Consider the following 55,724-nt stretch of genomic DNA (forward strand, 5'->3'; position numbering starts at 1 on the left):
ACCGCCCCGTCAGTGTCGTCGGCTGCGGCGAGCATGTGAGCAGCAAGTCGCCCACCTATATGGCCGACATGCTGCAGACCCCCATCGGTCCGGCCTCTGCCAAGGCTTTCGAGATGGCAGGCATGCGCCCTTCCGACATGCACATGGCGCAGATCTATGACTGCTACACGATCACCGTGATGCTGACGCTGGAAGACGCGGGCTTTTGCGAGAAGGGCAAGGGCATGGACTTTCTGCGCAACAACGATTTCACCTTCAGGGGCAACTTCCCCATGAACACCCATGGCGGCCAGCTGAGCTTTGGCCAGTCCGGCACGGCGGGCGGCATGTCCCAGGTGATAGAGGCGGTGCACCAGATTCAGGGGCGTGCCGGCGACAGGCAGCTGGGTCGCAACGATCTGGCCTATGTGTCCGGCACCGGTGGCGTGATGAGCGAGCAGGGCGCCTTGATCCTGCGGGGAGCATAAGAACATGGCTTGGAACAAACCTCTGCCCCATCCCACGGAAATTTCTGCGCCGTACTGGGAAGGTCTCAAGGCCCACGAAGTGCGCATTCAGCAATGCGATCGTGGACATTCGCTGTTTTTCCCGCGTACCCATTGCCCTGCTTGCGGATCGCGTTCCTTGAAGTGGAGCAAGGTATCGGGCGAGGGCACGCTCTACAGCTTCACCGTTGCGCGCATTCCCACCATGCCCGAATTCACCGACGAGATGCCCCAGGCCCTGGCGGTGGTCGAACTCCGTGAAGGCGTGCGAATCAACACCACCATGGTCGGCGTGGCGCCCGAGGCGCTCAAGGTGGGCATGGAGGTGCGCCCCGTGTTTGACGAGCGCCCCGGCGAGGTCACCCTGCTGCGCTTTACCGCCCATGCGGGCAGCCATCCGAGCGTCATCAAGGCCGACACCGAGGCCGAGTCCGAAGTTGCCGTGGTGGAGCAGGCTGTCGCTGCCAAGCGCAAGATTTCCGTCAAGGACATCGAGGCCATGAAGTCGCTGGTGTCCGAGGAGTACAGCCCCTGGTCCAACGAGTTCACCGTGAGCCAGGAAGTCATCGACGAGTTTGCCAGGCTCTCGGGCGATGACTACTGGATTCACACCGACCCCGTGCAGGCGCGTGAGAAAAGCCCGTTCGGCACCACCATCGCCCATGGCGCCCTGGTGCAGGTGCTGGCCAGTCAGCTCAGGATTCCGCTGGACTACGAAGTGGTGGACTTCAACAACATGGTCAACTATGGCTCGGATCGTCTGCGCTTCCCGACCCCTGTGCCCTCCGGTTGCAAGATCCGTGCGCGGGCTCGCATCAAGGCGGTGGAGCAGGTCAGGAGCGGCGTTCAGGCCACGATGGAGCTCAACATCCACGTGGTCGGCCAGGATCGCCCGGCCGTCATCAACGACCTGGTGATTCTCTACATGTGATCGCCGCAGCCCGCCCTCTGAGGGCGGGTGTTTCAGTTTCTTCAAGGGTTGGGGCTTTGCGCAGGCAAAGCCCTTTTTTTGCGGCCATCCACAAATGGGCCGCTTGCCCTTTGCTGCTCGGAAAATATTAGCCAAATTGGCTTTATGGCTATGCCTGTAAAACGATGACAGCTATCAAATTATGAAGATTGTGCTTGCCATTCGCCCAAGCCGTGCGATGGCACCACCGGGTCATCGATCTGGGGTTGCCACCTAAGTAAATACCTGCTCATCAAAATGGACGATGTTGCGTTTTCCGTGCTGGCCATACTGCAGACCAGAAGGCCATAGAGCCTGCACAGGAGACAAGCATGAAAACCTCTTTTCGCTGGATGAATGCACTTCGAGCTGTGTCGCTGGCCGCTGCGGCACTGGCGCTATACCTGCCAGCCATGAATCTGCCACAGAGTGCCGCGGTGGCGGCGCAGGCGGACTCTGCGCTCAAGCTGCCCGCCGGTATCGTGCTGGCCAGCGCCCAGACTTCCTGGAGCGCGGTTTTTTCATCGGGCTATTGAGTCTCGGCAGACCCCGAATCCTGCGGTTTCTTCTCGCCTAGCCGACTTTGATCTCTGGGCGATTTCTGTACTGTAAAGTACAGGTAAATGAGACTGATTCTCGATTATGATGCGCACGCTTTTGCACAGCACACAGGTTGTAGCCAATTGATGCCGTAGTCCTTGCGGACGATACCCGCCAAGCCGAACTACAACTCCGTATAACGAGGCATTCATGGCATTGAGGTATTCGCCGCTGGCAGCGGCATTGGGGCTGGCTTTTTCCGGCGCGGCATGGGCGCAGAAGGCTCCAGAGGTGGTACTGGACGAGGTACAGGTCCGCAGCGATCGCCAGCCGGATTCGAGCTACAACCCTCCCACGGCAACGAGCGCCACCAAGATCGAGGCCCCGCTGCGTGATATTCCTCAGACCGTGAATGTGGTGCCGCAGAGCCTGCTGCGTGACCAGGCAGCGCAGTCCATGCAGGACGCTCTCAAGGCCGTGCCCGGTGTGGGCTTCTCTCATGGCGATGGCCAGCGCGACCAGGTCACCATTCGCGGCTTCTCGGCAATTGCCGACCAGTTCGTGGACGGCCTGCGCGATGACGCACTGTACTTCCGCGATCTGTCCAATATCGAGCAGATCGAAGTGCTCAAGGGCCCGGCATCGGTGCTGTACGGGCGCGGCTCATCGGGCGGCCTGATCAATCGCATCACCAAGAAGCCCGGCGTCAATCTCAGCGAAGTGGGCTTGACTCTGGGGCGCTGGAACCAGCGCCGCGGCGAGTTCGACCTGGCGCGCGCGCCACAGGACAGTGCGGTCTCCTATCGCTTGACCGGCGCCATAGAGCGCGCCGACAGCTACCGCGACCAGCAGTTTCTCGATCGCAAGGCGCTTGCAGCATCGGTGCTGATCAAGCCCAGCTCGGATACCAGCGTGCTGTTGCAGGCCGACTATCTGAAGGACAGCCGCCTGACGGACTTTGGTATTCCCGCGTACCAGGGCCGGCCTGTCAATGTGTCGCCCGGCACCTACTACGGCGCGGCCAATGCCAGGGATGTGGATGTCAGCCGTGCCGAAGTGGCATCGCTGGGTGCGACGCTGAATCACCGCATCAGCGACAGCCTCTCTTTGCGCAATGCCTTGCGCTTCTACGATTACTCGCTGGATAGAAACAACACGCTCGTGGGCTCGGTCAACGAAAAGGCCCTGACCGCATCGCTGACCCGGGGCAATGTCCAGCGTGATGAGAGCGGCTTTTTCAACCAGACCGAATTGACCCAGAAGCTTGAGCTGGCGGGGATGAAGCATCAGCTGCTGTACGGCTTTGAATTCGGTCGCCAGAGCAAGGACCTGCTGTCATACAGCCAGGCCAATGTGGCGACGGTCTCGCTGTTCAATCCGGTGCTGCCGACTTTGCCGCTGCGCATCAACGGCAAGCCTTCGGCGGACAATCACAGCGTCTTCAAGGTGGCCAGCCTGTATCTGCAGGATCTGGTCAGCATCAACTCTCAGTGGAAGGCTCTGGCCGGCGTGCGCTATGACCGTTTCCAGCAGGAAACGCACGAGCGCCAGCCGGGCAAGCCGGATCTGGGCCGCACGGACACGGCCTGGAGCCCGCGCGTCGGGCTGGTCTATCAGCCATCGTCGGCATGGTCTTACTATGCATCGTGGAGCAAGTCCTTCCAGCCCTCGGGCGAAACCTTTGCCCTGGCGGCCAACAATGCGCAACTGGCACCGGAAAAAACCACCAGTCAGGAAGTCGGCGTCAAATGGGATCTGCCTGATGGCAAGGCGTCGGTCACTGCCTCGCTGTTCAAGCTGGAGCGCACCAATATCAAGAGCGTCGATCCTGTCAGCAACACCGTGGTGCCTCTGGACGTGCAGCGCACCAACGGGCTGGAGCTGACCTTTGCCGGAGAGATTGCACCGAGCTGGCAGGTCTGGGCCGGCTACGCATTCCTCGATGGCGAGATGACCACATCGCCTGCCGTCGATGCCGGCCAGCCGGTTCAGGGCAAGCGCCCCACGCTGACGCCCAGGCAAAGTGCCAACCTCTGGGTGACCAAGGCGCTGGGCCACGGTTTCGGCCTGGGCGGGGGGCTGAACTATGTCGGCGCCCGGTATGCCAATCCTGGCAATACCGTGACCTTGCCAGGCTACACCACGGTGGATGCCATGGCCTACTACCGCATGGGCCCCTGGGATGTGCAGCTCAAGCTCAACAATCTGCTGGATCGTCGCTACATCGTGGCTGGTCATGGCAGCTCGCCGAACCTCAACCTGCCGGGGGCACCGCGCTCGGCCCAGGTGGTGGCGCGCTATCGCTTCTAGAAAAGCTGGGGCATAGAGCCCGGGCCGGTTGGCCTGGGTCAGAGCCGCTGCCAGGGCCGACGGCTGGATGGATAGAGGCCTGACGCTCAGGACGATGCCGCAAAAAAGGGTTCAACGGCCGCCCCAAGCAGCCGCTGAACCCGATACAAAGTGGCAAAGAGAATGTGAAGTCAGGCGATCAGGCAGCCACGGCCACCTTTTGTGCCTGCTTCTGGCGCTCGCGTACCATGGTCAGTGCGGTGTCTTCGATCATGTCTTCCTGGCCGCCCACCATGCCGCGGCGGCCCAGCTCCAGCAGCAGCTCGCGCGCGGGGATGCCGTACTTGGCTTCGGCACGCTTGGCAAACAGCAGGAAGCTGCCGTAGACGCCGGCATAGCCCAGAGTCAGTGCGTCGCGGTCGATGCGGATGGGGAAGTCCATCAAGGGCACGACCAGGTCTTCGGCAACGTCCTGAATCTTGAACACGTCCACGCCGGTTTCAATGCCCATGCGCGCGCATACGGCCACCAGCACTTCCATGGGCGTGTTGCCCGCGCCAGCGCCCAGGCCTGCGGCCGCGGCGTCAATGCGATTGGCACCGACTTCGACGGCGGCCAGCGAGTTGGCGATGCCCATGGCCAGGTTGTGGTGGCCATGGAAGCCCAGCTCGGTCTCGGCCTTGAGGGCCTGGCGAACGGCGGACAGGCGCTTCTTCACGTCATCGGGCAGCATATAGCCGGCCGAGTCGGTGATGTAGATGCAGTTGGCGCCGTAGCTTTCCATCAGCCTGGCCTGCTTGACCAGACCTTCGGCGCTGTTCATGTGGGCCATCATCAGAAAGCCCACGGTGTCCATGCCCATCTTGCGGGCCATGGAGATGTGCTGCTCGGAGACATCGGCCTCGGTGCAATGCGTGGCCACTCGGATGGTGGAGACGCCCAGCTCATGGGCCATCTTCAGGTGGTCGACGGTGCCGATGCCGGGCAGCAGCAGGGCCGAGACCTTGGCCTGCTTCATCAGCGGGATGACGGTGGACAGGTATTCCTCGTCTGTGTGCGCAGGAAAGCCGTAGTTGACCGAGCTGCCGCCCAGGCCGTCGCCATGGGTCACTTCAATCAGGGGTACGCCGGCTGCGTCCAGGCCGCAGGCCACGGACTTCATCTGCTCCAGCGTCATCTGGTGGCGCTTGGGGTGCATGCCGTCACGCAGCGTCATGTCGTGAACGGTGATCTTCTTACCTTTGAGGGACATGTTCTTCTCTCCTTGATCAGGCGGCAACGGCAGCTTCGGCCAGCTCGAAGCGGCCGGCGAGGATTTCTTCGGCAAACATCTCGGCCGTGCGCGCGGCGGCGGCGGTCATGATGTCCAGATTGCCGGCGTACTTGGGCAGGTAGTCGCCCAGGCCTTCGACCTCCATGTAGATGGAGACGCGGTTGCCGTCGATCACGGGGCCGTTGACCAGCTTGTAGCCAGGCACGTATTTCTGCACTTCCTTGATCATGTCCTGCACCGAGGCTTCGATCTCTTCCTTCTTGGGCGCGTCCACCGTCAGGCAGTGAATGGTGTCGCGCATGATCAGCGGGGGCTCGGCGGGGTTGATGACGATGATGGCCTTGCCTTTTTGCGCGCCGCCGATCTTTTCGACCGCACCCGAGGTGGTGCGGGTGAACTCGTCGATGTTCTTGCGGGTGCCGGGGCCGACGGAGCGGCTCGATACCGTGGCCACGATCTCGCCATAGCTCACGGCCTGCACGCGCGACACGGCTGCCACCATGGGGATGGTGGCCTGGCCGCCGCAGGTGACCATGTTCACGTTCATGGCCTTTTCGGCCACTTTCTCGGCCAGGTTCACGCTGGGCACGCAGTAGGGGCCGATGGCCGCAGGCGTCAGGTCGATCATCAGCACGCCCAGCTCGTTGAGCTTGCGGCTGTTTTCGGCGTGGACATAGGCGCTGGTGGCGTCGAAGGCGATCTGGATGCCGTCTTCCTTGACGAAAGGCAGCAGGCCGTCCACGCCCTCGGCCGTGGTCTTGATACCCATTTCACGGGCGCGCTTCAGACCGTCGGATTCAGGGTCGATACCGACCATCCATACAGGCTCCAGTAGGGGAGAGCGCTGCAGTTTCATGAGCAGATCGGTGCCGATATTGCCGGGGCCGATCAGCGCGCACTTGATTTTCTTTTGCGTCATGGTGTCTTACTCCGTGAATTGAATGGAACAGCTGCCCAGGCCTTCGATGACCATCTCGAAGCGGTCGCCGGCAGCGGCAGGCACCAGCGGGGCGAGGGAGCCCGAGAGAATGACCTCGCCGGCCTTGAAGGGGATGCCGAAAGCGCCCAGGGTGTTGGCCAGCCAGGCCACCGCTTCGGCAGGGTGGCCTTGCACGGCGCTGCCCAGGCCCGATCCGGCGGGTTGGCCGTTCTTGCTCATCTGCATGGAAGCAGCAGCCAGATTCAGCGTGGCCGGATCGGTGTGCTGCTTGCCGATGACAAAGACGCCACAGGATGCGTTGTCGGCCACGGTGTCCTGGATCTTGATCTTCCAGTCGTTGATGCGTGAATCGACGATCTCGAAGCAGGGCGCCACCCATTCGGTAGCGGCCAGCACGTCTTCGCGGGTCACGCCCGGGCCTTGCAGGTCCTTCTTGAGCATGAAGGCGATTTCGCCCTCGGCGCGGGGCTGGATCAGGCCTGCAGACTTGAGCGAGACGGCGGCGCCGTCTTCAAACTGCATGCTGTCGGTCAGAAAGCCAAAGTCAGGCTGGTGCACATTCAGCATGTCCTGCACGGGCTTGGAGGTCACACCGATCTTCTTGCCGATCACACGTTCGCCCGATGCTTCGCGCAGGCGCAGCATGTGCAGAGAGATGTGATAGGCGTCTTCCACCGTCATCTCGGGGTGGCTGTCGGTCAGCGGTGCCAGCGTCCTGGCCGAGCGTAGCGCGTCATACAGGCGCTGGCCTTGCGTTTCGATGAACTGCTTGTCACTCATTGCTTCAACCGTTCTTCATGAAGTCGATGCAGCTGCGGTTGAACATCTCGCGATGCTCGACCTGCACCCAGTGGCCGCACTGGTTGACCAGAACCACGCGGCAGTTCTTGATGCCCTTGGCCAGCTTGTCGGCACCGCCCACGGGATTGAAGGCATCCTGCATGCCCCAGAAGCCCAGCACATTGCACTTCAGATCGGGCAGTTGCTCTGTCATGTTGGGGATATACAGACGCTGGCGCGAGGCTTCGGTCTGGGTCAGAGCAATGGGAGCGCGCTCATTGATGATCTCGTCGGTCAGCAGCGACTGGTCCACCACCTGCATGCTCATGACGGCGCGCATGGCTTCGGGGCCCGTCTTGCCCGACTTGTAGACATTGAACATATTGGCAATGCCGGGCATGGCCATATAGGCTTCGAACTCTTCCACGCCACCGGGAGCCATGAGGATCAGGCTCTTCACATCTTCGGGGTACTTAAGCGCATAGCCCAGAGCCACGGCACCGCCCAGCGAGTTGCCCAGAATGGTGATGTTCTTCAGGCCCAGTTGGTCCACCAGACCTTTGACGCCGGCGATGAAGAAATCCATGTCGTACTGCCTGGGCTCCTCGGTCTTGGACGACAGGCCGTATCCGAGCAGGTCGGGAACGATGGATCGAAAGCCGGCTGCCGCAAATTCAGGGTAGTTGCCCTTGAAGTTGCTGTAGCCACTGGCGCCGGTGCCTGCGCCATGCAGAAAGATCACGGGGTCACCCGAACCCTGCTCGTGGTAGTGCACGCGCTGGGGATGGCCGGCCACATTGCCGATGTCCACATATTTGCCCTCGGGAATGGAAAAAGTGCTCATCTCTGTTCTTTATGGTTGGAGTGGGTAGGCGAAGGCTGTCTCCTGCCTTCGGGTGAGGAATCGTTGCTGGCGCCAGCTCTCAGGCCTTGGCCTGCCAGAGCTTGGGCAGGCCGGGGTCTGTGGCCGCAATGACTTTCTTGAGCAGATTGCGCAAGGTGGCGGCTTCCATTTCGCCCAGGCTGTCGATCAGATCGGTTTCCACTGCCTTGGCGGCGGCCAGCACATGAAGGATGGCCTCGTTGCCCTGAGCGGTCAGTTGCAGGGACTCGGCGCGGTCACGGCTTTCTTCCACCCAGCCTTTGCTGATCAGCGACTGCAGGGCCACGGCGCCGATATCGGTGCCGGTATAGGCCATGTGAGAGGCAATCTCGGCAGGCGACTGGGGCTGCTGGATGCTCAGCAGCGAGAGCACGTAGAAATCGGCGTCGGTCATGCCGTAGGCCGCCATGGGCCTGCGCAGGCCGCTCAGAAACTGGAAGTGCGCACGGCCCATCAGATAGCCGATCAGGTTTTCGGAATAGGCGGTGTTGGTGTCGGCTGCGGGTTCGCTGGCCACGGGGCTTGCCTTGCGCGAAGCCATGGCGTAGCCACCCGTCACATAGAGCAGCGGTGGGTGAGGGTTGGCGTCGTAGCCTGTGACCTCGCCCACGAAGATGATGTGGTCGCCGCCGTCGTATTGGAAGGCTGTCTTGCACTTGAAGCGGGCGCTGCAGTCTTGCAGCAGCGGGGCATGGGCTTCCTCGGAGTCCAGCGGCAGGCCCGAGAACTTGTCCTCGCCGACGCGTGCAAAGCGGTTGGAAAGTGCTTCTTGCTCGTTGGAGAGAATGTGCACATTCCAGGTGCTGGCGCTCTGGAACACCGGCAGGCTGCGCGCGTTCTTGGCCAGGCTCCACAGCACCATGGGAGGCTCCAGCGAAACCGAATTGAAGCTGTTGGCGGTGATTCCTACAGGCTCGCCATTCTCGGCACGGGTGGTGACGATGGTGACCCCGGTGCCGAACATGCCCAGGGCGCGGCGAAAGTCTTTGGGGTCGAAGGTTGCTGCAGTACTTTGCATGAGGTGAATGTCTCCTTGCTGCAAGAGTGCTGCGAACGGGGTTTTGATGAATCCTTCACTTGGACTAGCAGGGGAAAACCGGGACTGGTATTTGTCCTAGGCCCTGTGTTTTTGCTGCACCGGGTCCGGCTCCTGAAAGCTCCGAAAACGTCTGCGTCATCGTTAGTCTGATCGGACGATGAACGGAAAATTGCATGGTGCGAGCATTTCTGTCATAGGCGAGAAGCCTTGCCCACCACACCACAAGCCGTCCGGTGGAGCGGCAACCGGAGACCTGAATGAACACAATGACAGACAACTACCTCACCCCCGATGCGCTGGCCGTGATCGAGCGTGCCAAGGCTCTGGCGCCCAAGCTGGCGGCCCGCGCCCAGCAGGCGGATCGCGAAGGAAAGATCAGCGACGAAACCGTTCAGGAGATGGCCGAGGCAGGTCTGTTCCGTGTGTTGCAGCCCAAGCGCTGGGGCGGCTATGAAATGGATCCCCGTGTGTTCTACAGCGTGCAGATGGAACTGGCCAAGGGCTGCATGTCCACGGCCTGGATCTATGGCGTGGTCGGTGTTCATCCCTGGCAACTGGCGCTGTTTCCCGCTCAGGCGCAGGAAGATGTCTGGGGCAAGGATACGGGCGTGCGCATTGCCTCGACCTATATGCCCACCGGCAAGGCCGAGCCCGTGGAAGGCGGCTTCCGGTTCAACGGTCGCTGGAGCTTCTCCACGGGCTCCAAGCATTGCGACTGGCTGTTTCTCGGCGGCCTGCTGCCCAACCGCGATGGCACTCCCGGCATGGAGCATGTGACCTTTCTGCTGCCCAAGTCCGACTACCGCATCGAGGACAACTGGGATGTGCTGGGCCTGCGCGGCACGGGCAGCCACGACATCGTGGTGGAAAACGCCTTTGTGCCCGCTCACCGCATCCAGTACACCAATGACCATAGCGATGTGGGCTGCCCCGGCCGCAAGGAAAACTCGGGCTGGCTGTTCCGCATCCCGTTCACCCATGTGTTCCAGCGCGCCGTGTCTACGGCATGCCTGGGTGCACTGGAAGGCACGATTGCCGCCTTCACCGAGCGCGCTACGGCCCACGTCGGCAAGCATGGCAACAAGATGGCCGAGGACGTGAACGCCCAGACGGCAGTGACCGAAGCCACGATTGCACTGGACCAGCTCAAGCTGGTTCTGTTCCGCAACTATGCCCGCATCGTCGATGCTGCCAAGACCGGTATTCAGCTGTCGTTGCAAGAGCGCCTGCTGCAGCGTGCGCAGGCTGCCTATGTGCCCAAGCTCACGGGCTTTCATGTCAACGAGATGATGCGCGCCTGCGCTGCCAGCGGCACCTTCAAGAGCAACCCCATCGAGCGTGTGTTCCGCGACATCCATCAGGGCCGTACCCATATCGCGAACAATACCGACGCCTATGTGCGTGCCTATGGCTCGCATGTGCTGGGTATTCCTAACCAGGAAGCGTATGTGTAAGTCGCTCTGATTGCGAGTGCGGCAGTGGTCTTTGCAAGGGCTGCTGCCGCATGCAGGTATTTGCAGAAGCCCATCCAATAAAACAAATATTTCGGAGACAAGGTATGGCAGAACAGGAATATGACCTGATCGTCGTGGGCTCGGGGGCCGGCGCTTTGCTGGGCGCGATTCGTGCGCAGGAGCAGGGTCTCAGGACTCTGGTGGTGGAGAAGACTGAGCTGTTTGGTGGTACCTCGGCCCTGTCCGGTGGTGGCATCTGGATTCCGGTCAATTACGATCAGAAAAATGCCGGCATCCAGGATGATCTGGAAACTGCGTTCGGCTATATGAAGCGCTGCGTGCGCGGCATGGCCACCGACGACCGCGTGCTGGCCTATGTGGAAACCGCGAGCAAGATGGCCGAGTACCTGCGCCAGATCGGCATTCCCTACCGTGCCATGGCCAAGTATGCGGATTACTACCCCCATATCGAAGGCTCCAGGCCCGGTGGCCGCACCATGGACCCGGTGGATTTCAATGCAGCCAAGCTGGGCGTGGCTGCGCTGGAAACCATGCGCCCCGGCCCTCCGGGCAATCAGCTGTTTGGCCGCATGAGCATCAACGCTTTCGAGGCGCACTCCATGCTGTCACGCGAGCTGAAGTCGCGCTTCACCATTCTCGGCATCATGCTGAGGTATTTCCTGGACTACCCCTGGCGCAGCAAGACCAAGCGTGACCGCCGCATGACCGGTGGCCAGGCGCTGATTGCCGGTCTGCTGACCGCAGCCAACAAGGCGGGTGTCGAGCTGCGGAGCAATAGCCCGCTCAAGGAGCTGGTGCAGGATGCATCGGGGCGTGTCATCGGAGTTGTCCTTGAAAAGAATGGTCAGCGCACACAAGTCAAGGCCAGGCGTGGCGTGCTGCTGGGCGCCGGCGGCTTTGAGCGCAACCAGGAAATGCGCGACCAGTATCTGAACAAGCCCACCAGGGCCGAATGGACGGCCACCCCTGTGGGCGGCAATACCGGCGATGCCCATCGCGCAGGCCAGGCTTTGGGTGCGCAGCTGGCGCTGATGGACTGGTCCTGGGGCGTGCCAACCATGGACGTTCCCAAGGAACCCGCCTTCCGCGGCATTTTCGTGGAACGCTCGCTGCCGGGTTGCATGGTGGTCAACGCGAATGGGCAGCGCTTTTTGAATGAATCCGGCCCTTATCCCGAGTTCCAGCAAGCCATGCTGGCCGAGCATGCCAAGGGCAATGGCGGCGTGCCTGCATGGATTGTCTTCGATGCCAGCTTCCGCGCGCAAAACCCCATGGGCCCGCTGATGCCCGGCTCCGCCGTGCCGGATAGCAAGCTGCGCAAGAGCTGGCTGAACAATGTCTACTGGAAGGGCGAGACGCTGGAGGATCTGGCGCGCCAGATCGGCGTGGATGCCGCCGGCCTGAAGGACAGTGCTCGGCGCATGACCGAATACGCCAGGACCGGCAAGGATCTGGACTTCGACCGCGGAGGCAATGTGTTCGACCGTTACTACGGCGATCCGCGACTTGGCAATCCCAACCTCGGCCCCATCGAAAAAGGCCCGTTCTACGCCGTGCGCCTGTGGCCCGGCGAGATCGGCACCAAGGGCGGGCTGCTGACCGACAGGGAAGGCCGTGTGATCGACACCCATGGCCGGATCATCGAAGGCCTGTACTGCGTGGGCAACAACTCCGCCTCCGTCATGGGGCCGGCCTACGCCGGTGCTGGTTCCACCCTGGGGCCGGCCATGACTTTCGCCTTCCGCGCCGTGGCCGACATGGTGGGCAAGCCTTTGCCACTCGAGAACCCGCATCTGCTGGGCAAGGCCATTTAGGAAGGAGGCATGGAGATGTCCAATTCCAAGAAACTTGTCAGTACCGTCAATCCCGTGAGGGCTGCGCTGGATGTGCGCTCGGCCGATGAGATCCAGTGGTCCGATGCCAGTGATGTGGTGGTTGTCGGTTGGGGAGGCGCAGGCGCCAGCGCAGCCATCGAGGCTCGCGAGCAAGGTGCCGAGGTGCTGGTCATCGACCGTTTCGGTGGCGGTGGTGCCAGTGTGCTTTCCGGCGGCGTGGTCTATGCCGGCGGCGGCACCAGATACCAGAAGGAGGCCGGCTTCGAGGATTCGCCCGAAGCCATGGCGGCTTACCTCAAGCATGAGGTCAATGGCGTGGTCAGTGACGAGACTCTGGCTCGCTTCAGCCGCGACAGCGTGGCCAACCTCGACTGGCTCGAGAAGCAGGGCGCCACATTTGCATCCACCATGCCGGCGTACAAGACGTCCTATCCGGCCGACGGCATGTATCTCTACTACTCGGGCAACGAGGTCGTGCCGGCCTACGGCAACCCCCAGCTGAGCAGCAAGCCCGCGCCGCGCGGTCATCGCGTGGTGGCCAAGGGGCAGTCGGGAGCGACGTTCTTCGCCGCACTGCAGAAGTCCACCTTGGCGCACGGAGCCCGTACCTTGACGCAGGCCCGCGTCCAGCGCCTGGTGCGCGAGAAGGACAGCGGTCGCGTGCTGGGCGTGGAGGTGATGGTCTTACCTGAAGGCGATCCACTGACCGAGCGCCATAAGAAGCTGGACGAGCTGGTGGCCAAGTGGCGTCTGTATCAGGCGCCACGGGCCCAGGCGGGGCGCCGAGAAGCGGCACAGATCGAAAGCGAGATCGGTGAGAAGCGCTATATCCGCGCCCGCAAGGCGGTGGTGCTGTCCACCGGTGGCTATATCTTCAATTCGGAGCTGCTGGATCGGCATGCGCCGGCCTACAAGCCTGGCTGGCTGACCGGTGCGGCGGGCTGTGATGGCTCCGGTCTGCGGCTCGGGCTGTCCGTGGGAGGGGTGGCCCAGGACCTGAACAATATCTCGGCCTGGCGCTTCATCACGCCACCCTCGGTCTGGCCCAAAGGCCTGGTGGTCAACACCCGGGGCGAGCGCTTTTGCAACGAACAGGTCTACGGCGCCAAGCTCGGCTACGAGCTGATGGAAAAGCAGGGTGGCAAGGCCTGGCTCATCATTGACGCCAAGCTGCGCAGGCAGGCCACCTGGCAGTGCCTGTTTGGAGGCCTGTGGGCTTTCCAGTCCATGCCCGCATTGGCGCTGATGTACAAGGTCGCGATCAAGGGCCGATCGGTCGCCGATCTGGCCCGCAAGCTCGATATGGATGCGGCGGTGCTGCAGCGCCAGTTTGACGGCGCCAATGCCGCTGCTCGCGGCGAGATCGACGACCCTCAGGGCAAGTCCAGGGATATGCGCCATGAGTTCAAGGGCGGTTCGCTGTTTGCCATCGACATCTCCATCAGCCAGAAGATGTTCCCGCTGGCCGTGCTGAGTCTGGGAGGTCTCAGGGTCAACGAGGACAACGGTGCGGTGATCGATGGCGCGGGCCGGGACATTCCAGGGCTGTATGCCGCAGGGCGCACCGCCATCGGCGTGGCTTCCTCGCGCTATGTGAGTGGCCTGTCTCTGGCCGACTGTGTGTTCTCGGGCCGCCGTGCCGGCAAGGCTGCGGCGCTTGAGGATGACAAGTCCCTGGCCGGCCAGGCCGCGCGCCAGCAGGCATCCGCTGTGGAAAGCGTCAGTTCCTGACCCCTTGAATCGGGGGGCGATCCTGCGCCGGGGCGCCGCTGCAAGACGGCACAGAAAGAGTGAGTAAGGGGTAAGAAGAAATGAGCAGTGAAGCCATGACAACCGCATCGCGCTACCACCCGCTGCGTGTGCGTGCAGTGATTGACGAGACGCACGATACCAAGTCCATCGTCTTCGAAGTGCCGGGGGAACTTGCCGAGCAGTTCAGCTATCGGCCTGGCCAGTTCCTGACATTGCGTCTGCCCATCGAAGGGCGTTATGTGCCTCGCTGCTATTCCATGTCCAGCGCTCCGGCGCTCGACGATGCCTTGCGTGTGACCGTCAAGCGCGTGGAAAAGGGGCGAGGCTCCAACTGGGTGTGCGACCGGATCAGGGTCGGTGATTCCATCGAGCTGATGCCGCCCTCGGGCTTTTTTTCGCCGCGCAATCTGTCGCAGAACTTCTTGCTGTTGGCCGGTGGCAGCGGCATCACGCCGGTGTTCTCCATCCTGCGCACCGTGCTCAAGCAGCATCAGGGCAATGTGGTGCTGTTCTATGCCAACCGCGACGAGCGCTCGGTCATCTTCAAGAAGGACCTGCAGTTGCTGGCGGCCGAGTATCCGGATCGCCTGCAGGTCGTTCACTGGCTGGACTCGGTGCAGGGGGCGCCGTCGCAAAAGCAGCTCGCTGCCTGGGCCACTCCCTGGGTGGCCGATGCGGGCCAGGCCTTTATCTGCGGGCCGGGACCCTTCATGGATGCCGCACAGGCCGCGATGATAGAAGCCGGCATGCCAGCCGATCAGGTGCATGTGGAGCGCTTTGTCTCCCTGCCTGACGAAGAGACCCTCCAGCAGCTGCAGGAGGCTGCAACTCCCGTGGCGGCCGCTGTCGAGCAGGCCGTGGTGCAGCTGCGCCTGGACGGCGAGGAATACGAATTCAGCTGCAGTGGCACGGAGACCATTCTGGAGGCTGGACTGCGCGCCGGCATCAACGTGCCGTACTCCTGCCAGGCCGGCATGTGCGCCTCCTGCATGTGCCAGGTACAGGATGGCAGCGTACATCTGCGTCACAACGAAGTGCTGGATGCCAAGGATCTGTCCAGGAACTGGACGCTGGCCTGTCAGTCCGTGCCCACCAGTGAAAAGCTGCGCGTCAAATTTCCGGAGTAATTTATGTCGAAACCCAACCAGAATGCGATGCCCGAGTCCTCGCTGACCTTGCCGGGCATGCTGGCCGATGTGGTCAGCCGCTTTTCCGCCCGCGCGGCGATTGTCGAAAGCGGCAAGTCCATCAGCTATGCCCAGCTGCAGCAACTGAGCCGCCAGGCCGCACGAGCCTTGATGAGCCTGGGCGTGCAGGCCGGTGACCGGGTGGCGCTGTGGGCGCCGAATCTCAGCGAGTGGATCGTGGCCGCCTGCGGCGTGCATGCCGCAGGCGGCGTGCTGGTGCCCCTGAACACCCGCATGAAGGGCGCCGAAGCTGCCGACATTCTGGAGCGCAGCCGCGCCAGGGTGCTGGTTTGCGTGGGGGACTTTCTGAACAACTACTACCCCGATCTGCTGCAGGGTCTGCGTCCTGCCACGCTGGAGCAGGTGGTGGTGCTCGGTGACAAGGTGCTGCCCAGCGCAGACCTGAGCTGGGCGCAGTTCATGGCCAGGGCCGAGGGCACGACGGCCCAGGCCCAGCAGCAGCGAGAAGCCGGGATCAAGCCCGACGACACGGCCGACCTGATGTTCACCTCCGGCACCACGGGCCGCCCCAAGGGCGTGATGTGCGCTCACCGACCGACGATTCTGGCTTTCAAGGCCTGGTCGGAGGTGGTGGGGTTGACCGAGGGCAGCCGCTATCTGATCGTCAACCCCTTCTTCCACACCTTTGGCTACAAGGCAGGCTGGGTGGCGGCCTTGCTGCAGGGCTCCACCGTCTATCCTGAGCAGGTGTTCGATGCACAGGCCATCTTGCAGCGCATCGAGAGCGACCGCATCAGCTTCCTGCCCGGGCCGCCCACCCTGTTCTTGTCCATGCTGGCGCATCCGGGGCTTAAGGATTTCGATCTGAGTTCGCTGAAGTCCTCCGTGACGGGCGCCTCCACCGTTCCACCCATTCTCATCAAGCGCATGCGCGAGGAGCTGGGCATCCAGAATGTCACCACGGCCTACGGCCTGACGGAATGCGGTGGTTGCGCCACGCTCTGTGAGCCGGCCGACAATGTGGAAACGGTGGCCAATACCTGCGGCAAGGCCCTGCCTGGGACCGAGGTGCGCTGCGTCAACGAGCAGGGGCAGCCCGTGGCCCCCGGCGAGGCGGGCGAGGTGCTGCTGCGTGGCTATCACATCATGCAGGGCTACTTCGAGGACGAAAAAGCCACGGCCGAGACCATCGATGCCGATGGCTGGCTGCATACCGGCGATGTGGGCGTGCTTGACGAGCGTGGCTATCTGCGAATCACCGATCGCCTCAAGGACATGTTCATCGTGGGAGGCTTCAATTGCTACCCCGCAGAGATCGAGCGCATGCTCTCCAACCATCCCGAGGTGGCACAGGTCGCCGTGGTCGGCGTGGCCGACGAGCGCATGGGCGAGGTCGGCTGTGCCTGCGTGGTGGCACGCAACGGCATCACGCTGGACAAGGAAGCATTCACCGCCTGGTGCCGTGCGAATATGGCCAACTACAAGGTGCCGCGCTTCGTGCTGCAGCTGGACGGCCTGCCCGTCAACGCCTCCAACAAGGTGCAAAAGCGCGATCTGCTGCAGATCGTCAAGAGCAGGCTCGCGCCTGCTTCACAGCCGGCCTGAAGAGGACCATCTGAAAAAGCCAGGCGGTTTTCGGAAAGCAGCCGAAAATCATGGCTATAATTCGAGTCTGCTCTGTAAGGCACACAGCTTTTCAGAAATGCGGGAATAGCTCAGTTGGTAGAGCGATACCTTGCCAAGGTATAGGTCGACGGTTCGAACCCGTTTTCCCGCTCCAGGTTTTGAAAAGGGAAGCAAAAGCTTCCCTTTTTTATTGCTTTGGTCGCTTGGCTGATGCAATACTTCCCCCTGGCGCCCGGCGCTAGTGGTGAAGTGGGCCTCGATGGTGAAATTGGTAGACACTGCAGACTTAAAATCTGCCGCTTTTAACGAAGCGTGCCGGTTCGATTCCGGCTCGAGGCACCAGAATTGAAAAGCCTGCTATATCTTTTGTAGCGGGCTTTTTTTATTTATGGCTTGATGGCCGCTGCCGCCCGCAGTCTTGCCGAAGGTGGGAAAATCAAGGGCTGTGATGCCGTGGGGCAGTGCGATGTCGGGCTTTGTCAAGGCACTTGGAAAAGCTCCGGCTTCGATGCAATATGGCTTGCAGTTCTGTCATGCTGACGGGGTCTGCACTCCTAGAGAGAAAAGATGTCTAGTTACAACGCTGCTTTTGAAATTCATGTCCACGGTCAGGTTCTGCTCCGTGCTGACGTTACGTATGAGCAGCTGCAAGATGCATTGCGTCCCTTGTGGGCCTATGCCGGCGCGCGCTCATTGACGGATGGCGAGGGAAGTCTTTACGAAGAAGAGCCCGGCATCCAGTTCGAGGCCAAGGAGCATCTGCTGCAGATGTGCTGGACCGTGCGCGGCGACGATGACTTCCGCCAGGCTCTGGACGATATGTGCATGGGCCTGAACGAACTGGCCGAGCAGGGCTCGCCGATCGAAGTGACCTTCTACGACACCGAGTTCGACGAGGAAGAGGCTCCTGCCGAGGCCCAGAGCCGCGATGACTTCCTGATGCTGTTTGTCGGCCCCAATCCTGCGGCCATCATGCAGGTGCAGCGCGATCTGCTGGTGCAGGACGTCATCAACATGATGGAGCGCCACTTCGATGGCGCCGAACTCGGCGGCGTGGTGCAGGAAATCGACAAGCTGTTCTCGCAGCGTTTCGAAGCCCTGGTCAGCTCGCTGGAGCTGGGCAAGCCGCCGCGTGGCGGATCGGGTGGCTCGGCCTCCGGTCATGGCGGCAATCGCCGCCCGCGCCATCTGCATTGATTCTTCGCTCATTCGCCGTCAAAACCCTCTGTGCTGCAGTCCCGAGACTGTGACAGGGGGTTTGTCTTTTGCCATGAAGCCTATTCCCACCCCCAAATATTCGGGAGCCGTCACACAGCAGCTGCTCAAGGACAGGGCTGCGCGCACCAGCATGGGCGAAGCAGAAGCACCTCTGGCATTGCCCTATCTTTCGGGTTATGCGCCATCGCTGCAGAACCAGGTGCGCGATTGGCTGCTGGCAGGCAAGGCCGGTGACTGGCTGCTGCGCAAATATCCCCAGCCCCACGCGGTACGCACTGACAGGGCGCTTTATGACTATGTCGATGCGCTCAAGGCCCAGTATCTGCGCAATGCCGGTCAGCTGCACAAGGTCGCTTACGACAGCCGGATCCATGTGGTGCGCAATGCCCTGGGTCTGCATACGCGGCGTGCGATTGCGCATGGCGGCAGGCTCAATGCGCGGCACGAGATTCATGTGGCGGCCATGTTCAAGCAGGCGCCCGATGCCTTTTTGCGCATGATCTGCGTGCATGAGCTGGCCCATATCCGCATCATGGATCACGACAAGGCGTTCTATCAGTTATGCACGCACATGGAGCCTGACTACCACCAGTTGGAGTTCGATGTGCGCTTTTACCTCAGCTATCTGGATCAGGGTGGCCAGCCACTCTGGGCCTGATGGCGCAGCTCAGGCGGGTGTGGCGACGGCGCTTGGCGAGCACACGCTGACAGCCTGGCTGCAAGCGGCAGGCAAATCCAGCCAGCGCTGGGCCGCGGCTTGCATGGCCGTCAGGCGGCCGGTTGTCATGAGCCGGATCTGCTCGGCCTGGGCCAGTTGCAGCGATCCATCGGTCTCGGGCCCGAGCAGATGGCGCTGCTCCAGCATGCGTCGGGTCTGGCGTGCGACAGGGGCGCCTGTGTCCAGAAACTGGATATCCGGCCCCAGCAGGGCGCGCAGGTCGTCCTTGACGAAGACATAGTGGGTACAGCCCAGCACCAGCGTATCCATCTGCCCGGTCTTGTGGCCGAAACTGCCTAAAGCGCCTGCGTATTTCGTGCAAAGCGCTCTGATTTCGGTGGCGCTTGCATCCTCGGGCAATGCCTGCTCGGTGCTTTGCTCGATGGCTCTGGCCAGGCCATCGCAGGCCTGCAGATGAAACTCGGCGCGCTGGCCATGTTCGGCCACCAGGCGTGCCACGCGCTGGCTGGAGACGGTGCCCCGGGTGGCCATCACTCCCACATGATGGGTCTGGCTGGAAAAAGAGGCCGGCTTGATGGCGGGCTCCACGCCGATGACGGGCAACTGAGGCATGCGTTCGCGCATCAGCTCCACGGCCGCAGCCGTCGCGGTATTGCAGGCAATCACCAGAATCTTGATGTCGTGCTGCTGCTGCAGATACTGCGCAATGGCCAGGCTGCGCTCCTGCACAAACGCATCGCCCCGTGCGTCGCCATAAGGGGCATTGCCGCTGTCGGCCAGATAGACGAACTGCTCGTGCGGCAGTTCGTGGCGCAGTGCCTGCAGCACGCTGAGGCCACCCACACCGCTATCAAAAATGCCGATGGGGGAGTGAGGAGTGGGCATGGTGCAAAAAGATGAGTGCAGGCAATGATGCGGCCGCCAGTATGCGCCGCTTTGCGCCTGGGTGGCGCGTTCAGGGGTATGGATGCGTCACGCGTCCTGGCTGCTGTGGTCTGCGGGTAGGCCGCAGACCGGGCAGAAATTATTGCCATGAGCGACTTCATGCCCGGCCGGGCAGTGGCGGGGCGCCAGGAGGGAGGGCAGGTTCCAGCTCGAGAAGAAGATGCAGAACGCCATGCCGTAGAAGATCATCCAGTGGCCCGAAAACACGCGCAGGCCTGTCATGCCGACTGCAATGCTGAGAAAGAAGTTGACAAAAGCATAGATGAAGATCGTGTAAGCGCTGATGCGCATCCAGGCGGGGCAGCCTGCGAGTACCTTTTTCCAGGAAAACTGCTGACGATTGCCATTGTTGATGCGCTGGGCGATCAGCGCCGCAGGTACCCAGACTGCAAAAATTCCCATGCTCATCACGCTGGTGAATATTCTCAATGCATCTTTAGGTAAATGAACTCCAAGTACGTCTATCTGTCCAGAAAGTGCTGCCAAGTGCGTGATTGCGCTGAGTACAAAGCCCATGCCGGAAATCATCAGCAGTGGCGGTAGAAGAATGGGCATGGCGGCGATGAAAAGATAAAAAAGGAAGCTGCTAGCGCTTGTTTGACGGGGGATTTAGGCATGAATAGTGTAATTTTTCAAGCCGAAGCTGCGATCAATGCTCATCTTTTTGCTGAGGATGGGACAGGCGAATGCTGTCCACCAGCTTGCCGAAGTAGCTTTGGCGTATGGACAGCAGGGCGGGCAACGGGCCAGAGGGCAGGCGCTCGGAGCCTTCTTCATTGATGCAGAACTCGAAGAAGAGATAGTCCACTTCAGCCAGCTTGAGCTGATGGCGGCAGGCATGGCGGCCCGACCCCCGCTTTTTCTCAGCAACGGTCTGCAGGCTGGCATCGCTTCCCAGCACTGCCGTATAGGCCATGGGCAGGGTGGCTGCCAGATCGAGCCAGAGCACAAAAACCATGAAGGCGCTGCAGAGCAGGCCCATTAGCCAGCGCTTGACAGGACCGTAGCTGGGCCAGGGGCCTGCCGGCTGCCACAGTCCCAGCCTGTGCAGCCGCCGCAGCCAGATGCCCGCTGCCGAAGTCAGCGCCAGCGACAGATACAGCGCGAGCAATTGCCAGCGGGCCTCCGGTATGAAGCTGCGCCAGACGATGGGGGCGAGGGCTCCCAGCATCACCGCCATGAAAACCGCGATCAGCCATTTCTGCGGGGTGGAGGTTTCAGGTTTCCAGAGCCAGTTCATGCAGCAGAATCCGCAGTCCGGGGTCGGATCGCTTTTCGCATGCGCGCGTTGCTCAGGGCAATGCCTCTCACGACGGGCATTTGCCGGCGCTGCTGCTCAAAGCCGAAATGGGCGAAGAAGCCCTGAGCGTTGAGACTGACATCGGCGCTCAGCTCCGGCAGGCCGTTTTGCCGCGCGGCATGCTCGATATGCGTGAGCAGGAGCCGGCCCACGCCCTGGCCGGCATGTTGCGGAGCCACAAAAAAGTGATCGATATAGCCGTTGGCTTGCAGATCTGCATAAGCCAGGGGTAGATCATTGGCACAGACGGCGACAAAAGGGCTCAGTGCCTGGATGCGCCTGCTCCACTCCGCCCGGTCGGGCTGTGGCGGCGCCCAGGCATCGAGCTGCTCGGGGCTGTAGTGATTTGCGGCCAGTTGATGCACGGCGTCGTGGAACACCTGCCACAGTGCGATTTCATCTCCGGGGCGATAGCTGCGTATATGCATGGGTTGGCAGATGGATTGAGTTTGGCAAAAATGCTTCTCAGCAGCAGAGGCATGACATCGGTTCCGCGCGCATGGGTAGATCGGATGCACTTCTTTATCTGCACGCAACCCGCTGTTTTGATGGATTTTCTGTCATCAATTAAAGCTGAACAGTGGTCTAAAGTCTGTGAAATGCTCAGGTTTTTATAGCGGAAAAAATAACGTCAACCTCTAGAATGATCCGCCCATGCCCTTGATCTACCTTATCCTCCTACCTTTCGCAGGCAGCCTTCTGGCTGCCTTATTGCCTGCAAATGCGCGCAATACGGAATCCACACTTGCAGGTGTCATTGCGCTGATATGCGCGATTCAGGTAGGGATGCTGTTCCCGGAAATGGCCGATGGAGCGGTGCTCAGGCAGGAGGTGTCCTGGCTGCCCGCGCTGGGCCTGAATCTGGTGATTCGCATGGACGGGTTTGCCTGGTTGTTCTCCATGCTGGTCTTCGGCATTGGTGCACTGGTGGTGCTTTATGCGCGCTACTACATGTCGCCCGCTGATCCGGTTCCGCGCTTTTTCTCGTTTTTTCTGGCTTTCATGGGGGCCATGGCGGGGGTGGTGCTCTCGGGAAACATCATTCAGCTGGTGTTTTTCTGGGAACTGACCAGTCTTTTCTCCTTCCTGCTGATCGGCTACTGGTATCACCGCAAGGATGCGCGCCGGGGCGCGCGCATGGCCTTGACGGTCACGGGCACGGGCGGGCTGGCCATGCTGGTGGGCATGCTGGTGCTGGGTCATATCGTGGGCAGCTATGACCTCGACAATGTACTGGCGGCAGGCCAGCAGATTCGCGACAGCCACCTCTATCTGCTGGCATTGGTGCTGATCTTGCTTGGTGCACTCACCAAAAGTGCTCAATTTCCGTTCCAGTTCTGGCTGCCCAATGCCATGGCAGCACCGACGCCCGTGTCGGCCTATCTGCACTCGGCCACCATGGTCAAGGCTGGTGTATTTCTGCTGGCGCGGTTGTGGCCGGTGCTGGCGGACACCGATGCATGGTTCTGGCTGGTCGGTGGCGCCGGTGCCATGACGCTGCTGATTGGCGGCTATTGCGCGATGTTCCAGCACGATCTCAAGGGTTTGCTGGCTTATTCAACGATCTCGCATCTGGGGCTGATTACCTTGCTGCTGGGCCTGAACAGCAAGCTGGCTGCCGTGGCCGCAGTTTTTCACATCATGAATCACGCGACCTTCAAGGCTTCGCTGTTCATGGCGGCGGGCATTGTGGACCATGAAAGCGGCACGCGGGACATCCGGCGCCTGTCGGGTTTGCGCTTCATGATGCCGATCACGGCCACGCTGGCCTGTGTGGCCAGTGCCGCCATGGCCGGCGTGCCGCTGCTCAACGGATTCATCTCCAAGGAAATGTTCTTTGCCGAGACCGTCTATCTGGACGCAGCTCCCTGGGTCAAGACCGTGCTGCCGGTGGTGGCGACGGTGGCCGGCATGTTCAGCGTGGCCTATTCGCTGCGCTTCACGTTCGATGTCTTCTTTGGTCCCCAGGCCGACGATTTGCCGCACGAGCCCCACGAGCCGCCGCACTGGATGCGTGTGCCCGTGGAGTTGCTGGTGCTGGCCTGCCTGATCGTGGGCATCTTCCCGGCCTGGGCGGTGGGCGGTTTTCTCGCGGTGGCCGCAACGCCTGTCGTGGGCGGCGACTTGCCGGAGTACAGCCTGGCCATCTGGCATGGCTGGAATATGCCGCTCATCATGAGCCTGGTGGCACTGGCCGGCGGTATCGTGCTCTACACCATGCTGCGCTGGCAGCGCACGGTCGGGCACTTCGACACCACGCCCGTGCTGGGCCGTGTCAGCGGTCGCAGGATCTTCGAGAATCTGCTGGCCCGCATCACCTGGCTGGGCCGGGCGGGGCGCCGCAATCTCTCCACGCGCCGCCTGCAGTGGCAGATGCTGTGGCTGGTCTGCGTCGCCCTGGTCGCAGCGGCCCTGCCTCTATGGCTATGGGGCATGAAGCTGGGTGACCGCGGCACTTTGCCGGTGTCTTCGGCTTTTGTCCTGCTCTGGGCGATTGGCTGTCTGTGCGCGCTGGGAACGGCCTGGAAAGCCAAGTACCACCGGATGACCGCGTTGATCATGCTGGGCGGCACGGGGCTGTGCACGGTGCTGACCTTCCTCTGGTTCTCGGCGCCCGATCTGGCGCTGACCCAACTGGTGGTGGAAGTTGCCACCACGGTGCTGATCCTGCTGGGGCTGCGCTGGCTGCCCAAGCGGGACAAGAACATGCGTACCGCCGACAACGCCGATGCGCGGGCCAAGGCACGCCGCCTGCGCGATCTGGTGCTGTCGCTGATTGCCGGTGGCGGCATGGCCTGGCTGGCCTTTGCCATGATGAGCCGGCCCTTCTACGAAAGCACCTCCACCTTCTTCCTCGAAAACGCGCTGGGCGGCGGTGGCGGCACCAATGTGGTCAATGTGACGCTGGTGGACTTCCGTGGCTTCGACACCTTTGGCGAGATCGTGGTGCTGGGCATCGTGGCCGTCGTCATCTATGCGCTGCTGCGCCGCTTCCGTCCGGCGCGCGAGGCCATGGACATTCCGGAGCAGCAGCGCTATGTGCCCGGCGATTTGCAGACCGATTTGCTCAACCCGCGCAATGCCAGCGATACGGCGGTGGGCTACCTCATGGTGCCAGCCGTGCTGGTGCGGCTGCTGCTGCCGTTCGCAACGCTGGTGGCCGCCTATATCTTCGTGCGCGGACACAACCAGCCGGGTGGCGGTTTCGTGGCCGGGCTGGTGTTCTCGGTCGCCTTGCTGATGCAGTACATCATCTCGGGCACGCATTGGGTGGAGGCGCATCTGCCGCTGTATCCGCGCCGCTGGATTGCCGCAGGCCTGCTGTTTGCGCTGGGCACGGGCCTGGGCTCGGTGGCCGTGGGCTACCCCTTCCTGACCAGCCACAGCTTTGACTTTTCGCTGCCCTTGGTGGGACATGTGCATCTCGCCAGCGCCACCTTCTTCGATATCGGCGTGTTTGCGCTGGTGGTGGGCTCCACCATGCTGATCCTGACGGCGATTGCCCACCAATCGGTACGCGGACACCGCTTCCATGCGCGCTTGCTGGAAGAGCAGGAACAAGAGGCCAAGAAGGCCGAGGCCGAGGTGCAGGCGGCCACGGCCGCGGCGCTGGCAAGGGGAGGTATGTAATGGAAATCGTTCTGGCCATTGCCATCGGTGTGCTCACCGGTTCGGGCGTCTGGCTGCTGCTGCGTCCGCGCAGCTACCAGGTCATCATGGGGTTGGCGTTGCTGTCGTATGCCGTCAACCTGTTCATCTTCTCGATGGGGCGTCAAGGCCTCTCGATCAACAAGGTGCCGGTGCTGCAAAACGGTGTGCCCACCGATTTGTCGCACTATGCCGACCCCATGCCGCAGGCGCTGGTGCTGACCGCCATCGTCATCGGCTTTGCCATGACGGCGCTGTTCCTGGTCGTGCTGCTGGCGTCGCGAGGCGCTTCCGGCAATGACCATGTGGATGGCGCGCACTCGCGAACCGAACAGGAAATGCTATGAGCGAGTGGATTGAGCGTCTGATGCCGCACCTGATGCTGGCCCCCATCATGCTGCCCATGCTGACGGCAGCGCTGATGCTGTTCTTGCGCGAGGAGCGCCAGCGCCTGAAGCTGGGCATGAACATCCTCTCCACCACGATCAGCCTGGTGATCGTGGTCATGCTGCTGAGCTGGACCAATCAGGCGGGCTCGGCCGTCACCATGTCGGTCTACATGCCAGGCAACTGGCCTGCGCCCTTCGGCATTGCGCTGGCGCTGGACCGGCTCACGGCCCTGATGCTGCTGGTCACCTATGTGGTGGCACTGGCCGCGCTGGTGTTCTCTGCGGCGCGCTGGCACAAGGCCGGGGTGCACTTTCACCCCCTGTTCCAGCTGCAGCTGATGGGGCTCAGCGGCGCCTTCATCACGGCGGACCTGTTCAATCTGTTTGTGTTCTTCGAGATCATGCTGGCAGCCTCTTACGGTCTGCTGCTGCATGGCTCCGGCAGCACGCGTATTCAGGCCGGTCTTCACTATATCGCCATCAATCTGGCAGCGTCTTCGCTGTTCCTGATCGGCGTGTCCATGCTCTATGGCATTACCGGCACGCTCAATATGGCGGATCTGGCCCGTGCCATTCCGCTGGTGCAGGATGCCGACCGCGGCCTGCTGCATGCGGCGGCAGGCGTGCTGGGCACGGCCTTTCTGATCAAGGCGGCGCTGTGGCCGCTGAACTTCTGGCTGGTGCCTGGCTACAGCGCGGCGACTGCGCCCGTGGGCGCCCTGTTTGCGCTCATGACCAAGGTGGGGGTCTATGTCATCTTGCGCCTGTGGACCTTGCTGTTCAGCTCGGAAGCCGGGGCATCGGCCCTGTTTGGCAGCACCTGGCTGATCGTGGGCGGCATGCTGACCATGGCTTTTGGTGCCATCGGCATGCTGGGCTCGCAGCGGCTGACCCATCTGGCGGGCTTTGCGGCGATTCTTTCGTCCGGCACCCTGCTGGCCGCGACAGGCTTCGGGCAGAACCTGCTGACGGCCGGACTGCTGTATTACCTGCCGGGCTCCACGCTGGCCGTGGCCTCCCTGTTCCTGATCGCCGATGTCGTGGATCGCTGGCGCGTGGATGACGATGCAGGCGAGCCCTACGAGGATGATGAGGCACCATTCCTGAATGCCGAGCTGCTGCCGACCGAGGGCTTCAACCTCGACGATGACGAAGAGCTCATGATCGGCAGGGCCTTCCCGGCGGCAGCGGCTTTTCTGGGCCTGAGCTTCATGGCCTGTACCTTGCTGATCTCGGGCCTGCCGCCGCTGTCGGGCTTTCTCGGCAAGTTCGCCATGCTGACCAGCCTGCTCAATCCGCTGGGCATGGGCACCTCCAGTGGCGTGAAGGCCGGCCCGCTTGGCTGGAGCATGGTGGCCCTGCTCATCATCACCGGCCTGATGGCACTGATTGCGCTCACGCGCGCCGGCATCCGGCATTTCTGGGCCAACCCGGAGCAGAGCGCTCCCTCGCTCAAGGTGGCCGAAGGCCTGCCCATCGCTGCGCTGCTGCTGTGCTGCATGGTGTTGACAGTCAAGGCCGATGACGTGATGCGCTACACCCAGCGGGCGGCCAATGCACTGCATTCGCCCGATGTCTATGTGCGCACCGTCATGGGCCTGGCTCCCGTGCCAGCGCCCAAGGAGAAGAAGGCTCAGGAAGCTGCAGGCCCCGAGGCGGCAGCGCGTGCGGCTGCGCTGGAAATGCAGGCCGAGCTCCTGCCCGGTATCGGCGATGAACGCGAAGCCGAGCAGAACGCCGTGACCCAGACCACGGCTTCGGTTCAGAAGGAGGAGAGCCGCCCATGAGAAACATCATGAAGTCCATCTTCCCGGCACCGCTGCTGTCGATCGCGCTACTGGTGCTGTGGCTGCTGCTCAACCGCTCGGTCAGTGCCGGCCAGATTCTGCTGGGCCTGATCCTGGGCCTGCTGATCCCCGTGCTGCTGCGCGGCCTGCGCCCCTTGCCGGTGCGGGTCAGCCATCCGCTGAGCATTCTCAAGCTGGCCTTTCGGGTGGTCTGCGACACCTCGATCTCCAACTTCAACGTGGTGCGCTTTCTGTTGTTGCCGCGCATGCGCAAGCACCCGGCGGCCTTTGTCCCGATTCCGCTGGACCTGCGCGACCCCAACGGGCTGGCGGTGCTGGCCATGATCGTCTGTCTGACGCCGGGCACGTCCTGGGCCGAGATTTCGCGTGACCGCTCCATGCTGCTGCTGCATGCGCTGGAAGTGGAGGATGCCAAGAAGCTGGCCGACTTTGTGAAGTCCCGCTACGAAAGCCTGCTGATGGAGATTTTTGAATGAACCCCTGGTTTTATTGGGTGCTGATGGCATCTCTGGTCATGCTGCTGGCGGCCATGGGCTGTTCGGTGCTGCGCCTTCTCAAGGGGCCGCATGCACAGGACCGCGTGCTGGCGCTGGACTGCATGTATCTCAACGGCATGCTGGCCATGCTGGTCATGGGAATTCTCTATGACAGCACCAACTACTTCGAGGCGGCCTTGCTGGTGGCCTTGTTCGGCTGCGTGGGCTCCACGGCCATGGCCAAGTTCCTGCTGCGCGGCGAGGTGATCGAATGAGTACCGAGGTCATTGGCGTGGATCTGCCGCTGTGGGCCCAGATCCTGGTGGCGGCCCTGGTGTTCGGCGGCTCCCTGATTGCGCTCATGGGCTCCGTGGGCTTGCTGCGTCTCAAGAGCTATTTCGAGCGCGTGCATGCGCCCTCCATCATTGCCACCATGGGCTGCTGGCTCATCATGCATGCCACCTGGATCTACTTTTCCGTCAGTGGCCAGGGCTTTGTCATGCACTCGGTGCTGATTGCCATCTTCATCGCCGTGACCGTGCCCATCACCACCATCTTCCTCATGCGTGCGGCGCTGTTCCGCTCGCGCCGTGCAGGGGAGAGTGTGCCGCCCACGCTCAGCAATCTGGTGCGCAACGAACCCCTGGACGAGGAAGAGGCCGCCGAGGCCGATGAGAAGCCTGTGGCGAATAAAGCCTGAAATCCTGTCGTCCAAACATTTCAGGGCCGCCGTCTTGCGCTAGATTGGCGGCCATGCTCAATATTTTCGCCATCTGCATCGGTGCCTGTCTTGGCGCCCTGTCGCGCTGGGGGCTGGGACTGTGGCTGAGCGCAGGCGCCAGTCTGCCCTGGGGCACCCTGGCCGCCAATCTGATCGGCGGCTATCTGATCGGTGTCTTCATCGCGCTGTTTCAGGCCATGCCCCAGCTGGATCCGGCCTGGAAACTGGCCATCATCACCGGCTTCCTCGGAGCCCTGACCACGTTTTCCAGCTATTCGGCCGAGGTCATCGGCCTGCTGCAACAGCAACGTCTGGCTGCCGCTCTAGGCTGGACCAGCGTGCACCTGGTCGGCTCACTGTTCATGACCTACATGGGCATGCTCAGCTGGAGCATCTGGTTCAGCCGTTAGGCTGGCAGACCATTTGCCACTATTGAGGCAAACTGCTTCAGCGTTTAGAGGCGAAATACTCTCCTGGGCTATAGCTTTGTGAGCGTATAGTGCAAGCATCATCTGCACTACAGGTGCATTTGAGCTTGAAGTACTTGACGGATGGGCGGTCAGCGCTACGAAATCTTTAGGGATGGCTGTAGCCCGTACCACTCAGCATTCTAAGAACCGAGGGTCCATGCAAATTTCATCTCCCCTGTCCGATACCGATCTGGCCAATGCCTGGGCCGAGCTGCACAACCAGGCCCATAACGGCAAAGAGCTGGAACCTCAATCCAACCGCCTTGCATTCGCCGATCCGGAGTTCATGTTCCGCCGTGAAACGCGTGGCATCCGCATGCAGCTGGAAATGCTCAAGCCCGATCTGACCCAGATCGAGCGCGGCATCGAGCACACGGTGGTTGTCTATGGCAGCGCGCGCTTTGTCGATATGGATCAGGCGCGCGAGCAGCTTGCGCAAGCCAAGGCCAGCGGCGATACCCAGCGCATGGCGCTGGCCGAGCGCGGCATGCGCAACGCCGAGCGTTATGAGGCGGCACGTGCCTTTGCACGCATCGTGGCGACCGAAGGCATGAAGCAGGCGCCCAGCGAGCGCTTCTACATCTGCACCGGCGGCGGCCCCGGAATCATGGAGGCCGCCAACCGCGGCGCCCATGATGCAGGTGCGCCCAATGTGGGGCTGAACATCTATCTGCCGCACGAGCAGCATGGCAACCCCTACATCACGCCGGGGCTGAGCTTCAAGTTCCACTACTTTGCGCTGCGCAAAATGCATTTCATGATGCGTGCCAAGGCGCTGGTGGCCTTCCCTGGCGGCTTCGGCACCATGGACGAGCTGTTTGAAGTGCTGACGCTGGTGCAGACCCACAAGAGCAAGCCCGTGCCCGTGATCCTGTTCGGCACGGAGTTCTGGAAGCGGGTGCTGAACTTCGACGTGCTGGTGGAGGAGGGCACCATTTCCGCCAAGGATCTGAACCTGTTCCGCTACACCGATGATCCGGCCGAGGCCTGGTCCTTCATCCAGCAGTTCTATCAGACCGGCTGGAACAACGGATAAGCGTTCCCACCACCTCCCCGAACCGCCAGAAGGTTTTCCTCTGGCGGTTTTTTATTGCGCATCAATGCATGGCCGATAGCTTCTGCGGAGTCAGCGCTCGGCCCTGGTTCGGCCTATAGGCCATGCAGCGATTGCTCGGCCAGTTGCTGGGCCCGCGCGATCGAAATGCCTTCGTGCTGGTCGATGACCAGTGCATCGCTCTCGTTGTCGCCGCGGTGCAGCACCACGCGCGGGCGTGTGCCGTCGGCCTGGATATGCACATCGGCCGGGCGTGACTTCTGCGTGGGGTAGACGGCAATCAGATTGGACAGCCAGCCAAAGAAAATCGGGTCTTCGGGCGGCTTGTCGAAGGAGTCCAGATAGCGGTGAAAGCTGGCCTCGCTGGCCGACACCCAGATGCCCCAGAGAAAGGGCTCGTCCAGGCTATGGATCGGCACTTCCAGAATGGCACGCACATAGTATTGCGTGCCTTCGGGATGGCTGATGACGCAGAGCTCGTCGCTCAGCTCGGCCCATGCCTCGCGTTCTTGCTCGCTCAGGCGTCGGTAAGGTGCAGGGGCATCGAAAGCAAAGCTCGGCGATCCTTCGTGAATCTCATCGCATTTGCTGCATTGGTAGGCAAAGATGGCGGCCATGGTGTGAGCTTTCAGCGTTTGTGAAATACCAGCGTGCGATTGTTGGCCGGCATGGCCTGGTCGAGCTGCAGCTCCATGCCGTGTTCTGCGGCCAGCGCCACGATGGCTTCAAAATCGCGCAGGCCGCTGCGTGCATCGCGCTGGCGCAGCCAGGCGTCGAAGGCGCGGTTGCTGTCGCTGGTGAAACGACCGCCATAGTTGAACGGACCATAGACGGCAAACACGCCGCCCACGGGAAGATGTGAGCCCACCAGCTCGAACATGCGCTGCACCAGCGGCCAGGCCACGATATGGCAGGTGTTGCTGGTGTAGACGGCATCGAAGTCGGATGAGTCCGCGGTTATCGGCCAGGCATCGGTCGCCAGGTCGAACTCCAGCGGCGCACGCAGATTGGGAGCGCCTTGGACGGCGTGCCAGGCCCGGATGCCTGCATGACCGTCGGCCAGGTCACTGGTCTGCCAGAGCAGCTGCGGCAGGCGCGGTGCGAAGTACACGCTATGCTGGCCTGTGCCGGAGCCTATCTCAAGCACATGCCGGCAGTGCTGGAAGGCGGATTGCAGCACCTCGAAGATTGCAGCCTGATTGTTCTCGCAGGCCTGGGAAAAAGGCAGTTGCGGTGCTGTCGATGAAGAGTTGGAGGTCATAAGGGACTCGGCGGGCAGACACAGGAAATGGTGCAGGCATCTTCCCCCGAAATGCCAAGTCCGCGCAGCGCGACGGCCTTCACGGCTTGAAGCGCAGCCTGATCTCGGGTCGAACGTTCAAGCTGCCGATTTTCCAGCTGTACGAGCCCAGGCCCAGCGTGGGTGTGGAGCTGGCGTTTTGCGAGAGTACCTCGGCATTGCCGGGCAGGCTGACCTTCAGGTTGCCATGCATGGTGATGCCCAGTTGCGCAAAGTCTCTCTTTTCCTTGTCCTTGAGCGGCTTGGCGGCAATCGTCATCACGCCGTTCCTGTCGGTCTGTACGGTGAACAGGTCCAGCAATCGCAGGCCTTCGCCGGGCTTGCGCTGGCCGGCAATCTCCAGCGCATAGCGGGCATTGCCGTTGTAGACGGCTTTCCGGACCTCGGGCTCGCGGCTCAGTTGCTGCGCTTGCTCAGCCAGCTCGCGGTGGTCTTTCTCGCTCAGCACGCCCTGTTTTCTGAGCTTCATCACGGCCAGGGCATTCACCACCGTGCCGTCAAAGCGGTAGCTGTAGCTGCCGTCTGGCTGTACTTCCACACTGGCAGAGAATCGCTCGGGCACCAGGCAGGCGCTCAGCAAGGCGGCGAGGGCGGCGGCCGTCGACAGCGCCAAAAGCTTGTGCATGAAGACTCCTTTCGAGCGGCATCGCGGCATTCCGGAGTGCGGATGCCTGAGTCATCGTAGAACAAACAGGAATCACGCCAATAGGGGCTGCCATCAAGACGGTATGGAGTCCTCTCGCAAGACTATTCAAAAAGAGGAGCTTCAATCGCTTGCTGTATAAGGGATACAAGCCATTTTTGTTTTCGATTGGCTTGGCCGAGGGCAGGCTCTCACTTGGTTTTGGATTTGGATTCGGCTTTGAGCTGGCTGATCGCTTCCTGAAAGCCCTGCAGATACTTGGAGCGCGTCTGCTCGGCCAGGGCAGGCCACTGCGCAGCTGGCAGGCTCAGCGATTCCAGCGTCAGCCTGGCGGCCAGTTGCGGGTCCCGCGAGGCCTGTACCGCCTGCATGCCGTGCAGATTGATCCAGTGCGGATCGTAGGCGTGGGGCGTGCGGCGATCCCAGTCCACGACTTTGGCAATCAACTCCTGAGCCTTGTCCAGATCCTGAAACAGATAGCGGTTGATGGGGGCTCCATAGCTCTGGTTCATCACATCGACTGCTTGCCTGGCGGTCACGTCTGCACAGCGATTGGCGTCGAAGCGGGCACGCAGCTGGCCGGCGTAGTACCAGAAGGCTGCCTCGTCGCGCTGGCCTGCCTTGAACAGCGCCTGCGACAGGACGTAGAACACCGGAGGCTGAAAGCGCTCGGGTGCGGCGCGTACGCGCTCCAGCACGGCTTGTTGCTGCTGAGGCGTACCCTGAGACAGCAGGCGAAGTGCTTCCTGCCCCAGTCTGGTGTCGATCTGCGCATACACCCCCTGGGGGGGTAGTACCGGAGTCGAAGGGGAGGGCAGTGGCTTGGGCGCAGCCGATGGCTGCTGAGTCTGTGCGGAAGCAAAGCCCGAGAGCGCCACCAGCGCTCCGGTCACCATCTTTGCTGCGACATGGCTCATGCTGAACTCCTTGTGCTTGCGTTGCAAATCATTCCGGACGGTGTCAGACAAATACCCACTCTGTCGCCTATCTTAAATAGCAAGCGTGTTATTGGTGTCTCGTATTTACCAAGAAGTGTTGATTTCAAGGAAAACCAGGCATGGCCTATCGCTCTGAGGCCGGCATGCAGCGCTGGCTGAAACTGGCGTATCAGTCCCTGGCATTGAAGGCGCTGTGATAACTCACTTCACCCTGGGGCGGCGGACCTGCGAAAGACAGGGCCTGAAAGTACTCGGCAGGCACTCCAGGCAGCACCAGGCCCGGCACCGCCCGAAAGCCGAAACGCCGGTAGTAGCCTGGGTCACCGAGCAGCACGCATCCCTGCGCGGACTGCGCCCGCAGAGCGCTGATGGCCGCCTGCATCAAGGCGCTGCCTATGCCTTGCTGCTGCTTTTCAGGAAGTACGGAGATCGGGCCCAGGCCAAACCAGTGCTGGCTGCCATCGCTGATGGTGACGGGGGAGACGGCGACATGCCCGACGATCAGTCCGTCTATCTCCGCGACCAGAGACAAGGCAAGAGCCCCGGCCGCACGCAGTGCACGCACGATGAACTGCTCGGTGTGGTCGGAGTGCGGTGCGTGCCTGAAGGCGAGGATCGTCACCTGCTCTATGGCCTCGGCATCGGTGGGGAGTTCTGCTCGGATTTGCATGGCTTGGAATGGGTTCACAAAAATTCTGCCTCGACTATGCCGCAAACAGAGAAAGAGCCGGGGAAACGGCCAATGGCCCTGCTGCAGCCGCTGTCCAGGCGATCGGACATGAAAAAACCGCCCGAAGGCGGTTCTTCAAGGCAGGGCCTGACGGGTGATTACACGCCGGCCACTTCAATGCCCTTGAATTCCCCGGTCGCGATCTTTTCCTTCCAGATGGCGGGGCCGGTGATGTGGGCGCTGGTGCCGCCGGCATCCACGGCCACGGTCACAGGCATGTCGACCACGTCGAATTCATAGATGGCTTCCATGCCCAGGTCTTCGAAGCCAACGACCTTGGCCTGCTTGATGGCCTTGGAAACCAGGTAGGCGGCGCCGCCCACGGCCATCAGATAGGCACTCTTGTGCTTCTTGATGGCTTCGATGGCGACGGGGCCGCGCTCGGACTTGCCGATCATCGAGATCAGGCCGGTCTGCGACAGCATCATGTCGGTGAACTTGTCCATGCGGGTGGCCGTGGTGGGGCCTGCAGGGCCAACCACTTCGTCGCGCACGGGGTCCACGGGACCGACGTAGTAGATCACTCGGTTGGTGAAGTCCACGGGCAGCTTTTCGCCCTTGGCCAGCATGTCCTGGATGCGCTTGTGGGCCGCATCACGGCCGGTCAGCATCTTGCCGTTGAGCAGCAGGGTGTCGCCGGGCTTCCAGCTGGCCACTTCCGCGGGGGTCAGCGTGTTCAGGTCGACCTTCTTGGACTTGTTGTAGTCGGGGTGCCAGTCGATCTTGGGCCAGGTGTCCAGCGAAGGGGCATCCAGGTATACGGGGCCGGAGCCGTCCATCACAAAATGGGCGTGGCGGGTGGCGGCGCAGTTGGGGATCATGGCCACGGGCTTGGAGGCCGCGTGCGTGGGGTACATATTGATCTTGACGTCCAGCACCGTGGTCAGTCCGCCCAGGCCTTGGGCGCCAATGCCCAGGGCGTTGATCTTCTCGAACAGCTCCAGACGCAGCTTTTCCACGTCGTCGAGCTCTGCACCGCTGGCAGCTTTCTGCTGCAGCTCGTACATGTTCAGGTCTTCCATCAGGCTTTCCTTGGCCAGCAGCACAGCCTTCTCGGCCGTGCCGCCGATGCCGATGCCCAGCATGCCTGGAGGGCACCAGCCGGCGCCCATGGTGGGGACGGTCTTCAGAACCCAGTCCACCAGGTCATCGCTGGGGTTCATCATGATCATCTTGGACTTGTTCTCGGAGCCGCCACCCTTGGCAGCCACGGTCACGTCCACCTTGTCGCCGGGCACGATCTGCACATTGATCACGGCGGGGGTGTTGTCCTTGGTGTTCTTGCGCTTGAAGTGGGGGTCGGCCACGACCGAGGCACGCAGCGTGTTGTCGGGGTGGTTGTAGCCGCGGCGCACGCCTTCGTTGATGGCGTCTTCCAGGCCCATGGTGAAGCCTTCCCATTTGACGTCCATGCCCACTTTCAGGAACACGTTGACGATACCGGTGTCCTGACAGATGGGGCGCTGGCCGGTGGCCGCCATCTTGGAGTTGGTCAGGATCTGAGCCATCGCATCCTTGGCCGCAGGGCTTTGCTCGCGCTCATAGGCGCGGGCCAGATGCTGGATGAAATCCGGCGTGTGGTAGTAACTGATGTACTGCAGGGCACCTGCGATCGAATCGATCAGGTCCTGCTGGCGGATGGAGGTCGTCATCGTGAAGCTTCTCGGGGGTTGCAATCTGTACGCGTGGGGCGCGCACGGTAAACCCATCGATTATCGGCCCAGACGACAAATCTTGCAGCCATAACCCACCAGTCTTATATATGACTTGCGGGCGTTTTGCAGTGCTCAGCCGGCCAGCGATCCGAGGATGGACGCCGAGAAGTCGGCCTGGCCTGCGCGCTGATCGCCTCTGGCCCAGGCCAGCAGGCTGTCCGCCGGCATGGGGCGCGCATAGAAATAGCCCTGCAGCTCATCGCATTGCATGTCGATCAGAATGTCCCGCTGACCCGCGGTTTCCACACCTTCGGCCACCACGCGCAGGCCCAGGGCATGGGCCAGGCGCACGACGGCATGGACCACGGCGCGGGCATCTTCCTCGGTTTCCAGGTCGCGGATGAAGCTGCGGTCGATCTTCAGCTGCTGGGCAGGCAGCTGACGCAGATAGTTGAGGCTGGAATAGCCGGTGCCAAAGTCATCGATCGAGAGAAAGATGCCGATATCGCGCAACTCTTCAATTGCGCGCTGTGTGGCCTGGGTGTCTTCCATGGCCACGGACTCGGTGATCTCGCACAGCAGCTGGCTGGCCTGGACATCGTGGCGCAGCAGCGTCTGGGTGATGCGATCTGCCAGGCCGCTTTCGCGCAGTTGGTGCACGGAAAGATTGATCGCCACCCGCATCTGCAGTCCCATGTTGCGCCACAGGGCCAGCTGGCGGCAGGCTTCCTCGATGACCCAGTTGCCCAGGCTGTTGATGATGCCGAAGCGCTCGGCCAGGGGGATGAAGATGTCCGGGGCAATCATGCCGCGTTCGGGGTGGGCCCAGCGCAGCAGCGCCTCGACCCCGATGATGTTGCCGCGCTCGCCGTCGATCTTGGGCTGGTAGTGCAGCTCCATCTGGCCGCGCTGAATCGCGTTGCGCAAATCGTTTTGCAGTTCCAGCTGCTCGGAGGCGTCGCTGCCCATATGCGGCTCGAACACGGCGAAGCCGTTGCCGCCATTGCGTTTGGCGGCATACATGGCCGCATCGGCGTTGGCGATCAGGTGGTCGCGGTCGCCATGGTCGGGAAAGGCCACGATGCCGATGGAGCAGGTGATCTGCAGCTCCTTGTTGCCAAGCTGGAATGGCTGGCTCAGGGCCTTGAGAATGCGATTGGCCACGGCCATGCAGGCGGCCACATCCTGGGTGTCTTCCAGCAGCACCAGGAATTCATCCCCGCCGACCCGGGCCACGGTGTCGCTGCTGCGGGCTTCCGCCATGAGGCGCTCGGCCGCGCTGACGAGGATCTGGTCGCCTGCGGCATGACCGAAGGAGTCGTTGATAGGCTTGAAACCGTCCAGATCCACGAACAGAATGCCAAGCCTCTCCTTGGTGCGCGAGCGGTTGGCGCGCTCCAGGCGCAGCAGGGCATGGATGAGGCGATCCTCGAACAGCAGCCGGTTGGGCAGATTGGTCAGCGGATCGGCAAAGGCGCGCTGGCGCAGCTCGGTATTGGCTAGCTGCAGCTTGGCATTGGTTTCCTGCAGTGACTGGTTGAGCTTGAAGGCCGTGCTTTGCAGGCGCGCATCGAGCAAGGTGCTGAACAGCGCGGCAATCAGCAGCATGACCGTGGTAATGATGATGATGGTGGTGAGCTCGGGGCCGCTCAGCGCTTCCGCACTCAGGCAGACCGATCCGCTGGCAAAGCTGGCGGCCGACATTCCGGTGTAGTGCATGCCGCAGATGGCAAAGCCCATGACCAGTGCCGCCAAAGACTGGAACAGCCACAGTTGCTTGCCGGAGAGCGAGAACAGTGCACGAAACAGATTCAGCGCCGTGGCCGAGGACAGTACCGCGATCAGGGCGGAGGCCGTCACCAGGGACCAGTCCCAGGCAATCGGAATGGACATCTCGATGGCCAGCATACCCAGGTAGTGCATGGCGCAGATGCCGCCGCCCATGAGCAGCGAAGCCGCGAGAAAATGAGGCCAGCGGTATTCGGCCCTGGTCGCCACGCCGAAGGCCAGCGCCGAGGCTGCGACGGCTGCGGCCCAGGACGCCAGCGTCAGGGCACCGCTGTAGCCGAGGGTGATGGGCAACTCGAACGCCTGCATGCCGATGAAGTGCATGGCCCAGACTCCCGTGCCCATCACCATGGCGCCGATAGCCCACCAGATACGTCCGATCCTGCCTGAAGCCATGCGCATGCGACGAGCCAGGCCCAGCGTCACAAAGGAGGCAAACACCGCGATGACGATGGAGACACACACCATCATCGCGCTGTAGCTTGATGTCATGAAGGTGTTGGCGACAGGGGCGGAGAGATCAGTGAACATTGATGTGGCGGTCCAGCAAGGCCGGTCGGATTCTTTGTCCGATATTGATTTAATGTAACTATGTATTTCTGGCCTTGCCGGCGCAGGGGTGTTGCCCCAGTTGTGCTTGCCGGCCCTCGGGCTGAGCTAGCATGGACTGGTTGTGGAAGTCGTCCGCCTGGCGGTGGGTCGACTTCCGTTTCCGGCCAACGGCAGCCAAATTTTCAGCCAGCTGCGCCGAGTTGTATGCAAGGAGCGATTCCATGACAGTCACCCGCCAGGAAAAAGACACTTTTGGCCTGATCGATGTACCCGCCGACAAACTCTGGGGAGCGCAGACGCAGCGCTCGCTGCAGAATTTTGACATCAGCGGCGAGCAGCAACCGCGTGAAATCATTGCTGCGCTGGCGCAGGTCAAGAAAGCCTCTGCCAGCGTCAACCAGGCGCTGGGGCTGCTGGACGAGAAAAAATCCAGGGCCATCAATTCGGCCGCCGACGAGGTGCTCGCGGGCAAGCATCCCGACGAGTTCCCTCTGGTGGTCTGGCAGACCGGTTCTGGCACCCAGACCAATATGAACGTCAACGAAGTCCTGGCCAACCGGGCCAGCGAGCTGATGGGGGGCGAACGCGGCGAAGCCCGTCTGGTGCACCCGAATGACGATGTGAACAAGAGCCAGTCCAGCAACGATGTCTATCCCACGGCCATGCATGTGGCGGCGGTAACGGCCATCGAGCACAAGCTGCTGCCCGCCATCGCCAAGCTGCGTGTCACGCTGCTGGCCAAGAGCGAAGCCTTTGCCGACATCGTCAAGATCGGCCGCACGCATTTGCAGGATGCCACGCCGCTGACGCTGGGCCAGGAAATATCCGGCTGGGTGGCCCAGCTGGCCCATGGCGAAGCCCATGTGCGTGCCGCGCTGCCGCATCTGCATGAGCTGGCTCTGGGGGGGACGGCCGTTGGTACGGGGCTCAATGCCCCCAGGGGCTACGCTGAAGGCGTGGCGGCGGAACTGGCCAGACTCACGGGCTCTCCTTTTGTTACCTCGCCCAACAAGTTCGAGTCCCTCGCGAGCTGCGACGGCCTGGTCTATGCACATGGTGCTCTCAAGACGCTGGCTGCCAGCATGATGAAAATCGCCAACGATGTGCGCTGGCTGGCATCCGGGCCGCGCAGCGGCCTGGGCGAGATTTCGATTCCCGAGAACGAGCCGGGTTCGTCCATCATGCCGGGCAAGGTCAATCCCACACAGTCCGAAGCCGTGACCATGCTGTGTGCCCAGGTATTCGGCAACGATGTGGCCATCAATTTCGGCGGAGCCTCGGGCAACTTCGAGCTCAATGTGTTCCGCCCCATGGTGGCGCACAACTTCCTGCAAAGCGTGCGCCTGTTGGCCGACGGCATGGTCAGCTTCAACGATCACTGCGCCGTGGGCATAGAACCCAATCGCGCGCGCATCGAGGAGCTGGTGGGCCGTTCGCTGATGCTGGTGACGGCGCTCAACACGCATATCGGCTACGACAAGGCGGCCTATATTGCCAAGAAGGCGCACAAGGAAGGCAGCAGCCTGCGTGAGGCGGCCATTGCCAGCGGCCATGTGACGGCCGAGCAGTTTGACCAGTGGGTGGTGCCCGAGCAGATGGTCGGAAATCTGTAAGCCAGTTCCGTCCCGAAAAGAGCCCGCATGCCGGGCTCTTTTCTTTTTGCCCAGGGTTTGCACACAATGCGGCATCAGTTGATGATTGGAGTCAGCATGCCCGCACAGCAGCACCTGGAGCAGGTTTCGGTTTCGGATCTACGGCCCACGCAGATGACGGTAGGGGCTGCCGAAGTGTTGCTCAAACGCTCTCAATGGGCCCAGCTGAAATCCAAGGCTCGTGACAAGCTGTTGCTCAGTCACTGGTTTCCTGCCGTGAAAGGCCCCCAGGGCCGGTTTTTCATCGTGGATCACCATCATCTGGGGCAGGCGCTGATGAGTGAAGCGGTTAAAAACGTCTGGGTCATGCAGTTGGCCGATCTGAGCGAGCAGGGCGCGCAGATGTTTTGGCGCGTCATGGAGTTCCACCATTGGGCGCATCCTTATGACGAGAAGGGGCGGCGTTGCGAGTTTTCGCAGATTCCCCAGCAACTGAGCCAGCTCAGGGATGACCCCTATCGCAGCTTGGCGGGGGAGGTTCGCAAGGCCGGTGGCTACGCCAAGGATGCCTCGCCTTATGCCGAGTTCCTCTGGGCTGATTTTTACCGGCCGCTGTTTCGTAAGGCGGATTTGCGTAGCAATGGCGGTTTTGGCTTGCCCGAGTCTGCCGTCGTGGAAGCTGTTGCGCTGGCCCGTAGCGTCAAGGCGCAGTTCTTGCCAGGCTGGTCCGGAGTCTCTAGCTCACTGCACAAATAATATGGAGCAAACGCGCAGAGGCTTGCCCGCTCTTCCCGTCAGCGCCGACTGGGTGGCGGGCCTGTCGATTGCAGGGCTGCTGCTTCCGGAAGCGGTGGCATATGCCGGCCTCGCAGGAGCACCGCCGCAGGCAGGGGTGATGGCCTTGTTCGCCGGGTTGCTGGTTTATGGACTGGCCGGAAGCAGCCGCTTTGCGATTGTTTCTGCGACCTCTTCATCGGCAGCCGTGCTGCTGGCGGCCAGCAATTCGGTGCTGCATGTTTCGGCCGAGCATCGCGCCGCCATGGGCATAGGCATTGTGTTGGTGGCGGGCATCATCTTTGTGCTGGCCGGGTTGATGCGGTTAGGGGCAATCTCCCAGTTCATTGCCAAGCCCGTCCTGCGCGGTTTTGCCATGGGGCTAGCCTTGACCATTGTGCTCAAGCAACTGCCGCTGGCGATCGGAGTGCATCCGGAGCACAGCGATTTTCTGCATTTCAGCTGGGAGCTGCTGGCAAGGCTGACGGACTGGAACTTGTATGGTCTGGCCATGCTGCTTGTGGCCTTGCTGGCGCTGCGGCTTCTGGCGCGGTGGAAGGCCGTGCCCGGTGCTTTGCTGGTGATTGCGGCAGGCATTGCGCTCGATGCACTGGGCTTTGGCAGGAACTGGGGCATAGCGCCTGTGGGTTCGCTGCAATTGGGTACTGCGCATCTGGCCCTGCCTGAGCTGGACTGGGCCGACTGGCTGCGCGTGGGGCAACTGGCTGTGGCGCTGGCCTTGATTCTGTATGCCGAGTCATACAGCTCCATCCGCTCGCTGGCGCTGCGCCATGGCGATGGGGTGAACAGTAACCGCGATCTGCTGGTGCTGGGCGGCGCCAATATGGCCTCGGCCCTGTTTCAGGGCCTGCCTGTGGGGGCGGGATTTTCGGCCAGCTCGGCCAATGAGGTGGCTGGCGCGCAGACCAAGGCCGCAGGTCTGATTGCCTGCGCCGTGGTGGCCATGCTGGTGTGGCAGTTGCTGCCATGGATGGAGCGAATCCCTGAGCCCTTGCTGGCCGCCATCGTCATTCATGCGGTGGCGCATTCGCTCAACTGGCGCACGCTGCAGCCTTATTTCATCTGGCAGCGTGATCGCGCAGTGGCGCTCACAGCTTTTGCTGCCGTGATTGTGCTGGGTGTGCTTGATGGCCTGCTGCTGGCCATGGTGGTCAGCATTGTGATGCTACTCAAGCGCATGGCCCAGTCCCATGTCAGCGAGCTGGGGCGGCTGGTGGGCAGCCATGATTTTGTGGACCGCCAGCGCCACCCAGAAGCGCAACCTGTGCCGGGTCTGCTGATTTTGCGGCCCGAGGAAAGCCTGTTCTTTGGCAATGCCGAGGCCGTGATGAGCGATATTCGCGCGCGCGTGGCGCAAGCTGCAGATGTGCATGCCGTGGTGCTGAGTCTGGAAGAAAGCCCTGATCTGGACAGCACCGGCATTGAGGCATTGGGCGAGCTGGCGCGTCAGCTGCAGCAAGCCGGGGTGCTGCTGCGGTTGGCCCGCGTCAAGGACAGTCTGCGCGAACTGCTGCAGCGCGTGCAGATGCCGGGGCTCAACCCCGACTGCTATTCAGCCTGGAGCGTGGACGATGCCGTGCAGGCCTTGACCGCCGATTTTCACCAGGTGCCCGGCGGTGCCACGCAGCCTGCGTCTTCGATATAGACATGCTTGCCTTGCTCCAGCTCGTCGGCCAGTAGCTCCAGCCAGGCCGAGAAGCTGGGTGCAAACACGCCCTTGGGGCCTTCCTCGTGATCAAACTCGATGATCTGGCCCGCATGGCCACCAGCCGCTGGCGCAAGGTCCAGCATGGCGCCATCGCCGCAGTTGTCGGTCAGTGGGATACGCAGTGCATCCCAGTACACGGGGCGCAGGGGGCCTTGCAGATAGTCAGGGCTGTAGTCCGGGCCAAGCCCCCAGCCTTCGCTCTTTTGCATGTCCGCATACATCTGCCAGACCTCCAGCATGCGCTGTGTGGACAGCAGCTCGCCAAAGTGCAGCAGATAGGCCTCATTGGCCGCGCCGTTGTGCAGGGCCAGTGACTCACGCACATCATCCGGCAGGCGCTGACCCAGGGCGGCTTCCAGCTCGGCGATTTCTGCCTCGCTGGCGCCATCGGCCAAGACCAGAGTGTCTTTGGGTGTGTTCTGGGCATACCAGGCGCTGATGCGCTGCCAGCTTTGGGCGATGGATGACATGGTGCTCCTTGAATCTGTTTGCTACTGAATATATAGCTGTTTACGATCTTCCATCAAGCGCTAGAGGCCGGTTTCATCTTGAGAGCGCCGCGAAAGCCCAGCTGACCCACGATGCAGGCAATCAGCAGCACGGAAAAGGCCGATAGCGCAGGGCTGCTGCCCAGGCTGGCTCCCAGTGTGCACAGACCGCCCACGGCCATCTGGGAAAAGCCGTATACCCCGGCGGCCGAGCCTGTCAGATCGCTATGCACGCCCAGAGCCTTGGTCAGCGCAGCGGGGCTGGTCAGGCCCGAGCCCACGGTGAATATCAGCATCAGGCCAACGACCACAGGCACGTTGATCTGCTGCAGCAGGGTCAGGGCCACCAGCGCTGCGGCGCAGCCCAGGCTCAGCATATTGCCGCCCAGTATCAGCCGCTCCAGGGGCCAGCGTTTGATGAGCTGGCGCGCCAGGGCATTGCCCGCGGCCATGCCGGCCATCAACACCCCCAGGTAGATGCCAAGCTGGGCCTTGCTGGTGTGCAACTGTTCGATGAAGATGAAAGGCGCTGCCGCAATAAAGGCATACATGGATGTGGTGGCGCTGCCCCCGCCTATGGCAAAGCCCAGGAACTGGGGCGAGCCCAGCAAGGTGCGATAGTCATTGCGCACGGTGCGCCAGTTCAGCTGGCCGCTGGGGCGACCGGTTTCGGGCAGCAGGCGCCAGACCCCAAGGGTCGTCAGCGCACCCATCAGCGCCAGCACGGCAAAAATCACGCGCCAGCCGAAGAGGGCGTCCAGCCCAGAACCTATGGAAGGGGCGATGCCCGGGCCGATCATCATCATGAGATTGAGCAGGGCCAGGCTGCCCACGGCGGTCTCGGGTGTCGCGGTGTCGCGCGCAATGGCGCGGCCCAGTGCCAGGCCGGCACAGCCGCCCAGCGCCTGCATCAGGCGTGCGCCGATCAGCATATTCGCGCTGGGCGCCAGGAAGGCTGCAAGACTGGCGACGGTGTAAAGACACAGGCCGGTCAGCAGCATGGGGCGGCGGCCCAGTGCATCCGACAGGGGGCCGTAGATCAGCTGGCCCAGCGCCAGCCCGAGGATGTAGACCGTGATGGTCTGCTGCATCTGCGCGCTGCTGGAGCCAAAGTGACGCGCTGCATCAGGCAGAGCCGGGATGAACATATGCATGGCCATGGTGCCGGCAATGGTGACCATGGCCAGCAGCCAGAGCGGCGCTTTGCGTGAGGGGGAGACAGGACTTTGCATACAGTTGAGATCAGGAGCTGACGGGGAGAGGACGGCGGCGTGTGCGGCGCGCCTTCAGCTGCCCGGTCGCGAAGCCGCGTCGGCGCTCATCTCCAGGGCGGCCATCTTCTCCAGCATGGTCTCCAGTGCATCCAGGGTGGCATCCAGCAGATCGGGGGGCAGCTCCTGCATGACTTCGCTGCGGACATCCGCCACGATGGACTTGACGGTCTCGACCTGTGCCAGGCCGGCGGCCGTGAGCTGTATGCGCTTGACGCGCCGGTCAGCATCGTCGAGACGCTCCACCCAGCCCTGGGCCTCCAGGCCATCGATCAGGCGCACGACAGAAGAGCTGTCCAGCGCCAGCGCCTGGGCCAGATCCTTTTGCCGCATGGCTCCCGCGCTGCGCTCCAGATGGACCAGAGGCAGCCACAGCGCCTGGGTCAGGCCCAGCGGAGCCAGGACCTTGTCCAGCGTGCGCCGCCATTGCTTGTTGACCTGTGCCATGACGAAGATGAGCTGACGCTGGCGGCTGGGCAGTGATGCGGTGCTGGACATTGCGAATGCATTCAAATAGTTGGTATTCAAATTATTGCGAAAACAGTATTTATCTTGTTAATAGGGTCTTGTTACTTCACGCTGCCGCCTTTGGTCCGTGAAGAGGCGTACTTGCCTGCGGTGCAGGGCATTGCCCTACAGGTTCTCGCCTGGCCTGGGAAGGGGCGGCTCGCATGAGCCTGGCAGGCGCCGAAAGCCGGCGGCGGAGACTGGGCAGGCTTGGTCTTGCGGGCATCCGCTTTGGGCACGTGGCGCTGGTGTGCCTGGCGCGGCTCCGGTCGTACCGGCTTTGAGAGTGCAGGCGGGGCGGGAGGGGCGGGTCCCGACGCCGATGCCAAGGCCGGCGAGGGCTGATCTCGCCAGGCTGTGGTCAGGCGGCGACAGCCTGTGCGTTGGCCGATGCGAGGCGGCTGCAGGCCTGCTGCAAGCAGGTGGAAAACCTAGGGGCGGGGTCCGGCTCCGGGGCCCGAGCGGGCGGCGGCCGCTGCGGCGTCCATCTGCTCCAGGCGCTGCTGCATGCTTTCATGCGTGCTGCCGCTGCGTGAAGGCCGCGCGAACATATGGCGCCCTTCTTCGCTGGGGATGGCGGAATCGAGCTTGAGCTCCTGGCGCTTGGGCTGCTGGCCGGAGTGCATGCTTTGGCCATGCATGATGGCTTCATTGCCTTTGCAGGCGTAGCCTGTGCCGTTGGCATCGACGCAGCGGGCCTTTTGAGCGAGCGTTGCCTGCGCAGTCAGCAGCAGACTGCAGAACATGAATGCAGAGGCGAGAGTGCGCATGGTGTTTCTTCTGGTGGAGGCAGCATGCAGGGGGCATGGCGCCTCACGCGCTGCCAGGCTGTCTTAGAGGCCCAGGGACTTGAGCAGATCGTCGGTGTCGCTGGAGGCTGGGGCCGCCGGCTGCTGAACCGACTGGGCTTCGCGGGTCTGGGCCATGACCAGATCGGGGTCCGGCTTCTCCTGGGCTTCAAAGTCCTTGATCTTGATGAACTCCATGTGATCCACCGCCATCTCCAGATAGAAGATGTTGTTGTTGCCCGTGTAGAAGGTCACGCGGCGAGCTTCGGGGGCATCGAGGTTGGCATCCACGCTCAGATTGACCTGCTTGTTCAGGCGGATCATCTTGGGCTGGCTTTGCGCGATATGGGTTTGCAGCTCGCGCTGCACCTTGCTGGTGAAGTCGCCCACGACCTGATTCATCAGCTCGCCCATGACGTTGCTCACGTCATCCGAGGTATAGGAATTGGCCAGATCACTCTCGGCCATGCCCATGGACAGCAGATAGCTGCGGTAGAGCTCCATGGCCGCATCGGCCGAGAAATTGATGATGATGAGCGCTGAAAAGCCGCCATCGATCAGCACAAAGCAGCCGATATCGGGTTTGAGACTGGTCTTGGTGATGCGTTGCACCATGCCCGAGTACTGGATCGGGCACTGGGTGGCCACCTGCAGCACGCGCGAGACGGAGTTGCACAGGGCAATCAGCACATCTTCGGTGCCGTGGACGATGGGGGCGTTGGGTTGGCTCATGGCTGCATTGGTTCAAGAGATGGCTGATTATGTATGCAACACTTTGTTGCATCGAGATATCTGCAGCAATTGCAGGCTGCCACTGTCTGTTAACGTGCCTGCTTTTGCAAAATCAGAGGTATTCATGCAGAGCAAGCTGTGGCGCCTGGCGGCCAGTGTCATTGTGGTGACGGGTTTGACCGCCTGTTCGAGCTTGTCCGGCATGACGGACAAGGTTTCCCAGACCTGGGACAAGACCTGGACCGGTCTGACGGGCAAGAAGCAGGCCCAGACCCAGACCCAGGCAGCGGTCAAGCAGGCCGGACCGTTATCCGGGGGCCTCAAGCCCAGTCAGGAAAGCGGGCGCTGGCAGGGACTGTACAGCCTGGATGGCGAGACGGCGCGCTTTCAGGAATGCGAAACCGGCCAGGTCATCAGCGTCCTGCCCGAAGGCGACAGTGTGCTGCTGGAGCAGGCTTATCTGAACACGCGCAGCAGCGCCACCATCGCCATGCTGGCCGAGGTGCAGGGCCAGCTGGTGGAGCGAGCGGTGGCCGATCCGGTGCTGGCCCGGCAGGGGCGCAAGATGCTGGCGCTGCGGGTGGAGCGCTTTGTTGCCCTGTCCAGCCAGGCGGCCTGCCGCAATGCCAAGGCCAACTGGTAGCCAGCGGCCCGCTGTTCAAATCACTTTTAATAGCTGCCAACGCTTTCCCATAAGGCGCGGGAGCCGTTTTTGATACTTATTTGGCAGCGGCGCGCGCCTGATCCAGCCAGCCGTCAAAAGTCTGCTGATGGGCCTTGATCCAGCCGTCCACATGGCGGCTGACATCGGCCGCGCTGCTCTCGCCCTGGCGCATGCGCATGTTCTGGGCGTTGATGTCCTCGATGGGCAGCTGCATCACGGCAAACAGCTTGGCCGCTGCCGGATTTTTCTCGGCCCAGGCCTTGTTGGCCAGGATGTATTGCTGATTGAGCTTGAAGCCGTAGTTCTTGCCATTGGGCAGCTGGGTCTGGTCTTCGCCCTGGGCACCGGGGACATTGGGTACCTCCAGCCAGCTGACCTCCTTGCCCGGGCGCAGCACGGTGTTCACCCAGAACGGGGTCCAGACGTAATACAGAATGGGCTTGCCGTTTTTGTAGCGGGTGATGGTGTCGGCAATCAAGGCCTGGTAGTTTCCTTGCCTGTGGGTGATGCTGGACTCCAGATCCAGTCCCTTGAGATGTTTGTTGATAGCCAGCTCGCAGCCCCAGCCCGGGTTGCAGCCCGTCAGATCGGCCTTGCCGTCGCCATCTGTGTCGAACAGCGCTGCCAGCTTGGGGTCCTTGAGTTGCGTGATGCTGGTGATCCCGTATTTCTCGGCCGTGGCCTTGTCGATCAGATAGCCTTGCACCGCATTGCGCGAATAGGTACCGGCTCGATAGAAGGCCTTGTCTGCGCCATTGTTCTCATAGAAGGCTCGGTGCAGCGGCATCCAGTGAGTGGCGGTAAACGTGGCGTCGCCCTGGGCCACGGCCACATGCTGGGTGCCGTTTTCCAGACTCTTGACGGGCTGTACCCGATAGCCCAGCTTCTCCAGAGCGCGCGAAACCAGCAGGGTCTGGAACATTTCCTCATCCACCGTGCCCTTGAGCGGCTGCACCGAGACGCCTTTGCCGGGCAGGTCGCCAGCGTTCGTCTGCGCTTGTGCGGCAGCGGCGCCAAAGCTCAGCAAGGCGATGGCAGCCAGACAGCGGTATTGGTACTGCAGGTTTGGGAAAGGCGAATGTGCGGGCTTGTTGCTGTGCATGAATACTCCTTGGGTGCTGGGTGCCTACCCTGAAATCGGCATGAAAAAGCGAGAGGGTTGATGAAGGAAACGGCGCCCGGATCAAGTCCGGTGCGCCGTTGGCGAATCAGGATTTCAGGGCTGCGGCCTTGGCCTGGACAATCCAGGCGTCAAAAGTCTTCTGGTGGGCCTTGATCCACGCGTTTACATGACGCTGGATATCGGCGGGCTTGCTTTCCCCATCGCGCAGCAGCTGGTTCTGGCGGCTGATGTCATTGATGGGAATCTGCATGATCTCGAACAGCTTGCCGGCGGCCGGGTTCTGTTCGACCCAGAGCTTGTTGGCCACGATGTACTCGTTGTTGAGCGGAAAGCCGTAGTTGCGGCCGTTGGGCAGCTTGGTGTCGGTGCCGGCCTGCACGCCGGGCATGGAAGAGCGCGACACCTGCAGCCACACCACTTCCTGGCCGGGGCGCAGCACATTGCTGAGCCAGTAGGGCGTCCATGCGTAATACAGCACGGGCTTGCCGGCCTTGAAGCGCGCCAGCGTGTCGGCAATCAGGGCCGGGTAGTTGCCCTGGGTGTAGCTCACAGTGTTTTCCAGACCGAATGCCTTGATCTGGTGGGCCACCACGGCCTCGCCGCCCCAGCCGGCGTTGGGGCCGATCAGGTTGGCCTTACCGTCGCCGTCGATATCGAACAGGGCCGCCAGTGCAGGATCCTTGAGCTGGTCGAGATGGGTGATCTGGTGTTTGTCAGCCGTCTTCTTGTCGATCATGTAGCCCTGTGCGGCACCGGCTGCATACACGCCCTTGCGCGAGAGCTTGGCGTCGCCACCGGCCTGCTGATAGAACTCTGCATGGTGAGGGTTCCAGTGGTTGGCCATGAAGCTGGCGTCGCCATTGGCTACGGCCACATGGATCAGCGGGTAGTCCAGCTCTTCCCAGGGCTTTACCGTGTAGCCCAGTTGCTGCAGCGCCTTCATCACCAGCAGCGTCTGGAAGTTCTCCTCGGCCAGAGCGCTCTTGACGGGCAGCACGGTAATGCCTTGGCCGGGAAGCGCATTGCCAGGCACTTTCTGTCCGGCCGCCCAGCCAGGCGACTGACCCAGACCCAGCGCCGCAGCGCCGGCCGTGCCCAGCAGCAGCTGGCGCCTGGTGTGTTGGCTTGGGGTCGGGGTCTGCACAGACTTGCTCATTGTTCTTGTCTCTCCTTGGTTTGGTTGGGCTTGCGGCCCGATTGAAATTGACACCCCACGCTCCCCACTGCGTGTGGTTCGCTGCCCCTCCGGGAGGGGCGCTTTTATCTCGGGGCGGCCCGGTGATAAAAAACGGCGGCCGCGCAAGCGGTCGCCGTGATTCGGGGATGGGGGTCAGGACTTCTTGGCAGCCGCCAGAGCCTGGCTGATCCAGCCGTCGAAAGTCTTTTGATGGGCCTTGATCCAGCCGTCGGTGTGACGCTCGATGTCGGAGGCCTTGTTCTGGCCCTGGCTCATCATGTAGTTCTGGGCATTGATGTCGCCCACGGGCAGCTTGATGATTTCAAACAGCTTGGCGGCGGCCGGGTTCTGTTCGGCCCAGGCCTTGTTGGCCACGATTTGCTGGTTGTTGGCAATAAAGCCGTAGTTCTTGCCGTTGGCCAGCTTGGTGTCGGTGCCGGACTGCTCGCCGGGCAGGGCGGAGAACGGCACTTCCAGCCACACCACGTCCTTGCCGGGCTTGAGCACATTGCTCACCCAGTAGGGCGTCCAGGTGTAGTAGAGGATGGGCTTGCCGGCCTTGTAGCGTGTGATGGTGTCGGCCATCAGCGCCGAATAGGTTCCCTGCTTGTGAGTGACCGTGTCGCGCAGCTTGTAGGCACCGAGCTGGTGCTCGATCATGGCTTCGCAGCCCCAACCGGGCGTGCAACCTGTCAGGTCGGCCTTGCCGTCACCGTCGGTGTCGAACAGCTTGGCAATTTCGGGGTTCTTGAGCTGGCCCAGATTCGTGATCTTGTGCGCATCGGCCGTCTTCTTGTCGATCAGATAACCCTGAGCGGCATTGGCCGAGAACACACCCTTGCGGTAGAGCTTGGCGTCGCCGCCCGCATTCTTGTAGTAGTCGGCGTGCAGCGGGTTCCAGTGATTGGCCATGAAGGTGGCATCGCCGTTGGCCAGTGCAATATGGGCCGTGGGGTATTCCACTTCCTTCATGGGCTGGACCTCGTAGCCCAGCTTTTCCAGGGCCTTCATGGCGAGCTGGGTCTGGAAGGTTTCTTCCGCAATCGAGCTCTTGAGCGGCTGGACCTTGATGCCCTTGCCTGGAAGCTCGTCGGCAGCGAAGGCGCCGGTGCTGACCATGGACAAGGCCATGGAGGCAGCGGCTGTACTGGCAAGCAGCCAGTGACCCAGGCCGTGGCGGATACTGGCAGTGTTGTTGGCTGTATTCATGTGTTCTCCTTGTTCTTGATTCAGATCGTCGCGGGCTTGGCGGCCTCGCTGCCGGGCTTGGGGGCTGGTGCAGAGCGCTTGCTGTCGAGCAGGCGCATGACCAGACCGGCCGGGCCGGTGGCCCACCAGCGGGCACTGCCGCGCTTGGGCTCGCCCATGGCCTGGGTGATGCGGTCCAGCACGATGGCCAGCAGCACGATGCCCAGGCCGCCAACGGTGGCCAGACCCATGTCCAGACGGCCAATGCCGCGCAGCACCATCTGGCCCAGACCGCCCACGGCAATCATGGAAGCGATGACCACCATGGACAGCGACAGCATCAGCGCCTGGTTGATACCGGCCATGATGGAAGGCATGGCCAGCGGCAGTTGCACCTTCCACAGCAGCTGGGCCGGCGATGCACCGTAGGCGCGGCTGGCCTCGATCAGGTCGGGGCGCACCTGGCGAATGCCCAGGTTTGTCAGGCGGATCAGCGGCGGCAGCGCAAACACGATGGTCACGATCACGCCGGGCACGTTGCCGATGCCGAACAGCATGACCACCGGCACCAGATAGACGAAGGCCGGTGTGGTCTGCATGGCGTCCAGGAAGGGGCGCGTCCAGCGCTGGGCTCGGTCGCTGCTGGCCAGCAGGATGCCCACGGGCAGGCCGATGGCAATGCAGAAGAACAGCGAGGTCAGCACCAGGGCCAGGGTGACCATGGCTTCGGACCAGATACCGAGCAGGGCCACGCCCAGCAGGGCGACGGCCGAGCCTATGGCCAGCTTGCGGCCCGCAAACTGCCAGGCCAGCAGGGCAATCAGCAGTACCAGCGCGGGCATGGGAATGGTCTGCAACACATCGGTCACGCCGTTGAGCGTGGCATCGATGGGCGTGCGAACGGCCTGGAAGAAGGGACGGAAATGGTCGACGACCCAGGTGAGACCGTTGTTGATCGAGTCCTGCACGGGCAGGCCCTCGGTGGTGATCTGGTGCCAGAGCTGGCCGATGCCGCCGTCATGTTCGGGCACATCGGTGGGCGAGGGGGCACTGAGCCAGTCGGTGCTGCTGACCTGGCTGGCGGCATCGCCGCCGCTCCAGGCATCGCTGCCCGAGCCTGCATTCGCATCGGCATAGGAGGCGGCCCAGGGGTCGGCATCTGCGGCCGAAGCTGTGGCATCGGCGCTGGTGGGTTCGGTGGCGGGCGCAGAGGCTGCTGCCCACGGGTCTTCAAAGGCCGCGCTGTTGGTTTCTGTGTTGGGGGTATTCAGTGCGTTGTCGTTCAAATCGGCTCCCTCCTTTTATTACGCTGCGTGTCGGGCAGCTTGCGTGTTGGACGTGGGCTGGAAGTGCTGGTCCAGCTTGATGGGTGGAATTTCCTTCTGGGGCGGTGGCACCGGCGGGGTGGCGCGATCCAGGAACTTGAGCATGGTGGTACGGCTGATCACGCCCAGGTACTTGCCGTCTTCGTCGACCACGGGCAGCGGATAGGCCGGAGCGGCCACGGCGCCGAACAGCTCGGCTACCGGGGTGTTGCTGGCGATAGGCTGCACATCGGGGATGAAGGCGTGCTTGAGGCCCAGCATTCCGTCGTGGCCGTGCAGCGCATCGCGCAGCGACTGCGACGAGACCATGCCCAGAAAGCGCTTGCGGGCATTGAGCACATAGGCGTAGTCGCGGTCGGAGTCTTCCAGCAGGCGCAGCGCGGCGCGGCAACCGCGGTCGCTGTGCTCGGAGATCACGGTCAGCGCCTGACGGGCGATGTCGGCCGCCTTGAACACGGCTGCCGCATCCACGCCCTGGATGAAGGTGCGTACATAGTCGTTGGCCGGGTTGCGCAGAATCTCGTCGGGCGTGCCGACCTGCTGCACCATGCCGTCCTTCATGATGGCGATGCGGTCGCCAATGCGCATGGCTTCGTCCAGATCGTGGGAAATGAAGACGATGGTGCGGCGCTTGATTTCCTGCAGGCGCAACAACTCGGACTGCATTTCGGTGCGGATGATGGGATCCAGCGCCGAGAAGGCCTCGTCCATCAGCAGGATGGAGGGGTCGGAGGCCAGCGCACGGGCCAGGCCCACGCGCTGCTGCATGCCGCCGGATAGCTCGTCGGGGTAGCTGGCGCCCCAGGCGCCCAGGCCCACCTGCTCCAGAGCATCCTGCGCCTGCTGCTGGCGCGTGGCGCGGTCCACGCCGGCCAGCTCCAGGCCAAAGGCCGTGTTGTCCAGCACCGTCAGATGGGGCATGAGGGCAAAGGACTGGAACACCATGGAGATGTCCTTGCGGCGCAGTGCGCGCAGTTCCTTGTCGTTGAGCGCATTGATGTCCTGGCCGTCGACCAGGATGCGGCCGCTGGTGGGCTCGATCAGGCGGTTGAGCATGCGCACCAGGGTGGACTTGCCCGAGCCCGACAGGCCCATGACCACGAAGATTTCACCGGCTTCGATGGTGAAGTCGGCGTCGAACACGCCGATGGATTGCCCGGTCTGGGCGAGGATCTCCTGCTTGCTAAGGCCCTGTTTCACCAGGCTGAGAGCGGTTTTCGGATCGTTGCCGAAGACCTTGAAGACATGATCGATAGCGATTTGCTTGGCCACTGTGGCGTTCTCCTTTTTGATGGGATGGAACACAGTCCAGCGCCCACGACCGGTAATGCCGGTGGGCGCTGGCGCACAAGCCAAAATAAAAGCCCTGATGCCGCAGCCCAGCCCGGTCTGGTGGACAGGACTGCGCAATGCAGATGGCGCTGCGATGGCGCCGAGTTTTCAGCCCGGATGGCACAGCCAGGTGTGCGCAAGAGCTGGCAAATTGGAAGAAGCAGCTGGCTGGCAGAGCAGGTACCGACTGGCACGCATCTGCACGGCTTCTTGTCAGGCCAACCCCGGCACATCGGCCGGGGAGAGCCCCCTACATCAGGGCCGTGTTTCGGCCCGGTTGACGGGGCTGCGCCAAAGAGCGGCAAGCGCTCTTGAATTGACACAACGATCCGCCGGGAAGTGAGTCAACCGCATCTCAACAATGCAGTGACGACCTGCGCGGCAGGTTGTAAATGACTTTTTAATATATCGAATTGAGTTTTATGCGTCAAATCGAGCTGTAAGCTTTGCCCTCAGCATTCGCCGGAAATGGCGCCGCTGAAACATTCGCATACGTAAAAATGGCTTATACAAGTCATTGATATATATAGATTTGTGCTGGATTGACGGATTATTTTTGACGGTTGTCAGCTTTTGGCGAGCATTGCGTTCGCTGCAGACATGAAAAAAGCCCCTTCATGGACAACCATGCGGGGCTTTTTGGGGAGGAGTGCGGCTTCAGTGGTGAGCGCTTTGGGTGAGCTTGTCCGTCAGCGCAATGGCCAGGGCGCTGAGCAAGAAGACCACGTGGATGATGGTCTGCCACATCAGCACCTGGACTTCATAGCTGCCGGCATTGATGAAGCTCTTGAGCAGGTGGATGGAGCTGATGCCGATGATGGACAGCGCCAGTTTGACCTTGAGCACCGAGGCATTCACATGGCTCAGCCACTCGGGCTGGTCGGGATGGGACTCCAGCCCCATGCGGCTGACAAAGGTTTCGTAGCCACCCACGATGACCATGATCAGCAGGTTGGAGATCATGACCACATCGATCAGGGCCAGTACCACCAGCATGATGATGGTTTCGTTCAGATGGGTGATCTGGACATCGCTCTTGTAGCCGATATTGGTGATCAGGGCATGCAGGGCTTCCTGGTTGCCGAAGACTGCCTCCACCAGATGCCAGAGTTCCACCAGGAAGTGCCAGACATAGACACCCTGGGCGGCAATCAGACCCAGGTACAGCGGCAGCTGCAGCCAGCGGCTGGCAAAGATCAGCGAGGGCAGGGGACGCAATACGCCGGAAGGCTGGTAGCCGCCAGGCGGCGTGCGGTGGGTGGAGTTGCCTGCTTCGTCGGAAGGGATGCGGCTCATGATGTGTATGCGGGGCTGGCTGGATGCGATGGGTGGGCAACGGGATGCCGCCTTGTAAGACTGGTTTTGCTGGGGCCGCGTCCCGGACTGCCTGCGCCTTCGAGAGCTGGCCGCAACGTGGGCCCCGGCCTCTGTAGCAGCAGGTGCGCGATTCTAAGGGTTTGTTCCGGGGTGTTTTGTGAAAAGTGCAAGCAAATCAACACCAAGCAGTTGCTTTCTGCTGCAAAAATGGGAGCGAATGACGGGCTTGACGGCGTGCAAAAGCCGCTTCTCAATTTCAGTCAGTGGGGTGTAAGACCGAGCCTTGACAGTACACCCACAATTATTTCATTGCTTATGCATCAGGAGACAAAACGATGAGCGCTGCGACATCAACCATCGAATCCGTGCTGGTGGAAAACCGTGTGTTCCCGCCCCCTGCGGATTTCGCCGCCAAGGCCCGCATCTCGGGCATGGCGCAGTACCAGGCCTTGTGCGACGAAGCCGAGCGCGACTATGAAGGCTATTGGGCACGGCTGGCCCGCGAGAACGTGCAGTGGACCAAGCCCTTCACCCAGGTGCTGGACCAGAGCAACCCGCCGTTTTACAAGTGGTTTGCCGACGGCGAGCTCAACGCCAGCGCCAACTGCCTGGACAAACACATGGGCACGCCCGTGGAGAACAAGACAGCCATCATCTTTGAAGCCGACGGCGGAGAAGTCACCAAGGTCACTTACAAAGAGTTGCTCGCCCGCGTGAGCCAGTTCGCCAATGCGCTCAAGGCACGCGGTGTGCAAAAGGGCGATCGCGTGCTGATCTACATGCCCATGACCATCGAGGGCGTGGTGGCCATGCAGGCCTGCGCACGTATCGGCGCCACGCATTCCGTGGTGTTCGGCGGCTTCTCGGCCAAGGCCGTGCAGGAGCGCATTGTGGACGTGGGCGCCAGTCTGGTCGTCACCTCCAACTACCAGATGCGTGGCGGCAAGGAGCTGCCGCTCAAGGCCATCGTCGACGACGCGCTTGCGCTGGGCGGCTGCGAAGCCGTCAAGAGCGTGCTGGTCTACGAGCGCACGGCCACCGCCTGTAATATGGTCGCGGGCCGCGATATCAGCTTCACGGATGCACTGGCTGGCCAGTCCACCGAGTGCGAGGCCGTGCCCGTGGATGCCGAGCACCCGCTCTTCATCCTCTACACCAGCGGCTCCACCGGCAAGCCCAAGGGCGTGCAGCATGCCACCGGCGGCTATGTGCTGTGGGCCAAGCAGACTTTCGAGTGGACTTTCGATGTCAGGGACAGCGATGTCTTCTGGTGCACGGCCGACATCGGCTGGATCACCGGCCACAGCTATGTGGCCTATGGCCCGCTGGCTGCCGGTGCCACGCAGATCGTCTTCGAAGGCGTGCCGACCTTCCCCAATGCGGGCCGCTTCTGGCAGATGATCGAACGTCACCAGTGCAGCATCTTCTACACGGCCCCCACGGCCATCCGCTCGCTGATCAAGGCGGCGGACTCCGACCCCAGCGTCCACCCGAAGAACTGGAATCTGTCCAGCCTGCGTCTGCTGGGCTCGGTGGGCGAGCCCATCAACCCCGAAGCCTGGATGTGGTATCACAAGCATGTGGGCGGCGAGCGTTGCCCCATCGTGGACACCTTCTGGCAGACCGAGAACGGCGGTCACATGATCACGCCGCTGCCCGGTGCCACACCTCTGGTGCCCGGCTCCTGCACCTTGCCTCTGCCCGGCATCACGGCGGCCATCGTCGACGAGGCAGGCAATGAGATCCCCAATGGCGCCGGCGGCATCCTTGTGGTGAAAAAGCCCTGGCCTTCGATGATTCGCACCATCTGGGGTGACCCCGAGCGCTTCAAGAAGAGCTACTTCCCCGACGAGCTCAAGGGCTACTACCTGGCTGGCGACGGCGCCGTGCGCAGCGAAGACCGCGGCTACTTCCGGATCACGGGCCGTATCGACGATGTGCTCAATGTCTCCGGGCACCGCATGGGCACCATGGAAATCGAGTCGGCCCTGGTGGCCAAGACCGATCTGGTGGCCGAGGCCGCCGTGGTCGGCCGTCCCGACGACCTGACCGGGGAAGCCATCTGCGCCTTTGTGGTGCTCAAGCGCGGCAAGCCCACGGGCGAAGAGGCCAGGCAGATCGCGGCCGAGCTGCGCAACTGGGTGGCCAAGGAGATCGGCCCGATTGCCAAGCCCAAGGACATCCGCTTCGGCGACAACCTGCCCAAGACCCGCAGCGGCAAGATCATGCGCCGCCTGCTGCGCTCGCTGGCCAAGGGCGAAGCGATTACCCAGGACACCAGCACCTTGGAAAATCCCGCAATCCTCGAGCAATTGTCGGAGACCAATTGAGCCGGCGAATGCCGCTGATCTGAACGTATCATGACGACAGGGCCGCTGGCAACAGCGGC

The 55,724-nt window shown here is 62.1% G+C and carries 51 protein-coding genes and 2 tRNA genes (1 of these 53 running past the window's edge); 26 read left to right on the forward strand and 27 right to left on the reverse strand.

Annotation, left to right across the window (positions count from 1 at the left end):
* From DJFAAGMI_RS00775 to DJFAAGMI_RS00790, 4 genes are all read left to right on the forward strand, one after another.
* Positions 1–467, forward strand: the end of a protein-coding gene (locus tag DJFAAGMI_RS00775; RefSeq protein WP_211455585.1) for a thiolase family protein. 748 nt of this gene lie to the left of the window's left edge; only the last 467 of its 1,215 coding nucleotides appear in the window; the start codon falls outside the window, past its left edge; the stop codon is at positions 465–467.
* A gap of 4 nt (positions 468–471) precedes the next feature.
* A complete protein-coding gene (locus DJFAAGMI_RS00780) occupies positions 472–1,416 on the forward strand; it encodes a bifunctional OB-fold nucleic acid binding domain-containing protein/MaoC family dehydratase (RefSeq protein ID WP_211455586.1) in 945 nt (314 codons plus the stop codon).
* Between the two features lie 350 nt (positions 1,417–1,766).
* Positions 1,767–1,970 (forward strand): hypothetical protein, encoded by a 204-nt coding sequence (locus DJFAAGMI_RS00785; protein WP_211455587.1) that lies wholly within the window; start codon positions 1,767–1,769, stop codon positions 1,968–1,970.
* Between the two features lie 214 nt (positions 1,971–2,184).
* Positions 2,185–4,284 carry a TonB-dependent receptor gene (locus DJFAAGMI_RS00790; protein WP_211455588.1) on the forward strand — a complete coding sequence of 700 codons (2,100 nt, stop codon included), beginning with the start codon at positions 2,185–2,187 and terminating at the stop codon, positions 4,282–4,284.
* 178 nt (positions 4,285–4,462) lie between these two features.
* Here the strand turns inward: DJFAAGMI_RS00790 and tesG are convergent, their stop codons facing one another.
* From tesG to DJFAAGMI_RS00815, 5 genes are all read right to left on the reverse strand, one after another.
* Positions 4,463–5,515 (reverse strand): 4-hydroxy-2-oxovalerate aldolase TesG, encoded by a 1,053-nt coding sequence (gene tesG / locus DJFAAGMI_RS00795; protein WP_211455589.1) that lies wholly within the window; start codon positions 5,513–5,515, stop codon positions 4,463–4,465.
* A 16-nt stretch (positions 5,516–5,531) separates the two neighbouring features.
* Positions 5,532–6,455, reverse strand: coding sequence for an acetaldehyde dehydrogenase TesF (gene tesF, locus DJFAAGMI_RS00800; RefSeq protein WP_211455590.1), 924 nt, complete (start codon positions 6,453–6,455; stop codon positions 5,532–5,534).
* A gap of 6 nt (positions 6,456–6,461) precedes the next feature.
* Positions 6,462–7,256, reverse strand: a complete 795-nt coding sequence (gene tesE, locus DJFAAGMI_RS00805; RefSeq protein ID WP_211455591.1) for a 2-hydroxyhexa-2,4-dienoate hydratase TesE — start codon at positions 7,254–7,256, stop codon at positions 6,462–6,464.
* 4 nt (positions 7,257–7,260) lie between these two features.
* On the reverse strand, positions 7,261–8,100 hold the full coding sequence (locus tag DJFAAGMI_RS00810; RefSeq protein ID WP_211455592.1) for an alpha/beta fold hydrolase: 840 nt from the start codon (positions 8,098–8,100) through the stop codon (positions 7,261–7,263).
* 79 nt (positions 8,101–8,179) lie between these two features.
* On the reverse strand, positions 8,180–9,157 hold the full coding sequence (locus DJFAAGMI_RS00815) for a flavin reductase (protein WP_211455593.1): 978 nt from the start codon (positions 9,155–9,157) through the stop codon (positions 8,180–8,182).
* Positions 9,158–9,444: 287 nt separating this feature from the next.
* Between DJFAAGMI_RS00815 and DJFAAGMI_RS00820 the strand changes: the two genes are divergently transcribed.
* From DJFAAGMI_RS00820 to DJFAAGMI_RS00860, 9 genes are all read left to right on the forward strand, one after another.
* Positions 9,445–10,632, forward strand: coding sequence for an acyl-CoA dehydrogenase family protein (locus tag DJFAAGMI_RS00820; protein ID WP_052223959.1), 1,188 nt, complete (start codon positions 9,445–9,447; stop codon positions 10,630–10,632).
* Positions 10,633–10,736: 104 nt separating this feature from the next.
* Positions 10,737–12,467 carry an FAD-dependent oxidoreductase gene (locus tag DJFAAGMI_RS00825; protein ID WP_211455594.1) on the forward strand — a complete coding sequence of 577 codons (1,731 nt, stop codon included), beginning with the start codon at positions 10,737–10,739 and terminating at the stop codon, positions 12,465–12,467.
* 15 nt (positions 12,468–12,482) lie between these two features.
* Positions 12,483–14,219, forward strand: coding sequence for an FAD-binding protein (locus DJFAAGMI_RS00830; protein WP_211455595.1), 1,737 nt, complete (start codon positions 12,483–12,485; stop codon positions 14,217–14,219).
* Between the two features lie 80 nt (positions 14,220–14,299).
* Entirely contained in the window at positions 14,300–15,367 is a 1,068-nt protein-coding gene (locus DJFAAGMI_RS00835; protein WP_211455596.1) for a ferredoxin--NADP reductase, read from the forward strand.
* A 3-nt stretch (positions 15,368–15,370) separates the two neighbouring features.
* Positions 15,371–16,993, forward strand: a complete 1,623-nt coding sequence (locus tag DJFAAGMI_RS00840; protein ID WP_211455597.1) for a FadD3 family acyl-CoA ligase — start codon at positions 15,371–15,373, stop codon at positions 16,991–16,993.
* Positions 16,994–17,092: 99 nt separating this feature from the next.
* A tRNA-Gly gene (locus DJFAAGMI_RS00845) sits at positions 17,093–17,168 on the forward strand.
* A 99-nt stretch (positions 17,169–17,267) separates the two neighbouring features.
* Positions 17,268–17,356: transfer RNA gene (locus DJFAAGMI_RS00850), tRNA-Leu, on the forward strand.
* A gap of 225 nt (positions 17,357–17,581) precedes the next feature.
* Positions 17,582–18,211 carry a DUF6806 family protein gene (locus DJFAAGMI_RS00855; RefSeq protein WP_003057277.1) on the forward strand — a complete coding sequence of 210 codons (630 nt, stop codon included), beginning with the start codon at positions 17,582–17,584 and terminating at the stop codon, positions 18,209–18,211.
* Positions 18,212–18,284: 73 nt separating this feature from the next.
* Complete coding sequence (locus tag DJFAAGMI_RS00860) at positions 18,285–18,890, forward strand: M48 metallopeptidase family protein (protein WP_211455598.1); 606 nt, start codon at positions 18,285–18,287, stop codon at positions 18,888–18,890.
* A 9-nt stretch (positions 18,891–18,899) separates the two neighbouring features.
* On the opposite strand, the gene murI is transcribed toward DJFAAGMI_RS00860, so the two are convergent.
* The 4 genes from murI to DJFAAGMI_RS00880 form a co-directional block, all read right to left on the reverse strand.
* Positions 18,900–19,796: a glutamate racemase gene (gene murI, locus DJFAAGMI_RS00865; RefSeq protein ID WP_211455599.1), complete on the reverse strand. Its 897-nt coding sequence runs from the start codon at positions 19,794–19,796 to the stop codon at positions 18,900–18,902.
* A gap of 87 nt (positions 19,797–19,883) precedes the next feature.
* The gene (locus tag DJFAAGMI_RS00870) at positions 19,884–20,411 is read right to left on the reverse strand and encodes a hypothetical protein (protein WP_211455600.1); all 528 of its coding nucleotides are present in this window, start codon (positions 20,409–20,411) and stop codon (positions 19,884–19,886) included.
* A 94-nt stretch (positions 20,412–20,505) separates the two neighbouring features.
* Positions 20,506–21,096 carry a hypothetical protein gene (locus DJFAAGMI_RS00875; protein WP_211455601.1) on the reverse strand — a complete coding sequence of 197 codons (591 nt, stop codon included), beginning with the start codon at positions 21,094–21,096 and terminating at the stop codon, positions 20,506–20,508.
* Positions 21,093–21,584 carry a GNAT family N-acetyltransferase gene (locus tag DJFAAGMI_RS00880; protein WP_211455602.1) on the reverse strand — a complete coding sequence of 164 codons (492 nt, stop codon included), beginning with the start codon at positions 21,582–21,584 and terminating at the stop codon, positions 21,093–21,095. The genes DJFAAGMI_RS00875 and DJFAAGMI_RS00880 overlap by 4 nt, the downstream gene beginning before the upstream one ends.
* A gap of 226 nt (positions 21,585–21,810) precedes the next feature.
* Between DJFAAGMI_RS00880 and DJFAAGMI_RS00885 the strand changes: the two genes are divergently transcribed.
* The 8 genes from DJFAAGMI_RS00885 to DJFAAGMI_RS00920 all read left to right on the forward strand — a co-directional run bounded on the left by DJFAAGMI_RS00885 (position 21,811) and on the right by DJFAAGMI_RS00920 (position 29,704).
* A complete protein-coding gene (locus DJFAAGMI_RS00885) occupies positions 21,811–24,786 on the forward strand; it encodes a monovalent cation/H+ antiporter subunit A (RefSeq protein WP_211455603.1) in 2,976 nt (991 codons plus the stop codon).
* A complete protein-coding gene (locus DJFAAGMI_RS00890) occupies positions 24,786–25,151 on the forward strand; it encodes a Na+/H+ antiporter subunit C (RefSeq protein ID WP_003057261.1) in 366 nt (121 codons plus the stop codon). Before DJFAAGMI_RS00885 ends, DJFAAGMI_RS00890 begins: the two co-directional genes overlap by 1 nt.
* Positions 25,148–26,980, forward strand: coding sequence for a monovalent cation/H+ antiporter subunit D (locus tag DJFAAGMI_RS00895; RefSeq protein WP_043005734.1), 1,833 nt, complete (start codon positions 25,148–25,150; stop codon positions 26,978–26,980). Before DJFAAGMI_RS00890 ends, DJFAAGMI_RS00895 begins: the two co-directional genes overlap by 4 nt.
* On the forward strand, positions 26,977–27,477 hold the full coding sequence (locus DJFAAGMI_RS00900; RefSeq protein ID WP_043005733.1) for a Na+/H+ antiporter subunit E: 501 nt from the start codon (positions 26,977–26,979) through the stop codon (positions 27,475–27,477). The genes DJFAAGMI_RS00895 and DJFAAGMI_RS00900 overlap by 4 nt, the downstream gene beginning before the upstream one ends.
* Positions 27,474–27,752: a K+/H+ antiporter subunit F gene (locus tag DJFAAGMI_RS00905; protein WP_003057255.1), complete on the forward strand. Its 279-nt coding sequence runs from the start codon at positions 27,474–27,476 to the stop codon at positions 27,750–27,752. The genes DJFAAGMI_RS00900 and DJFAAGMI_RS00905 overlap by 4 nt, the downstream gene beginning before the upstream one ends.
* Complete coding sequence (mnhG, locus tag DJFAAGMI_RS00910) at positions 27,749–28,177, forward strand: monovalent cation/H(+) antiporter subunit G (protein WP_043005732.1); 429 nt, start codon at positions 27,749–27,751, stop codon at positions 28,175–28,177. Before DJFAAGMI_RS00905 ends, mnhG begins: the two co-directional genes overlap by 4 nt.
* Positions 28,178–28,230: 53 nt before the next feature.
* A complete protein-coding gene (crcB, locus tag DJFAAGMI_RS00915; RefSeq protein WP_043005880.1) occupies positions 28,231–28,608 on the forward strand; it encodes a fluoride efflux transporter CrcB in 378 nt (125 codons plus the stop codon).
* Between the two features lie 217 nt (positions 28,609–28,825).
* Positions 28,826–29,704 (forward strand): LOG family protein, encoded by an 879-nt coding sequence (locus tag DJFAAGMI_RS00920; protein ID WP_167009657.1) that lies wholly within the window; start codon positions 28,826–28,828, stop codon positions 29,702–29,704.
* Positions 29,705–29,817: 113 nt separating this feature from the next.
* Here DJFAAGMI_RS00920 and DJFAAGMI_RS00925 read toward each other — a convergent pair whose 3' ends face one another.
* From DJFAAGMI_RS00925 to DJFAAGMI_RS00955, 7 genes are all read right to left on the reverse strand, one after another.
* The gene (locus tag DJFAAGMI_RS00925; protein ID WP_211455604.1) at positions 29,818–30,339 is read right to left on the reverse strand and encodes a DUF2199 domain-containing protein; all 522 of its coding nucleotides are present in this window, start codon (positions 30,337–30,339) and stop codon (positions 29,818–29,820) included.
* Between the two features lie 11 nt (positions 30,340–30,350).
* Positions 30,351–30,983: a DUF938 domain-containing protein gene (locus tag DJFAAGMI_RS00930; RefSeq protein WP_211455605.1), complete on the reverse strand. Its 633-nt coding sequence runs from the start codon at positions 30,981–30,983 to the stop codon at positions 30,351–30,353.
* 79 nt (positions 30,984–31,062) lie between these two features.
* A complete protein-coding gene (locus tag DJFAAGMI_RS00935) occupies positions 31,063–31,647 on the reverse strand; it encodes a hypothetical protein (protein ID WP_043005727.1) in 585 nt (194 codons plus the stop codon).
* 209 nt (positions 31,648–31,856) lie between these two features.
* A complete protein-coding gene (locus DJFAAGMI_RS00940; protein WP_211455606.1) occupies positions 31,857–32,582 on the reverse strand; it encodes a hypothetical protein in 726 nt (241 codons plus the stop codon).
* 190 nt (positions 32,583–32,772) lie between these two features.
* Positions 32,773–33,273 (reverse strand): GNAT family N-acetyltransferase, encoded by a 501-nt coding sequence (locus DJFAAGMI_RS00945; RefSeq protein WP_211455607.1) that lies wholly within the window; start codon positions 33,271–33,273, stop codon positions 32,773–32,775.
* Positions 33,274–33,431: 158 nt separating this feature from the next.
* Complete coding sequence (locus DJFAAGMI_RS00950) at positions 33,432–34,985, reverse strand: fumarate hydratase (protein ID WP_211455608.1); 1,554 nt, start codon at positions 34,983–34,985, stop codon at positions 33,432–33,434.
* Positions 34,986–35,120: 135 nt separating this feature from the next.
* Positions 35,121–37,307: a putative bifunctional diguanylate cyclase/phosphodiesterase gene (locus DJFAAGMI_RS00955; protein ID WP_249333678.1), complete on the reverse strand. Its 2,187-nt coding sequence runs from the start codon at positions 37,305–37,307 to the stop codon at positions 35,121–35,123.
* 242 nt (positions 37,308–37,549) lie between these two features.
* Between DJFAAGMI_RS00955 and fumC the strand changes: the two genes are divergently transcribed.
* The 3 genes from fumC (at position 37,550) to DJFAAGMI_RS00970 (ending at position 41,360) form a co-directional block, all read left to right on the forward strand.
* Positions 37,550–38,941, forward strand: a complete 1,392-nt coding sequence (fumC, locus tag DJFAAGMI_RS00960; protein ID WP_211455609.1) for a class II fumarate hydratase — start codon at positions 37,550–37,552, stop codon at positions 38,939–38,941.
* 96 nt (positions 38,942–39,037) lie between these two features.
* Entirely contained in the window at positions 39,038–39,676 is a 639-nt protein-coding gene (locus tag DJFAAGMI_RS00965; RefSeq protein WP_211455610.1) for a ParB-like protein, read from the forward strand.
* A 1-nt stretch (position 39,677) separates the two neighbouring features.
* Positions 39,678–41,360, forward strand: a complete 1,683-nt coding sequence (locus DJFAAGMI_RS00970; protein ID WP_211455611.1) for a SulP family inorganic anion transporter — start codon at positions 39,678–39,680, stop codon at positions 41,358–41,360.
* On the opposite strand, the gene DJFAAGMI_RS00975 is transcribed toward DJFAAGMI_RS00970, so the two are convergent.
* From DJFAAGMI_RS00975 to DJFAAGMI_RS00995, 5 genes are all read right to left on the reverse strand, one after another.
* Positions 41,315–41,893: an SMI1/KNR4 family protein gene (locus DJFAAGMI_RS00975; protein ID WP_211455612.1), complete on the reverse strand. Its 579-nt coding sequence runs from the start codon at positions 41,891–41,893 to the stop codon at positions 41,315–41,317. The genes DJFAAGMI_RS00970 and DJFAAGMI_RS00975 overlap by 46 nt on opposite strands.
* 53 nt (positions 41,894–41,946) lie before the next feature.
* Positions 41,947–43,143: a multidrug effflux MFS transporter gene (locus tag DJFAAGMI_RS00980; RefSeq protein ID WP_211455613.1), complete on the reverse strand. Its 1,197-nt coding sequence runs from the start codon at positions 43,141–43,143 to the stop codon at positions 41,947–41,949.
* Between the two features lie 54 nt (positions 43,144–43,197).
* Positions 43,198–43,680 carry a MarR family winged helix-turn-helix transcriptional regulator gene (locus DJFAAGMI_RS00985; protein WP_211455614.1) on the reverse strand — a complete coding sequence of 161 codons (483 nt, stop codon included), beginning with the start codon at positions 43,678–43,680 and terminating at the stop codon, positions 43,198–43,200.
* Positions 43,681–44,120: 440 nt separating this feature from the next.
* Positions 44,121–44,459 (reverse strand): hypothetical protein, encoded by a 339-nt coding sequence (locus DJFAAGMI_RS24955; RefSeq protein ID WP_249333680.1) that lies wholly within the window; start codon positions 44,457–44,459, stop codon positions 44,121–44,123.
* Positions 44,460–44,522: 63 nt separating this feature from the next.
* A complete protein-coding gene (locus tag DJFAAGMI_RS00995) occupies positions 44,523–45,209 on the reverse strand; it encodes a DUF3334 family protein (RefSeq protein ID WP_211455615.1) in 687 nt (228 codons plus the stop codon).
* A 124-nt stretch (positions 45,210–45,333) separates the two neighbouring features.
* Between DJFAAGMI_RS00995 and DJFAAGMI_RS01000 the strand changes: the two genes are divergently transcribed.
* On the forward strand, positions 45,334–45,852 hold the full coding sequence (locus DJFAAGMI_RS01000) for a hypothetical protein (RefSeq protein WP_211455616.1): 519 nt from the start codon (positions 45,334–45,336) through the stop codon (positions 45,850–45,852).
* Positions 45,853–45,928: 76 nt separating this feature from the next.
* Here the strand turns inward: DJFAAGMI_RS01000 and proX (DJFAAGMI_RS01005) are convergent, their stop codons facing one another.
* The 6 genes from proX (DJFAAGMI_RS01005) to DJFAAGMI_RS01030 all read right to left on the reverse strand — a co-directional run bounded on the left by proX (DJFAAGMI_RS01005) (position 45,929) and on the right by DJFAAGMI_RS01030 (position 53,314).
* Complete coding sequence (gene proX, locus DJFAAGMI_RS01005; protein ID WP_211455617.1) at positions 45,929–46,975, reverse strand: glycine betaine/L-proline ABC transporter substrate-binding protein ProX; 1,047 nt, start codon at positions 46,973–46,975, stop codon at positions 45,929–45,931.
* A 106-nt stretch (positions 46,976–47,081) separates the two neighbouring features.
* On the reverse strand, positions 47,082–48,152 hold the full coding sequence (gene proX, locus DJFAAGMI_RS01010) for a glycine betaine/L-proline ABC transporter substrate-binding protein ProX (protein ID WP_211455618.1): 1,071 nt from the start codon (positions 48,150–48,152) through the stop codon (positions 47,082–47,084).
* A 174-nt stretch (positions 48,153–48,326) separates the two neighbouring features.
* The gene (gene proX, locus DJFAAGMI_RS01015; RefSeq protein WP_211455619.1) at positions 48,327–49,382 is read right to left on the reverse strand and encodes a glycine betaine/L-proline ABC transporter substrate-binding protein ProX; all 1,056 of its coding nucleotides are present in this window, start codon (positions 49,380–49,382) and stop codon (positions 48,327–48,329) included.
* Between the two features lie 20 nt (positions 49,383–49,402).
* The gene (proW, locus tag DJFAAGMI_RS01020; RefSeq protein ID WP_211455620.1) at positions 49,403–50,647 is read right to left on the reverse strand and encodes a glycine betaine/L-proline ABC transporter permease ProW; all 1,245 of its coding nucleotides are present in this window, start codon (positions 50,645–50,647) and stop codon (positions 49,403–49,405) included.
* An 18-nt stretch (positions 50,648–50,665) separates the two neighbouring features.
* Positions 50,666–51,958: a glycine betaine/L-proline ABC transporter ATP-binding protein ProV gene (gene proV, locus DJFAAGMI_RS01025; protein ID WP_211455621.1), complete on the reverse strand. Its 1,293-nt coding sequence runs from the start codon at positions 51,956–51,958 to the stop codon at positions 50,666–50,668.
* Positions 51,959–52,675: 717 nt separating this feature from the next.
* The gene (locus DJFAAGMI_RS01030; protein WP_211455622.1) at positions 52,676–53,314 is read right to left on the reverse strand and encodes a YqhA family protein; all 639 of its coding nucleotides are present in this window, start codon (positions 53,312–53,314) and stop codon (positions 52,676–52,678) included.
* 356 nt (positions 53,315–53,670) lie between these two features.
* Here DJFAAGMI_RS01030 and acs point away from each other — a divergent pair, with 356 nt between their 5' ends.
* Positions 53,671–55,665 (forward strand): acetate--CoA ligase, encoded by a 1,995-nt coding sequence (acs, locus tag DJFAAGMI_RS01035; protein WP_211455623.1) that lies wholly within the window; start codon positions 53,671–53,673, stop codon positions 55,663–55,665.
* Positions 55,666–55,724: the final 59 nt, after the last annotated feature.

This window comes from Comamonas brasiliensis, from assembly GCF_018292285.1.
GTDB lineage: Bacteria > Pseudomonadota > Gammaproteobacteria > Burkholderiales > Burkholderiaceae_C > Comamonas > Comamonas brasiliensis.

What these genes read in the sequence shown, in the direction of transcription:
- murI (WP_211455599.1), bottom strand. Translation starts at nt 19,796, where the DNA reads ATGCCCACTCCTCACTCCCCCATCGGCATTTTTGATAGCGGTGTGGGT.
- proX (WP_211455618.1), bottom strand. Translation starts at nt 48,152, where the DNA reads ATGAGCAAGTCTGTGCAGACCCCGACCCCAAGCCAACACACCAGGCGC.
- DJFAAGMI_RS00950 (WP_211455608.1), bottom strand. Translation starts at nt 34,985, where the DNA reads ATGACGACCTCCATCCGCCAGCAGGACCTGATCGATTCGATCGCAGGT.
- mnhG (WP_043005732.1), top strand. Translation starts at nt 27,749, where the DNA reads ATGAGTACCGAGGTCATTGGCGTGGATCTGCCGCTGTGGGCCCAGATC.
- DJFAAGMI_RS00820 (WP_052223959.1), top strand. Translation starts at nt 9,445, where the DNA reads ATGACAGACAACTACCTCACCCCCGATGCGCTGGCCGTGATCGAGCGT.
- tesG (WP_211455589.1), bottom strand. Translation starts at nt 5,515, where the DNA reads ATGTCCCTCAAAGGTAAGAAGATCACCGTTCACGACATGACGCTGCGT.
- tesF (WP_211455590.1), bottom strand. Translation starts at nt 6,455, where the DNA reads ATGACGCAAAAGAAAATCAAGTGCGCGCTGATCGGCCCCGGCAATATC.
- DJFAAGMI_RS00885 (WP_211455603.1), top strand. Translation starts at nt 21,811, where the DNA reads ATGCCCTTGATCTACCTTATCCTCCTACCTTTCGCAGGCAGCCTTCTG.
- DJFAAGMI_RS00900 (WP_043005733.1), top strand. Translation starts at nt 26,977, where the DNA reads ATGAGAAACATCATGAAGTCCATCTTCCCGGCACCGCTGCTGTCGATC.
- DJFAAGMI_RS00995 (WP_211455615.1), bottom strand. Translation starts at nt 45,209, where the DNA reads ATGAGCCAACCCAACGCCCCCATCGTCCACGGCACCGAAGATGTGCTG.
- DJFAAGMI_RS00920 (WP_167009657.1), top strand. Translation starts at nt 28,826, where the DNA reads ATGCAAATTTCATCTCCCCTGTCCGATACCGATCTGGCCAATGCCTGG.
- fumC (WP_211455609.1), top strand. Translation starts at nt 37,550, where the DNA reads ATGACAGTCACCCGCCAGGAAAAAGACACTTTTGGCCTGATCGATGTA.
- DJFAAGMI_RS00940 (WP_211455606.1), bottom strand. Translation starts at nt 32,582, where the DNA reads ATGAGCCATGTCGCAGCAAAGATGGTGACCGGAGCGCTGGTGGCGCTC.
- DJFAAGMI_RS00825 (WP_211455594.1), top strand. Translation starts at nt 10,737, where the DNA reads ATGGCAGAACAGGAATATGACCTGATCGTCGTGGGCTCGGGGGCCGGC.
- DJFAAGMI_RS00840 (WP_211455597.1), top strand. Translation starts at nt 15,371, where the DNA reads ATGTCGAAACCCAACCAGAATGCGATGCCCGAGTCCTCGCTGACCTTG.
- DJFAAGMI_RS00965 (WP_211455610.1), top strand. Translation starts at nt 39,038, where the DNA reads ATGCCCGCACAGCAGCACCTGGAGCAGGTTTCGGTTTCGGATCTACGG.
- DJFAAGMI_RS24955 (WP_249333680.1), bottom strand. Translation starts at nt 44,459, where the DNA reads ATGCGCACTCTCGCCTCTGCATTCATGTTCTGCAGTCTGCTGCTGACT.
- DJFAAGMI_RS00880 (WP_211455602.1), bottom strand. Translation starts at nt 21,584, where the DNA reads ATGCATATACGCAGCTATCGCCCCGGAGATGAAATCGCACTGTGGCAG.
- acs (WP_211455623.1), top strand. Translation starts at nt 53,671, where the DNA reads ATGAGCGCTGCGACATCAACCATCGAATCCGTGCTGGTGGAAAACCGT.
- DJFAAGMI_RS00935 (WP_043005727.1), bottom strand. Translation starts at nt 31,647, where the DNA reads ATGCACAAGCTTTTGGCGCTGTCGACGGCCGCCGCCCTCGCCGCCTTG.
- DJFAAGMI_RS00815 (WP_211455593.1), bottom strand. Translation starts at nt 9,157, where the DNA reads ATGCAAAGTACTGCAGCAACCTTCGACCCCAAAGACTTTCGCCGCGCC.
- DJFAAGMI_RS00785 (WP_211455587.1), top strand. Translation starts at nt 1,767, where the DNA reads ATGAAAACCTCTTTTCGCTGGATGAATGCACTTCGAGCTGTGTCGCTG.
- DJFAAGMI_RS01030 (WP_211455622.1), bottom strand. Translation starts at nt 53,314, where the DNA reads ATGAGCCGCATCCCTTCCGACGAAGCAGGCAACTCCACCCACCGCACG.
- DJFAAGMI_RS00830 (WP_211455595.1), top strand. Translation starts at nt 12,483, where the DNA reads ATGTCCAATTCCAAGAAACTTGTCAGTACCGTCAATCCCGTGAGGGCT.
- DJFAAGMI_RS00855 (WP_003057277.1), top strand. Translation starts at nt 17,582, where the DNA reads ATGTCTAGTTACAACGCTGCTTTTGAAATTCATGTCCACGGTCAGGTT.
- DJFAAGMI_RS00875 (WP_211455601.1), bottom strand. Translation starts at nt 21,096, where the DNA reads ATGAACTGGCTCTGGAAACCTGAAACCTCCACCCCGCAGAAATGGCTG.
- proX (WP_211455619.1), bottom strand. Translation starts at nt 49,382, where the DNA reads ATGAATACAGCCAACAACACTGCCAGTATCCGCCACGGCCTGGGTCAC.
- DJFAAGMI_RS00905 (WP_003057255.1), top strand. Translation starts at nt 27,474, where the DNA reads ATGAACCCCTGGTTTTATTGGGTGCTGATGGCATCTCTGGTCATGCTG.
- DJFAAGMI_RS00925 (WP_211455604.1), bottom strand. Translation starts at nt 30,339, where the DNA reads ATGGCCGCCATCTTTGCCTACCAATGCAGCAAATGCGATGAGATTCAC.
- DJFAAGMI_RS00860 (WP_211455598.1), top strand. Translation starts at nt 18,285, where the DNA reads ATGAAGCCTATTCCCACCCCCAAATATTCGGGAGCCGTCACACAGCAG.
- DJFAAGMI_RS00835 (WP_211455596.1), top strand. Translation starts at nt 14,300, where the DNA reads ATGAGCAGTGAAGCCATGACAACCGCATCGCGCTACCACCCGCTGCGT.
- DJFAAGMI_RS00970 (WP_211455611.1), top strand. Translation starts at nt 39,678, where the DNA reads ATGGAGCAAACGCGCAGAGGCTTGCCCGCTCTTCCCGTCAGCGCCGAC.
- tesE (WP_211455591.1), bottom strand. Translation starts at nt 7,256, where the DNA reads ATGAGTGACAAGCAGTTCATCGAAACGCAAGGCCAGCGCCTGTATGAC.
- DJFAAGMI_RS00890 (WP_003057261.1), top strand. Translation starts at nt 24,786, where the DNA reads ATGGAAATCGTTCTGGCCATTGCCATCGGTGTGCTCACCGGTTCGGGC.
- DJFAAGMI_RS00870 (WP_211455600.1), bottom strand. Translation starts at nt 20,411, where the DNA reads ATGCCCATTCTTCTACCGCCACTGCTGATGATTTCCGGCATGGGCTTT.
- DJFAAGMI_RS00975 (WP_211455612.1), bottom strand. Translation starts at nt 41,893, where the DNA reads ATGTCATCCATCGCCCAAAGCTGGCAGCGCATCAGCGCCTGGTATGCC.
- DJFAAGMI_RS00985 (WP_211455614.1), bottom strand. Translation starts at nt 43,680, where the DNA reads ATGTCCAGCACCGCATCACTGCCCAGCCGCCAGCGTCAGCTCATCTTC.
- DJFAAGMI_RS00955 (WP_249333678.1), bottom strand. Translation starts at nt 37,307, where the DNA reads ATGTTCACTGATCTCTCCGCCCCTGTCGCCAACACCTTCATGACATCA.
- proX (WP_211455617.1), bottom strand. Translation starts at nt 46,975, where the DNA reads ATGCACAGCAACAAGCCCGCACATTCGCCTTTCCCAAACCTGCAGTAC.
- DJFAAGMI_RS00930 (WP_211455605.1), bottom strand. Translation starts at nt 30,983, where the DNA reads ATGACCTCCAACTCTTCATCGACAGCACCGCAACTGCCTTTTTCCCAG.
- DJFAAGMI_RS00980 (WP_211455613.1), bottom strand. Translation starts at nt 43,143, where the DNA reads ATGCAAAGTCCTGTCTCCCCCTCACGCAAAGCGCCGCTCTGGCTGCTG.
- DJFAAGMI_RS01000 (WP_211455616.1), top strand. Translation starts at nt 45,334, where the DNA reads ATGCAGAGCAAGCTGTGGCGCCTGGCGGCCAGTGTCATTGTGGTGACG.
- DJFAAGMI_RS00810 (WP_211455592.1), bottom strand. Translation starts at nt 8,100, where the DNA reads ATGAGCACTTTTTCCATTCCCGAGGGCAAATATGTGGACATCGGCAAT.
- crcB (WP_043005880.1), top strand. Translation starts at nt 28,231, where the DNA reads ATGCTCAATATTTTCGCCATCTGCATCGGTGCCTGTCTTGGCGCCCTG.
- DJFAAGMI_RS00790 (WP_211455588.1), top strand. Translation starts at nt 2,185, where the DNA reads ATGGCATTGAGGTATTCGCCGCTGGCAGCGGCATTGGGGCTGGCTTTT.
- DJFAAGMI_RS00780 (WP_211455586.1), top strand. Translation starts at nt 472, where the DNA reads ATGGCTTGGAACAAACCTCTGCCCCATCCCACGGAAATTTCTGCGCCG.
- DJFAAGMI_RS00945 (WP_211455607.1), bottom strand. Translation starts at nt 33,273, where the DNA reads ATGCAAATCCGAGCAGAACTCCCCACCGATGCCGAGGCCATAGAGCAG.
- DJFAAGMI_RS00895 (WP_043005734.1), top strand. Translation starts at nt 25,148, where the DNA reads ATGAGCGAGTGGATTGAGCGTCTGATGCCGCACCTGATGCTGGCCCCC.